Annotated in this window: 52 protein-coding genes and 3 pseudogenes (1 of these 55 running past the window's edge); 29 read left to right on the top strand and 26 right to left on the bottom strand. The window is 64.3% G+C overall.

The genetic code is table 11. The features are described 5' to 3' along the window. Positions 1-30 precede the first annotated feature (30 nt). Positions 31-765, top strand: a complete 735-nt coding sequence (locus GC146_RS06450; protein WP_291836078.1) for a hypothetical protein — start codon at positions 31-33, stop codon at positions 763-765. A gap of 3 nt (positions 766-768) precedes the next feature. On the opposite strand, the gene GC146_RS06445 is transcribed toward GC146_RS06450, so the two are convergent. From GC146_RS06445 to GC146_RS06425, 5 genes are all read right to left on the bottom strand, one after another. Then, complete coding sequence (locus tag GC146_RS06445; protein WP_291836074.1) at positions 769-2,076, bottom strand: hypothetical protein; 1,308 nt, start codon at positions 2,074-2,076, stop codon at positions 769-771. Positions 2,077-2,115: 39 nt separating this feature from the next. Beyond that, the gene (locus GC146_RS06440; RefSeq protein WP_291836071.1) at positions 2,116-2,781 is read right to left on the bottom strand and encodes a 2OG-Fe(II) oxygenase; all 666 of its coding nucleotides are present in this window, start codon (positions 2,779-2,781) and stop codon (positions 2,116-2,118) included. Positions 2,782-2,809: 28 nt separating this feature from the next. Further along, positions 2,810-3,082 (bottom strand): hypothetical protein, encoded by a 273-nt coding sequence (locus tag GC146_RS06435; protein ID WP_291836068.1) that lies wholly within the window; start codon positions 3,080-3,082, stop codon positions 2,810-2,812. Between the two features lie 1,114 nt (positions 3,083-4,196). Further along, positions 4,197-5,009, bottom strand: coding sequence for an SDR family oxidoreductase (locus GC146_RS06430; protein ID WP_291836066.1), 813 nt, complete (start codon positions 5,007-5,009; stop codon positions 4,197-4,199). A 10-nt stretch (positions 5,010-5,019) separates the two neighbouring features. Next, positions 5,020-5,889, bottom strand: coding sequence for an SDR family NAD(P)-dependent oxidoreductase (locus tag GC146_RS06425; RefSeq protein ID WP_291836064.1), 870 nt, complete (start codon positions 5,887-5,889; stop codon positions 5,020-5,022). A 156-nt stretch (positions 5,890-6,045) separates the two neighbouring features. Here GC146_RS06425 and GC146_RS06420 point away from each other — a divergent pair, with 156 nt between their 5' ends. Further along, on the top strand, positions 6,046-6,936 hold the full coding sequence (locus GC146_RS06420) for an AraC family transcriptional regulator (protein ID WP_291836061.1): 891 nt from the start codon (positions 6,046-6,048) through the stop codon (positions 6,934-6,936). 345 nt (positions 6,937-7,281) lie between these two features. Then, positions 7,282-7,986: pseudogene (locus tag GC146_RS06415) on the top strand (IS6 family transposase). A gap of 86 nt (positions 7,987-8,072) precedes the next feature. Here the strand turns inward: GC146_RS06415 and GC146_RS06410 are convergent. Together GC146_RS06410 and GC146_RS06405 are read right to left on the bottom strand one after the other, a co-directional pair. Then, the gene (locus GC146_RS06410; RefSeq protein ID WP_291836058.1) at positions 8,073-9,959 is read right to left on the bottom strand and encodes an ABC transporter ATP-binding protein; all 1,887 of its coding nucleotides are present in this window, start codon (positions 9,957-9,959) and stop codon (positions 8,073-8,075) included. Then, the gene (locus tag GC146_RS06405) at positions 9,959-11,788 is read right to left on the bottom strand and encodes an ABC transporter ATP-binding protein (protein ID WP_291836055.1); all 1,830 of its coding nucleotides are present in this window, start codon (positions 11,786-11,788) and stop codon (positions 9,959-9,961) included. The genes GC146_RS06410 and GC146_RS06405 overlap by 1 nt, the downstream gene beginning before the upstream one ends. Before the next feature lie 364 nt (positions 11,789-12,152). On the opposite strand from GC146_RS06405, the gene GC146_RS06400 reads away from it, so the two are divergent. After that, positions 12,153-12,824 carry a GntR family transcriptional regulator gene (locus GC146_RS06400; RefSeq protein WP_291836052.1) on the top strand — a complete coding sequence of 224 codons (672 nt, stop codon included), beginning with the start codon at positions 12,153-12,155 and terminating at the stop codon, positions 12,822-12,824. Between the two features lie 7 nt (positions 12,825-12,831). On the opposite strand, the gene GC146_RS06395 is transcribed toward GC146_RS06400, so the two are convergent. From GC146_RS06395 to GC146_RS06350, 10 genes are read right to left on the bottom strand one after another with little or no spacing between them, the layout of a single operon-like run. After that, positions 12,832-13,839, bottom strand: coding sequence for an oligopeptide/dipeptide ABC transporter ATP-binding protein (locus GC146_RS06395; protein WP_291836306.1), 1,008 nt, complete (start codon positions 13,837-13,839; stop codon positions 12,832-12,834). A 2-nt stretch (positions 13,840-13,841) separates the two neighbouring features. Continuing rightward, positions 13,842-14,888, bottom strand: coding sequence for an ABC transporter ATP-binding protein (locus tag GC146_RS06390; protein ID WP_291836048.1), 1,047 nt, complete (start codon positions 14,886-14,888; stop codon positions 13,842-13,844). Next, positions 14,885-16,282 (bottom strand): dihydroorotase family protein, encoded by a 1,398-nt coding sequence (locus GC146_RS06385; RefSeq protein WP_291836045.1) that lies wholly within the window; start codon positions 16,280-16,282, stop codon positions 14,885-14,887. Before GC146_RS06385 ends, GC146_RS06390 begins: the two co-directional genes overlap by 4 nt. Then, positions 16,279-17,703: a hypothetical protein gene (locus tag GC146_RS06380; protein WP_291836042.1), complete on the bottom strand. Its 1,425-nt coding sequence runs from the start codon at positions 17,701-17,703 to the stop codon at positions 16,279-16,281. Before GC146_RS06380 ends, GC146_RS06385 begins: the two co-directional genes overlap by 4 nt. Then, positions 17,700-18,887 (bottom strand): pyridoxal phosphate-dependent aminotransferase, encoded by a 1,188-nt coding sequence (locus tag GC146_RS06375; RefSeq protein ID WP_291836040.1) that lies wholly within the window; start codon positions 18,885-18,887, stop codon positions 17,700-17,702. Before GC146_RS06375 ends, GC146_RS06380 begins: the two co-directional genes overlap by 4 nt. Further along, positions 18,887-20,116: an amidohydrolase family protein gene (locus tag GC146_RS06370; RefSeq protein ID WP_291836037.1), complete on the bottom strand. Its 1,230-nt coding sequence runs from the start codon at positions 20,114-20,116 to the stop codon at positions 18,887-18,889. The genes GC146_RS06375 and GC146_RS06370 overlap by 1 nt, the downstream gene beginning before the upstream one ends. Positions 20,117-20,144: 28 nt before the next feature. After that, positions 20,145-21,314, bottom strand: coding sequence for a Xaa-Pro peptidase family protein (locus GC146_RS06365; protein ID WP_291836034.1), 1,170 nt, complete (start codon positions 21,312-21,314; stop codon positions 20,145-20,147). Then, positions 21,311-22,399 (bottom strand): Ldh family oxidoreductase, encoded by a 1,089-nt coding sequence (locus GC146_RS06360; protein WP_291836031.1) that lies wholly within the window; start codon positions 22,397-22,399, stop codon positions 21,311-21,313. The genes GC146_RS06365 and GC146_RS06360 overlap by 4 nt, the downstream gene beginning before the upstream one ends. Next, on the bottom strand, positions 22,399-23,277 hold the full coding sequence (locus GC146_RS06355; RefSeq protein ID WP_291836028.1) for a DUF4438 domain-containing protein: 879 nt from the start codon (positions 23,275-23,277) through the stop codon (positions 22,399-22,401). The genes GC146_RS06360 and GC146_RS06355 overlap by 1 nt, the downstream gene beginning before the upstream one ends. Positions 23,278-23,280: 3 nt before the next feature. Next, a complete protein-coding gene (locus GC146_RS06350; RefSeq protein ID WP_291836026.1) occupies positions 23,281-24,105 on the bottom strand; it encodes a DUF4438 domain-containing protein in 825 nt (274 codons plus the stop codon). A gap of 217 nt (positions 24,106-24,322) precedes the next feature. Here GC146_RS06350 and GC146_RS06345 point away from each other — a divergent pair, with 217 nt between their 5' ends. The 22 genes and pseudogenes from GC146_RS06345 to GC146_RS06240 all read left to right on the top strand — a co-directional run bounded on the left by GC146_RS06345 (position 24,323) and on the right by GC146_RS06240 (position 45,560). Further along, positions 24,323-25,900 carry a carboxypeptidase M32 gene (locus tag GC146_RS06345; RefSeq protein WP_291836022.1) on the top strand — a complete coding sequence of 526 codons (1,578 nt, stop codon included), beginning with the start codon at positions 24,323-24,325 and terminating at the stop codon, positions 25,898-25,900. Positions 25,901-25,914: 14 nt separating this feature from the next. After that, complete coding sequence (locus GC146_RS06340) at positions 25,915-27,114, top strand: pyridoxal phosphate-dependent aminotransferase (protein WP_291836019.1); 1,200 nt, start codon at positions 25,915-25,917, stop codon at positions 27,112-27,114. A 56-nt stretch (positions 27,115-27,170) separates the two neighbouring features. Beyond that, positions 27,171-27,617: a VOC family protein gene (locus tag GC146_RS06335; RefSeq protein ID WP_291836016.1), complete on the top strand. Its 447-nt coding sequence runs from the start codon at positions 27,171-27,173 to the stop codon at positions 27,615-27,617. After that, positions 27,614-28,612 carry a M14 family metallopeptidase gene (locus GC146_RS06330; RefSeq protein WP_291836014.1) on the top strand — a complete coding sequence of 333 codons (999 nt, stop codon included), beginning with the start codon at positions 27,614-27,616 and terminating at the stop codon, positions 28,610-28,612. Before GC146_RS06335 ends, GC146_RS06330 begins: the two co-directional genes overlap by 4 nt. Then, positions 28,605-29,555 (top strand): allantoinase PuuE, encoded by a 951-nt coding sequence (locus GC146_RS06325; RefSeq protein ID WP_291836011.1) that lies wholly within the window; start codon positions 28,605-28,607, stop codon positions 29,553-29,555. Before GC146_RS06330 ends, GC146_RS06325 begins: the two co-directional genes overlap by 8 nt. Then, a complete protein-coding gene (locus GC146_RS06320; protein ID WP_291836006.1) occupies positions 29,552-30,085 on the top strand; it encodes an ureidoglycolate lyase in 534 nt (177 codons plus the stop codon). The genes GC146_RS06325 and GC146_RS06320 overlap by 4 nt, the downstream gene beginning before the upstream one ends. After that, complete coding sequence (locus GC146_RS06315; RefSeq protein WP_291836003.1) at positions 30,082-30,984, top strand: dihydrodipicolinate synthase family protein; 903 nt, start codon at positions 30,082-30,084, stop codon at positions 30,982-30,984. The genes GC146_RS06320 and GC146_RS06315 overlap by 4 nt, the downstream gene beginning before the upstream one ends. After that, a complete protein-coding gene (locus GC146_RS06310; protein ID WP_291836001.1) occupies positions 30,981-31,907 on the top strand; it encodes an NAD(P)-dependent oxidoreductase in 927 nt (308 codons plus the stop codon). The genes GC146_RS06315 and GC146_RS06310 overlap by 4 nt, the downstream gene beginning before the upstream one ends. Further along, positions 31,904-32,959 carry a Gfo/Idh/MocA family oxidoreductase gene (locus tag GC146_RS06305; RefSeq protein WP_291835998.1) on the top strand — a complete coding sequence of 352 codons (1,056 nt, stop codon included), beginning with the start codon at positions 31,904-31,906 and terminating at the stop codon, positions 32,957-32,959. The genes GC146_RS06310 and GC146_RS06305 overlap by 4 nt, the downstream gene beginning before the upstream one ends. 2 nt (positions 32,960-32,961) lie before the next feature. Beyond that, positions 32,962-34,515, top strand: coding sequence for an ABC transporter substrate-binding protein (locus tag GC146_RS06300; protein WP_291835996.1), 1,554 nt, complete (start codon positions 32,962-32,964; stop codon positions 34,513-34,515). A gap of 101 nt (positions 34,516-34,616) precedes the next feature. Beyond that, on the top strand, positions 34,617-35,591 hold the full coding sequence (locus tag GC146_RS06295) for an ABC transporter permease (protein WP_291835993.1): 975 nt from the start codon (positions 34,617-34,619) through the stop codon (positions 35,589-35,591). An 11-nt stretch (positions 35,592-35,602) separates the two neighbouring features. Next, the gene (locus GC146_RS06290) at positions 35,603-36,562 is read left to right on the top strand and encodes an ABC transporter permease (RefSeq protein ID WP_291835990.1); all 960 of its coding nucleotides are present in this window, start codon (positions 35,603-35,605) and stop codon (positions 36,560-36,562) included. A 29-nt stretch (positions 36,563-36,591) separates the two neighbouring features. Further along, positions 36,592-37,677 (top strand): Gfo/Idh/MocA family oxidoreductase, encoded by a 1,086-nt coding sequence (locus tag GC146_RS06285; protein WP_291835987.1) that lies wholly within the window; start codon positions 36,592-36,594, stop codon positions 37,675-37,677. Further along, positions 37,674-38,399 carry an SDR family oxidoreductase gene (locus tag GC146_RS06280; protein ID WP_291835984.1) on the top strand — a complete coding sequence of 242 codons (726 nt, stop codon included), beginning with the start codon at positions 37,674-37,676 and terminating at the stop codon, positions 38,397-38,399. Before GC146_RS06285 ends, GC146_RS06280 begins: the two co-directional genes overlap by 4 nt. Beyond that, the gene (locus GC146_RS06275) at positions 38,396-39,751 is read left to right on the top strand and encodes a M20/M25/M40 family metallo-hydrolase (protein WP_291835981.1); all 1,356 of its coding nucleotides are present in this window, start codon (positions 38,396-38,398) and stop codon (positions 39,749-39,751) included. The genes GC146_RS06280 and GC146_RS06275 overlap by 4 nt, the downstream gene beginning before the upstream one ends. 201 nt (positions 39,752-39,952) lie before the next feature. After that, positions 39,953-40,151: pseudogene (locus tag GC146_RS06270) on the top strand (IS6 family transposase); the annotation flags it as partial. Positions 40,152-40,260: 109 nt separating this feature from the next. Continuing rightward, a pseudogene (locus tag GC146_RS06265) lies at positions 40,261-40,461 on the top strand (IS3 family transposase); the annotation flags it as partial. Between the two features lie 250 nt (positions 40,462-40,711). Next, complete coding sequence (locus GC146_RS06260) at positions 40,712-41,503, top strand: creatininase family protein (protein ID WP_291835978.1); 792 nt, start codon at positions 40,712-40,714, stop codon at positions 41,501-41,503. Beyond that, entirely contained in the window at positions 41,503-42,753 is a 1,251-nt protein-coding gene (locus tag GC146_RS06255; protein WP_291835976.1) for an amidohydrolase family protein, read from the top strand. Before GC146_RS06260 ends, GC146_RS06255 begins: the two co-directional genes overlap by 1 nt. Further along, a complete protein-coding gene (locus GC146_RS06250) occupies positions 42,743-44,185 on the top strand; it encodes an FAD-binding oxidoreductase (protein ID WP_291835973.1) in 1,443 nt (480 codons plus the stop codon). Before GC146_RS06255 ends, GC146_RS06250 begins: the two co-directional genes overlap by 11 nt. After that, entirely contained in the window at positions 44,172-45,065 is an 894-nt protein-coding gene (locus GC146_RS06245) for a TauD/TfdA family dioxygenase (RefSeq protein WP_291835971.1), read from the top strand. The genes GC146_RS06250 and GC146_RS06245 overlap by 14 nt, the downstream gene beginning before the upstream one ends. Before the next feature lie 9 nt (positions 45,066-45,074). Beyond that, positions 45,075-45,560 carry a DUF2165 family protein gene (locus GC146_RS06240; protein ID WP_291835968.1) on the top strand — a complete coding sequence of 162 codons (486 nt, stop codon included), beginning with the start codon at positions 45,075-45,077 and terminating at the stop codon, positions 45,558-45,560. Positions 45,561-45,627: 67 nt separating this feature from the next. On the opposite strand, the gene GC146_RS06235 is transcribed toward GC146_RS06240, so the two are convergent. The 3 genes from GC146_RS06235 to GC146_RS06225 form a co-directional block, all read right to left on the bottom strand. After that, a complete protein-coding gene (locus GC146_RS06235; protein WP_363241174.1) occupies positions 45,628-47,292 on the bottom strand; it encodes an ABC transporter substrate-binding protein in 1,665 nt (554 codons plus the stop codon). Between the two features lie 208 nt (positions 47,293-47,500). Then, a complete protein-coding gene (locus tag GC146_RS06230; protein ID WP_291835965.1) occupies positions 47,501-48,355 on the bottom strand; it encodes an alpha/beta fold hydrolase in 855 nt (284 codons plus the stop codon). Between the two features lie 36 nt (positions 48,356-48,391). Further along, entirely contained in the window at positions 48,392-49,180 is a 789-nt protein-coding gene (locus tag GC146_RS06225; RefSeq protein WP_291835962.1) for a class II aldolase/adducin family protein, read from the bottom strand. A 23-nt stretch (positions 49,181-49,203) separates the two neighbouring features. Between GC146_RS06225 and GC146_RS06220 the strand changes: the two genes are divergently transcribed. Continuing rightward, complete coding sequence (locus GC146_RS06220; RefSeq protein ID WP_291835958.1) at positions 49,204-50,247, top strand: helix-turn-helix domain-containing protein; 1,044 nt, start codon at positions 49,204-49,206, stop codon at positions 50,245-50,247. A 325-nt stretch (positions 50,248-50,572) separates the two neighbouring features. Further along, entirely contained in the window at positions 50,573-51,076 is a 504-nt protein-coding gene (locus GC146_RS06215; protein WP_291835955.1) for a hypothetical protein, read from the top strand. A 49-nt stretch (positions 51,077-51,125) separates the two neighbouring features. On the opposite strand, the gene GC146_RS06210 is transcribed toward GC146_RS06215, so the two are convergent. The 6 genes from GC146_RS06210 to hisD (GC146_RS06185) form a co-directional block, all read right to left on the bottom strand. Next, complete coding sequence (locus GC146_RS06210) at positions 51,126-51,725, bottom strand: tetratricopeptide repeat protein (RefSeq protein WP_291835952.1); 600 nt, start codon at positions 51,723-51,725, stop codon at positions 51,126-51,128. 147 nt (positions 51,726-51,872) lie between these two features. Beyond that, positions 51,873-52,568: an alpha/beta fold hydrolase gene (locus GC146_RS06205; protein WP_291835949.1), complete on the bottom strand. Its 696-nt coding sequence runs from the start codon at positions 52,566-52,568 to the stop codon at positions 51,873-51,875. Next, the gene (locus tag GC146_RS06200; RefSeq protein WP_291835946.1) at positions 52,565-53,686 is read right to left on the bottom strand and encodes a cobalamin-independent methionine synthase II family protein; all 1,122 of its coding nucleotides are present in this window, start codon (positions 53,684-53,686) and stop codon (positions 52,565-52,567) included. Before GC146_RS06200 ends, GC146_RS06205 begins: the two co-directional genes overlap by 4 nt. A gap of 9 nt (positions 53,687-53,695) precedes the next feature. Beyond that, positions 53,696-54,664, bottom strand: a complete 969-nt coding sequence (locus tag GC146_RS06195) for a cupin domain-containing protein (RefSeq protein ID WP_291835943.1) — start codon at positions 54,662-54,664, stop codon at positions 53,696-53,698. A gap of 30 nt (positions 54,665-54,694) precedes the next feature. Further along, the gene (locus tag GC146_RS06190) at positions 54,695-55,459 is read right to left on the bottom strand and encodes an SDR family oxidoreductase (protein WP_291835940.1); all 765 of its coding nucleotides are present in this window, start codon (positions 55,457-55,459) and stop codon (positions 54,695-54,697) included. Continuing rightward, a complete protein-coding gene (gene hisD / locus GC146_RS06185) occupies positions 55,456-56,766 on the bottom strand; it encodes a histidinol dehydrogenase (RefSeq protein ID WP_291835938.1) in 1,311 nt (436 codons plus the stop codon). Before hisD (GC146_RS06185) ends, GC146_RS06190 begins: the two co-directional genes overlap by 4 nt. A 257-nt stretch (positions 56,767-57,023) precedes the next feature. Between hisD (GC146_RS06185) and hisD (GC146_RS06180) the strand changes: the two genes are divergently transcribed. After that, positions 57,024-57,025 carry a 2-nt sliver of a histidinol dehydrogenase gene (gene hisD, locus GC146_RS06180; RefSeq protein WP_291835936.1) on the top strand. The gene runs 1,294 nt beyond the window's last position, so a 2-nt sliver of its 1,296-nt coding sequence is all that appears in the window; the start codon is cut by the window's right edge — 2 of its three bases fall inside, at positions 57,024-57,025; its stop codon lies beyond the right edge, outside the window.

The raw sequence follows: 57,025 nt of genomic DNA, 5'->3' as shown, positions 1-57,025 counted from the left end.
TCGGGGCTCACAGCAGCACCAAGGACCCAGATGCTGATCATCTCTGGAATGCACTCGTCTGGCACGTCATTGGTGGCACGCTACGCCCAGCACATCGGCTACCACATGGGGTTTGATCCCGAGAAATGGGTAAGCACCTTCTATCCCACTTACGAGGACCCGCAATTCCAGCAATGCTCGATGGAAATCCTCGATAGCATGAAGTGGAACGAAGGGCCGCCGCGCTACTTTCCGCGCGACGTGGCGCCGCCATCGGACGGCCTCATCCAGAAGATGCGCGCGATCTTGCGCAGGCGACGCGGCGAGGCGTGGGGATTCAAGGAACCGGCCAATTGCTTTACGATGGGGTTCTGGCTGCCGGAATTGCAGCGCGCCGGCTTTCGCCCCGCCGTTCTGCACGTCTTCCGCCGTCCCGAAGAGGTCATCAACTCGATGACCAGGTGGCGGCCAGAGTTGAACAGTCACGACGCCGCCACGCATGATCGGGTCGAGGCATGGTGGCGGGTCTACAACATGGCCGTGATCGACCGGTACTGGGAGCTGCGCGGAACAATCCCCTTTGCCTTCGTCGACGTGCGCGAAGTGACTGCGCTGGACGCGCGTCTGTGCGCCTGGCTGGGGCGATCCTACAGTCCGATCGCGCCGCAGATGAACAATGGACAGCTGCAAGAGGCGCCCGAAGTCGAGCTTCACCCCGAGACTGTCCTGATCTGGAACGAGTTGAGCACGCTGATGCAGGAAACCCTGATTGCTAATACCGCGTGAGGGTCAGGACGGGGCCGCGGCCGCAGCTGCCGCGTCAAGGCGCGCAGCGATTTGTTGCACATGTGTGAGGATTCGCTGGTCGCCGTTGCGTCTGGCCCGGCGCTGGATCAGTTCCACGGCGTTGCGCGCCCTGGTCTGCCGCGCGGGGTCGTCGGTCAACGTCGCCGCGGCAAGCAGAATGTTGGCGTGTTCGAACAGCACGGCATAGCGGCCCGCTTTGTTGGTGGCAGTCGTGAATCGCGCCTCAAGCAGGGTGGCGGCACGGTCGAAAGCGGCCAGCGTTTCCTCGGGCACCGGCCGGCCGGCGGCGCGCGCCTCGTCCAGCGCCGCATTTCCAAGCCGGAAGTGCAACACGGCCGACCGCCCAGGCAGGCCGTCCGCCAGCAGCCTCAGCGCGGCCTCGGCCTCGGCGCGGCCGGCTCCGGCGGGACCGGCCAGACGCAGGGCCGCTTCGGCGGCGACATACCCGTCGAGAAAGCCCGCGACGATGTCAGCCCGAACCGCCGCGGCGCTCTGCGGTGTTGGTCCCGCCTCGTCGGGCACAAGCTCGGACAACAGAAGGCGGGCGGACAGGAGGTTGTAGCGCAGCAGCGCCTGCCGATCCGCGGGCGCCTCGATCCGGGCGGCGATGCGCGCGGCCTCTTCAAGGTGGCTGATCGCGGCCCGTACCGCGTCGGCCCGCGCCTCGGGTGCAACGCCCGGCCGCCCGCCGCGCTCCAGCGCCAGTAACGCCTGGTTGTTTCTCCGTGCCACGCTGAAATCGTTGTCGGGCTCGGCGCCGGTCGAGGGCGCCGGCGCCTCGCCGCGGAGCGAGCCCAGCAAGTGGCGCGCGAAAAGCGCGTGGGACACCCCCTCGACCGAGACGCCCTGCATCTGGTCGAAAGCGTTATTCAGCCGCCGTTCGTTGAGGTGCAGGCGGCTGGCGACATCGACGCTGCTCGACAGCCGCGCGATGACGGAGGTCACGAAAACCGCCTCGAAAAGCCGTGGGTCGGTTTGCCAAAGGGCGATCGGGAGCGGCACCAGCGCAAGACCTGCCCGATAGGGCCAGTCGACCTGCGGGAGGCCAGGTATCGCGGTGATCCGCCCTGTCGCCCCGTCGCCGATGACGAAAAGGGTCGGGGTGGGAAGGCCGTGATCGCGCGCCAGGGCTTCGAGTTTCACCGACAGGTCGGGAGACGTCGGTGAGGGACCGTCGATCTCGGCCATGCCGACATCGCCCAGGCCGGTGCGGCGGCACCACGACGCGATATCGGCCTTCAGCGCCTGCGGCAGGGCCGCATCGCCGAACCAGAGAATTGCTATGAACATTGCGCGGTTGCCACTTTGTGAATCGCTCGCTCGCGCCGCTCAGCGCCAGGCCGGCCCCATGTACCATCCCACCAGCGAATAGCGGGTGCCGCGCGTGACCGGCGCGACGCCGTGCCGGATCAGGGACGGAAAGACCAGCACCGTGCCGCGCTGCTTGATCTGCTCGGACGGGATCTGTTGCGACACGTGCTCCATCGTGAAGTCGCCGCCGTCGTAGTCGTCAGGGTCGCTCAGTTGCACGACGACACTCAGCTTTCGCTGCGCCGGATATTCCGAGATCCACGCGGTATCGGAATGGGCGTGGTAATAGTCGCCCGACGCGGCCTCGGCGGCCTTGCCACGATAGATGGTGAACTGCAGCGCGTTGGTGCCGTGATAATCGTAATCGACGCCGAACCAGGTGTTGTTGGCTTCCCATACGAAATCATCGAGCACCGAGAAGAGGCCGTTGAGCCGCGCATCATGCCGGGGCAGCCACGTCACGCTGGATTGCCGGATTTCCCGCGCCACCGTTGGGGGGCGGCGCGTCTCGCCGCCAACGGTTCCGGGACTGTCGGCGCGTTCCAGGCCCATCGCGATTATCTCGTCGCAACTTTCCGGCGAGAACTTCCCGGGAAAGAAGCACCACTCTCCACGCATCAATAAATCTCCGTTGAAAACCGCTTGATCGAGGCGCACGTTCGCGCGGTTCGTGCCCAGGGCCATCGCCCCGGACACGAGCGGATTTCACCGATCAGAAGCCCCAGATCACCGCGCCAGCCCCGCCGACAGCGCCGCTGTCGGCCCCGATGGCGATGTTCAACTGCAAACGGATCGAAGACGAATCGCCCCGTTCGAAATAGTGGCTGAAGCCGAAGGCGAAGGCGGAACTGCCTTGGTAGGCGCCGGCCGCAATCCCGAACGAATTGTCGTGATTCGGGTCGCCGGTCAGAATGCCCATCGCCATACCCATCGCCGCGCTTTCGCGCTGATCGGCCCGCAACTGGGCAAATTCTGGACTGTTCACACCCGAGGGGCCAGTGGGTCCGGTTGCGCCAATGGGCCCCGCCGGTCCGGGTGTACCGGCTGCGCCGGTAGGTCCAGTGGCCCCGGTTGCGCCAGTGGGCCCGGTCGGCCCGGTCGCGCCAGTGGGTCCGGCGGGCCCGGTTGCGCCAGCAGGCCCGGTCGCCCCGGGCGTACCAGGTGCACCGGTAGGTCCGGTCGGCCCGATGGCGCCAATGGGTCCGGTCGGCCCGGGCGTACCAGGTGCGCCAGGCATACCAGGTTCACCGGGTGCCCCGGGTGTACCGGGTGCGCCGGTCGGCCCCGTCGGACCGGGTGCGCCAATGGGCCCGATCGGCCCCATCGGACCGGGTGCGCCCGTCGGGCCGGTCGGCCCAGGAAGACCTATCTCGCCTATAGGGCCTTGATTTCCGGGCGGTCCCTGCATTCCCGGCGGTCCTGGAGGTCCCGGAAGGCCGGGGCTTCCCGGAGTCCCAGGCGCGCCCGGAAAGCCAAACATTCCTGGAGGTCCGGGAGGACCGGGAGGTCCGGGGGGGCCAGGCGGGCCGCCGGGCGCGGCCTGCGCCGGCATGTTCCAGACTGGCCCCACCAGCGAAGCCGCGACTGTGGTGACACCGATGACTGGCGTCGAGGTCACGGCGCCGAAGATCGACACGACAACGCCCGACCCGACGACCTGCGCAAAGTAGGTCTGCGCACTTCTGTTCACGCTTGCCCTGGCGATGCTGTTGGGCCCGTTTTCCGCTGCGGGCAGGTGAGCGCGGTCTTCCTTGTCATTGGTCACGTCATGACCCTCCGTGTCGATCGGAATCAAAATATAATCGGGCATGGCCCAGATCTTTTGTCGAGGAAAATCTACGACAGGACAAGCCAATGCCAGTCACAGAGGTGCCGCGACAACGCAGATCCTGGTGCCCTACGGTTTTGTCGCAAGATCGGGAACGCATTGTTTGGCCGAGATCGAAAGTTTTGAAGGCAGGCCGATCCCCTCCGCCATCTTTCGCGACCGGGATAGAACTCGCTTCTGACCCGCTCGCGGTGGACGGATGGCCGGTCCACCCGGGCTCTGTCCCTCCCGGACAGCCAGCTCTGATATGTGATCGTCCGACTGGCTGGCGTCAGCTCCCCATCAGGTCCTTGATCCCGCCGATGAAAGTCACATCGTCTTTGGCCTTTCGGTCGTCGAGCAGAGTATGGGCATCCTGGCCTGCGCGGAAGCGCAGGCGGTCCTTGGGCGCGTTCACGGCCTGCCAGATGACCTCGGCGACGACCTCGGGGGCCGACGGGTTCGCGGCCAGCTTGCCGAACAACCGCCCCATGGCCGCGGCGGTCGGGGCATAGTCCGCGAGCGTTTCATCCATCGCGAAGTCGAAGGACCGGCCGCCGAAGTCTGTCTTGATCATGCCAGGCTCGACAATGCGCACCCGGATGCCGAGCGGTTCGAGTTCATAGTGCAGTGCCTCGGACAGGCCTTCGACGGCGAACTTGGTGCCGTGGTAGAGAGTCCCGAGCGGGAAGGTGATCTGCCCGCCGATGGACGAGATGTTGACGATCGTGCCAGAACGGTTCGCGCGCATGTGCGGCAAAACGGCCTTTGTTACCTCCAGAAGTCCGATCACGTTGGTGTCGAACTGCCGGCGGATTCGCTCGGTCGAGAAGGCCTCCAGCGGGCCATAGGCGCCGTAACCGGCGTTGTTGAGGAGCGCGTCGATCCGGCCGAAGCGGGTGATGCCGTCAGCCACCGCCGGGGCGATCGAGCCCGCATCTGTCACGTCGAGCCGGGTGACAAGAACGTTGTCCAGCGTGCCCAAGTCCGCGCCGGCGGAAGGGTCGCGCATGGTGGCGACGACGTTCCAGCCCTCTGACTGAAACCGCAGCGCCGTGGCCTTGCCGATGCCGGAGGAGGCGCCTGTGATCAGGATTGTCTTCATGGGTGCTTCCTCAGGCGTTCAGGTCGAGCATCTGCGCCATGCCGAAATTGGACAGGACAGTGCGGGTCACGTCATGCAGCACGCCGTTGTAACGTTCGATATGGGGGCCGACCCCGGTATGGTCGACGACCGTGCGGAAGGGCTTCTCGCCGAAGGGCAGGTCGAGCAGGGCCACCACCGCCTCGGCGATTCGTTCCGGGCGCTGGTCGGGCGTGGCCTTCAGCATCTGCGCAAGACCCGCCGCCGACATTGCTGGAACGGCGGCGAATTCGCCATATTCCGCCTCGCGCGCGGGATCGGCGGGCGCGATCATCCTGTCGAAAAAGGCGGTGGGCATTGCGCCCGGTTCGATGATGCAGGATTCGACGCCGAAACCCGACAATTCCGTCCGGTAGCATTCGACGATGGCCTCGAGCGCCCATTTTGACGCCGAGTAGGTGCCGTAGAACGGCGTGGCGATGCGGCCGATCAGGCTGGAGGTATAAAGCACCGTGCCGCGACCCTGCGCGCGCATATGCGGCAGGGCGGCGCGCATCACGCGCTGCACGCCCGTAACGTTCACGTCGAAGACGCGTCCCATGTCCTCGGGCGACATCAATTCCTGGATGCCCTGGGAGCCTACGCCTGCGTTGTTGAACACAACGTCCAGGCCGCCGAGCGTCGCGATGGCCTGCGCCACGCCCGCATCGGTGCTGGCGGTGTCCGTCACGTCCAACTCGACGATATAAGCGCCGGCGGCTTCCAGTCCGGCGACGTTGGCGGCGCTGCGCCCCGCACGACTGCGCACGCTGCCCGCGACCGCGTGACCGTGCGCCAGCAGCGCCAGCGCCGTTGGCTTGCCTAAGCCGCCCGCAATCCCCGTGATAAACACATTCGCCATGGTCGTTCTCCTCATGTTTCGGTCCGTCGACCCTAGTACGACGGGCGCGTCCATTCTTTCCCGATTGGCCGAATTTCTTGCCTGATCCTCCAGAATTGCTAAGTTCCATGCAAGAACGCGAGATCTCTGTGCTAGAGTTTGCCCAAGGAGACAGAGATGAGCCGCGGACGCCTTCTCGACCATATATCGGCGCTGCTCGACCGGGACGGGCCCGCGCAACGCGCGCTCACGCACGCCCCGAGCGGGCTGCATATCCTGCGCCATTCCGCCCCGGCCGGGCAGGACGCGACCGTCTACCGCCCGCTTCTCTGCCTGGTTCTGCAAGGTGCCAAGGAGGTCGGCACGAGCACAAGGACCCTGCGCGTGGCCGACGGACAATCGCTCGTTGTCAGCCATGCCGTGCCGGTCGTCTCGCGCATCACCGAGGCCTCGCCGGACCGTCCTTATGTCGCGCTAGTGTTCCCGATCGACCTCGACCTCCTGCGCGGGATGGCCGCTGATGTGGCGCCCGCCCGTGCCGCCGGTCAGCATGACCCCTTCTCGATCTCGCTCTGCCAGACCGACCTCGAGATGGAGGGCGCGCTGTTGCGCTATCTCGGGCACTGCGATTACGAGGAGTCGCGCCGCCTGCTGGCCCCGATCACGGCGCGCGAAATCCATGCCCGACTCCTCCTCGGCGCCCATGCCGAACCGCTGCGCAAGCTCCTTTGGCACGAGACGACAGCCAGCCGTATTTTTCAGGCCACGCGCGAGATCCAGTCGGACCTTGCCCGCCCGCTTGTGGTCGGCGCGCTGGCGGAACGTGCAGGCATGAGCAGTTCGGCCTTTTTCGAGCACTTCAAGGCTGTCACCGGCACCTCGCCGCTGCAATACCAGAAGGACTTGCGACTCCTGCGCGCCCGCGACGCATTGCGCAGTACAGACGAGAAGGTCTCTGAGGTTGCGTTCGGGGTCGGATACGAAAGCTCGGCCCAGTTCTCGCGGGAATACGCCCGCAAGTTCGGTGTGCCTCCAAGACAGGACCGGTCCGTCCACGCAGCAGAGTAACTTCTCGTCACCTTAAACCGATTTGGATGGCAGTCGCTTATTAAGAAATTGACCGGTTCAAATTTAGTTAAGCTAATAAAAGCAATGCTTTAATGGGTAGAGAAGGTTCGACGGCAGGCCCTTCTCCTCCGCCAATCATCACTATGAATACTTGATAAGCAAGGACATTCTAGGGAGTCGTTGTCTTGTCCCAGCATCGATACCAACATCCTGAAAAGGATGCCCTACATCGGCATGCCGCCGCTTGCTGCAATCCGGTTTCTGGCCGGCGGGTGTTTCGAGACAGGCGGCCCTGTCAGAGGAAAGTCTCTTGAGCCGGACAGGGCAGTCCCATAGCGTTTCCGGATGACCAAAGGCAGCCCTTTCCGGTATTTCCGGCCCAGCCCCGAGGCCATTCGCCTGGCGGTGATGATGTATGTCCGGTTCCCGTAGTCGCTGCGCAACGTGGAGGACCTTCTGCACGAGCGGGGCATCGACAATTGCCACGAGACGGCGCGGTTCGGGCGGAACAGGTTCGGCCCGCTATTCGCCGAAGAGGTCCGAAAACGTCGGGTTTCGGGGACCAGGTCGAGCCGCTGGCGCTGGCATTTGGATGAGGTCTTCGTGAAGATCAACTGCGAACGGATCTACCTATAGTGGGCCGTTGATCACGAGGAGGAGGTGCTGGAAAGCATCGTCACCAGAACGCGCGATCGCAAGGAAGCACTGAAATTCTTGAAGAAATCGATAAAGCGGCATGGTCGACCTGAGACCATCGTAACGGATCGTCTTCGGTCCTACTGGGCCGCCCTGAAGGACATGTGTCGCGGCGATGACCGCGAGATGGGCCGCTGGCTCAACAACCGTGCCGAAAATTCGCCCCCGCCGTTCCGTCGACGAGAAGGGGCGATGTTGCGGTACCGGCGCATGCGAACGTTGCGGGAGTTCGCCTCAGTTCATGCCTTGGTCCATAACCACTTTCCGACGGAGCGCCACCTCCAAGACCGCGACACCTACAGGCAGACCCGTGCCGCCGCTCTCGCAGAGTGGCGCGACCTTCTCGCTGGCTAATCGAAGGATGGAGTAGGGGGCAACGGAGACTGGTTCGCATTCATCTGACAGCACCGCTCCAACAAATCCTCGGGCACTTTGTTGCTTCAGTGTCCGGCGCTTGCCTTGACAACCTGCGGGATATCGTCGAACGAGGCGTAGCTCATGTTGTAGAGCGTCGCATAAAGGCCCTCAGCCTTGATCAATGCGTCATGATCGCCCTTTTCCATCAGCTCTCCGTTTGCCAGCACGACAATCTGGTCGGCGTCGCGGATGGTGGCAAGGCGATGGGCGATCACGATGCCGGTGCGGCCCTTGAGCAGCGTTTTCAGGGCCTTCTGGATCAGCATTTCGGTATAGCTGTCGATGCTGGCGGTCGCCTCGTCAAGCACAAGGATCTTGGCATCGGCCACCAGCGCGCGGGCAAAGCTGATCAACTGGCGCTGGCCCAGTGACAGGCTTCCACCACGCTCGCCGGTCATGGTTTCATAGCCCTGTGGAAGGGCGGCGATGAAATCATGCGCACCGACCGCCTTTGCAGCGGCGACGACATCGTCGCGGCTGGCCTCGGTCTTGTTGAACCGGATATTTTCCAGAATGGTCCCGGTGAAGAGGAAGGGTTCCTGCAGGACCATCGCGATCTGACGCCCGAGCGAGGCCTGCGTGACGTCGCGCACGTCATGGCCGCCGATCAGAACTTGCCCCTGCTGCGCATCGTAAAAGCGGTGGGCCAGCGCCATTGCACTGGATTTGCCAGACCCGGTGGGGCCGATCAGCGCGACGGTCTGGCCCGGGTTCACGCGGAAGCTCAGGTTCTTCAGGATCGGCTGCTTGGGGTCGTAGCCGAAGGTCACGTTTCTGAACTCGACCGATCCGTCCATGTCGGTGCCAAGTTCAATTGCGTCCGGCGCGTCAGTGACATCGACTGCCACGTCCAGCACCTCCGTCAGTCGCTGGCCCGAGGCCATCGCCCGCTGCATCACCGAATACTGCATGGTCAACGACCGGATCGGGTCGAAAAACCGCTGGATGTAGAACAGGAACGCCACCATCACGCCCACGTCGAGCCGCTGGCCCAGTACCATCGCACCGCCCACCACCACCAGCACCGCCATTGCGACGCCGGTCAGGCTGTCGACGACCGGAACCATGACCTGGGCATATTTCGCGGCCGTCAGGTGCGCGCGCAGGTTGGTTTGCGCCTTTTCGTCGTAAAGGGCGAAGTTGACCTGCTGACGATCCATGCTCTGGACCGCCCGCACGCCGTGAATCGCCTCGGCCAATGCGCCATTGGCGACCGAGTTGGATTCATGCGCGGCCATGAAGGCGACCCTTGCCCGTGGCAGCCAGAAGATCCGCACGATCAACAGGACAGGCAGCACGGCCAGTGTCAGCAGCCCAAGTTCGACGTTGAGCCAAAGCATCAGGAACACGATGCCGAAAAGCAGGACGATATCGCCTACCGACAGAACCGAGGTTTCCAGAAACTCTTGCATCGCGTTCACGTCGCCCTGCAGGCGCGACATCAATCGGCCAACCTCGGTCTTGTCCATGAAGGATAGCGAGACGCGCTGCAGGTGGCGGAACATCGCCGTGCGGATGTCGAACAGCACGTTCTCTGCGGTCTTGCCGACAACGGTTTCCTGCACCCAACTGGCGACGAAATTGATCGCGATGACAATTGCGAAGGCCACCATGGAAAGGTTCAGCGCGGCACGGGCCTGATCGCCCTTGCCAAGGCCGGTATCGATCGCATGCCGGATGATCAGCGGAATCGCCAGTTGGGTCGCAGTAAAGACCAGAACGGCGACGACCGAGATGATCAGTTTCAGCCGATAGGGCCTAACGAATGCCCAGATCCGGCGGACGACCTTTACGTCGAAAACCCTGCCGAACATCTCTTCGTCTATGCGGTGCGATCCGACCACTGCGCGCGGCGGGCGGCGGCCGTCCTCGCGTACATCGTTGCGCTCTGTCTCCTGTTCCCCGACCATCAGGTGCTACCCCCGCCAGCCTGGGGCCTGATCTGCAGGTCATACAGTGCGCGGTAGCGCCCATTCAGCGCCAGCAATTCGTCGTGGGTTCCCGATTCCACGATCTCGCCCTTCTCGACGAACAGGATCCGGTCGGCATGCATCAACGAGTTCAGCCTGTGGGCCACGATGATGGTCACGCGCTCGGCGGCGCCGACACGTATCTCGTCGCGGATCTGGCGCTCGGTATTGGCGTCGACGGCGGCGGTTGAATCGTCGAAGACCAGCACGGCAGGGTTCAGCATCAGCGTGCGCGCAATCGACATGCGCTGACGCTGGCCGCCCGACAGCGAGGCGCCCCGTTCGCCGACCACGGTGCGGTAACCGGCCGGCAAGCCCATGATGTAGCGGTGCATCTGCGCCGACAGGCTTGCCCGCTCGATCCGGTCCGATTTGGCCCAAGGGTCGCCATAGGCAATATTGTTCTCAAGGCTTGTCGTGAACAGGAACACGTCTTGCTGCACGACGGCAACCGACTGGCGCAACGAATGCAGCGTGACCTTGCGGATGTCCTGATCATCAATGGTGATGCGGCCGCCAGTCACGTCGTAAAAGCGGGGGATCAGGTGCGCGATGGTGGTCTTGCCACTGCCGGGCGGGCCGATCAGGCCGATGGTTTCGCCACGTCGAGCCGTGAAGCTGAGATTGCGCAGCGCCGGGCGGCGGTCGGTGCCGGGATATGAGAAATCCACGTTCTCAAACCGTAGCACACCGTCGCTGATTGCCAGATCGCGGGCGTCGGGCGCGTCCTGCACCGCCGCTTCAAGGTCGAGCAGCGCAAAGATCCGCGCGCCGCAGGTCGACGTGCGCGCGAAGGAATTGACCAGCAGGCCAAGCTGGCGCACCGGCATCTGCAGGATCGTCATGAATGTCAGGAACGAGGCGAGGGTGCCCACCGTGATCTGGCCTGCGACCACCTTTTGCCCGCCCACCCACAGCACAAGCCCCATCGCGGCAAAGAACGACAGCGTCATCGCGCTGGTATTGCGCACCCGGATGCCCACGCGGTCATGGGCCAGTTCCAGCGCGCTGGCCGAGGCGACAGCGAACTTCTGCATCTCGTGGGGCTGCGCCGCGAAGGCCCGGACCACCCGGATGCCGGCCAGGTTTTCTTCCATCACCCGGCTCAGGACCGACAGGCGCTCCTGCAGCTCCAACCAGGTGCCCCGCAGCGTCAACTGGGTGACCGAGGATCGCCAGGCCACGAAAGGCACGAAACTCAGCGCCATGAGGCCCAGAAACAGGTCTGTCGACAGCAGCATGTAGCCGCCGATCCCGATCAGGACCGACAGCAGCACGATCCGCACCAGCCCGGTGGAAAAGAACATCCGCACGCCTTCGAGGTCTAGCATGCCTAGCGTGATCAGGTCGCCCGAATGGACGCGATCGTGAAAGCCGAAGCTGAGGTTCTGGATTTTCTCGTAATAGGCCAGCCGCAGGACGTAGCCGGTGTGATGGCCAACAGCTTCGCTGAAATAGTTCTGCAAGGTGGTGAAGACCCCTCGCAGGACCGAGACCGTCAGAACGAGGAGAGCCGTCGCAAGCAGCGCGGACCGCGCGGTGGTCGCGTCGCCGCCACCCGTCACCAGAAGCTGTGTCTGGTCGATCGCCCGCCCGAGAAGCCGTGGGATCAGCAATTGCAGCGTCGCTGCGACCAGCGTGGAAATCAGCGAGATCACGACCGCCCGGCGGTATTGCAGGTTGATCTTGACGACGCGGAGGATGGTGCCCAGCCCATCGCGCCACCCGGTCATCGACGTCCGGCGCATCAGGCCTTCGATATCTGGCATGTCGGGGGAGGTGGCGGCGGTCAATTCACTGGTCCATCGAATATTCTAGCGGTTCTATCTCGGGTGTCGGGGCAGACGACGCCGCGGCACCGGATGGCCCCCGGATATCGCATTCCCCGGTCCATGCAACCGCACGCCGCATGCGCCGGCCGTACGGCAGTCCGCCGCCCCAAGACGGGCCAGTCACCACGGGCGCTGCGGAAAGGTTCGCAAAGAAACTCTTTTGAAGTTTCCCTTGGTGGCATAAACCAACAGGCGTGCGGTTTTCTTGATCATTGTTTGATAGGTTTGTTTGGAGCGCAGGACTGATGGGGCGGAAACATTGATCGACTCGACCGATGAAATTTTCAAGATCCCCAAACGGGTGACACTGACTGAAACGATTGCCGACACGGTCGCGCGCGCGATTGCGACAGGAATTCTCAAACCCGACGAGCGTGTCACCGAAGTGGCCATGGCCGAACGTATTGGCGTCAGTCGCGCGCCGATCCGCGAGGCGCTGAAGATTCTTCATGCGCAGGGCATCGTCACGGCCGATTCCGGGCGCGGCTTTCGGGTTGCGGCCTTTGACGACGCCACGATTGCCAAAGTGCTGGAGGTGCGCCTGTCGCTTGAGGCCATCTTGTTGCGCGACGCGGTGCAATACTGGCGCGAGAATGATACCGCCGCGACGGAGTTGAACGTGCCGATCGCGCGGATGCACGAGGCGGCGGTGAACGGCGACCGGGCCGCCTCGCTCGAGGCCGATCTGAGCTTTCATCAGGCGATTGCCGAGGCCGCACACAACCAGATCGTGGCGACGCTGTGGTCCGCGATCGCGCGCCATGTCATGATCATCTTCAGCATGCGCCAATATCGCGCCGATGATCTTTTCTCGGTAGTGCGCCATCACGAGATGTTCCGCGATTTCATCCGTGAACAGATCCGGCAGGAAAGCGCGCCGGAGGCGCTTCGCAAGGAACTTGAAAACCACCTGTTGCAGATTTCGCGGATGCAGCCGGGCCATGCCGCCCGCGGTCGGGAACAGACGGGATGAGGCGGCTCTAGGCGAATTCATGGTTCTTGATGCAGGCGCTGAAATGTCCCTCGCCTATCTGCTCCAGTGCCGGGACATTGCCGGCGCATTCAGGCCCCGCGACAGGGCACCGGGACCGGAAAACGCAGCCCGACGGCGGATTGATCGGGCTGGGAATGTCGCCCTGCAGCAGCACGCGCTGCCGTTTGAACGTTGGATCGGGCCGCGGCACGGCCGACATCAGGGCACGCGTGTATGGATGGCGCGGTGCGGCGTAGAGAGTGCTTGACGGCGCGATTTCCATGATCTTGCCCAGGTACATGACGATCACCCGGTTCGAGATGTGTTCCACCACGGCCAGGTCATGTGCAATGAACAGCATCGTCAGGTTGAGCCGTTGTGTCAGGTCTTCCATCAAATTGATGACCTGAGCCTGAACCGAGACGTCAAGCGCCGAGACGGGTTCGTCCGCAACGATGAATTCGGGCTCGACCGCAAGGGCCCGGGCAATCCCGATCCTTTGCCGCTGTCCGCCGGAAAACTCGTGCGGATACCTGTCGATATAGTCGCCTGACAGGCCAACCTGTTCGAGAAGGTCTACGATGCGGCCCTCGCGTTCGCCGCGCGTGCCGATGTTGTGGAGCCGAAGGGCACGGCCAATGGCCTGGCGGATGGTCTCGCGCGGGTTCAGGCTGGCGTCCGGGTCCTGAAAGACGATCTGCATCCGCTTGCGTTGAGCGCGCATCTGTTGCGGCGTCAGCGCCGCGATATCTTGCCCGTCAAACAGGATCTGGCCCGAGGTCGGTTCGGTCAGCCGCAGGATGGTGCGGCCTACCGTCGTCTTGCCAGATCCCGATTCCCCGACCAGGCCGACCACTTCGCCCCGGCCGATGTCGAACGAGATGTCGTCGATGGCCTTTACCGCGACCGCGGGCTGGCCAAACAGCCCGCCGCGGATCGGGAAATGCTTCTTGAGGTTGCTGACGCGCAGCAACGTCTCGGACGGGGCGCCTGCGCCGGGTGCATCAATTGGCATCGTCACGATAGGCTCCGTTCAATAAGGTCGGGTTCGCCGGCGCGAAAGCAGCGAACCTGGTGGTCCTCCGCGATCGGTTCGAGCCGGGGTTCACCGGCGGCGCAACTCGGCTGGGCAAAGCCGCACCGGCCCTGAAAGCGGCAGCCCTTCGGCAGCCGTGACAGCGGCGGCACGTGTCCGGGGATCGGGACAAGTCGGTCCCGCCCGGCGCCAAGGCGCGGCATCGAGCCCAGCAGCGCGGCCGTGTAGGGCATCCGGGGTGCGGCGAAGATGTCGCGCACCGGCGCCGTCTCGACGATCTGGCCGGCATACATCACGCAGACGCGGTCGGCGACCTCGGCCACCACGCCAAGGTCATGCGTAATGAAGATCATCGCCATGCCCATCCGCGCCTGAAGATCCTTCAGCAGTTCCAGGACCTGCGCCTGAATGGTGACGTCCAGCGCGGTCGTCGGCTCGTCCGCGATCAGCAGGTCGGGTTCGCAACTCAGGGCCATCGCGATCATCGCGCGCTGCCGCATCCCGCCTGACATCTGGTGCGGGAAGTTGTCGATCCGCCGCTGCGGTTCGGGGATCCCCACAAGTTCAAGCATGTCGACCGCCTTGCTCAATGCGGCCCGATAACCCAGCTTCTGGTGCAGAACGATGACTTCAGCGATCTGGTGCCCGATCGTGTAGACCGGGTTGAACGATGTCATCGGCTCCTGAAAGATCATCGACATCGCATTGCCGCGCAGACTGCGCATGGCGACATTGTTGAGGGTCGTCAGTTCGCGGCCGCGAAACTTGATGCTGCCCGAGGCAATGCGTCCGGTCTGCGGCGGCAACAACCCCATGACCGACAGGCTGGTCACCGATTTGCCGGAACCGGACTCGCCCACGATGGCCAGCGTTTCGCCGGGCGCGACGGAGAAGCTGACATCCTCGACCGCGTTGATCTCGCGCCCGTCAAAGCCCGTCTTGAAGCAGGTAGTTAAGCCGCGCACCTCCAGCAGGGCGGTGTCCTGCATGGTCGGGGCCGGCTGGCTGTCGGTGTTTGGGTCGATCATTGCATTCCTCCGTCCCGGCGCGGGCTGACTTGGCGGCCGAACCCCGGCGCGCCGGTGACGACACCATTCTCGAACACCGTGCGGCCCGCGACCAGTGTCCGCATGACCTTGCCGCGCAGCCGGCGGCCTTCGTAAAGATGGGCCACCTCGCGGGCATGGGTGTGCAAGGTTGCCGCCGAGATCAAGGTCTCTTGCGCCAAGTCGACGAATACCAGGTCAGCATCGCTGCCCGGAAGAATGGCTCCCTTGCCGGGCGCAACGCCGAAGCGGCGGGCGCCGTTGGCACAGATCAGGTCATGGGCGCGCTTGAGGTCCAGCCGCCCGGCCGCAACGGCGTCCAGCATCGCGGGCAGGATGAACTCGATCCCCGGCACACCGGGCGGCGCGGTCAGGAAATTGCCCTCTGCGGCCTGCTTTTCGGCCCGCGCGAAGGGGGCGTGGTCAGTCGTCACGAAGGTGATGATACCGTCCTCGATGGCCTGCCACAGCGCGTCCTGGTCGGACTGGCCGCGGATCGGCGGGTTGACCTTGGCGTAGATGCCCGCGCGGGCCACGTCGGCCTCGGTCGCGAAAAGGTATTGCGGGCAGGTCTCGGCGGTAAAATCCGAGGTGCCCGCGAAACCGCGCAGCACGGCCACCGTTTCGGCGCTGGTGACATGGGCGATGTGCAGCCGCGCCTGCGCGCGCATGTTCATGGCAAGCAGTTTCGCCACAGCCGCGGCCTCGCACACGGCGGGGCGGGCGGCGGTATGGGTGGCGGCGTCAGCCGGATCGAGTGCCGCTGCGCGCTCGCCGAAGAGGCCCAGCAGCGCCGCGCTCTCGGCATGCACGACAACCGGCAGGCCGGTGGGCGCCAGCAGTTCCAGCGCGCGGAACTGGTCGGCCTCGTCGGGAAAGGCCAAACCCTCAAACTCGTCCTCGCGGCCGGGCGGGGCGGGGGTGGTGAAGATCTTCCATGCCACGATGCCTTGCGCCAGCATTGCATCGCGCGACGCTTCGGTCAGATCGCCGGGGGCCGCGTAAAGGCCGAAGTTGACGACGGCGTTCTCGCTGAAATGCGCAAGGCGGCGGGCCACTTCGGCAGGGGTCGAACAGCAGGGCTTGGAGATCGGCATCTCGAAGAACGTGGTAACGCCCCCCGCCGCCGCGGCGCGGCTTTCGGACTGGACAGTGCCGCGTTCGGGGTAGGCCGGCGCGCGGACGTGAAAGTGGATGTCAACCAGTCCGGGCAGCACTGTCAGCCCGCGGGCGTCGATGCGCTGTTCCGCCCGCGGCCCCGTTCCCGGCGCGTAAAGGCCCGCGATCCGCCCGGCAGCGATCCCGATATCGAGCGGATGCAGGCCGTCCGGTGTCAGAACCGCGCCGCCCGCGACGATGATGTCGGGCCCGCTCACGCCTTCAGCCCCAACTCGTCCAGCGCCCGCGCCACCCCGTCGAGGTTGGTCAGGTGCATGGAGGCATAGTTCGGCGCCAGCACGATGCCTTGGCCGCCTGCCCGGTAGGTTGCCATGACCGAGCGATAGGCGATGTCGGGTGTGCATTTCGCCTGATCGGCCCGTACCCGTGGCGCGTCGATCCCCAGCCCCATGTAGACCTTTGCCTTGCCATGCACCCCGCGCACCGCGTCGGCGCATTGTCCGTATACGTAGGTATCGGGATCCATGCCGGCCTGGATCACCTGGTCGAGCGGCGCCTCTTTCAGCCCAAGCATGGCCTGCATCACGGCAGCTGCCGTGCCGGGGTCGAAATCGCGCAGGATGGTGCGCTGGAAGAAACCGAACTCCTTGGCCCAGATCTCGCCCGACTGGTGCTGATAGGTAATCGGCTTGACCCAGTCGGCATACATCGTCTGTTCCGCCCAAGGCCATTGCGCGCGGCGGAAGATGTTGAAATGGTTCCGGTTCCAGACGTTCAGGCCAAACGGCATGCCGGGCTTGCACCACTTGACCAGCCCGTAAAGTTCGCGGTCGAGGTCCTTGTTGCGTTCCAGCCAGAAGCGTTCCCAGACCAGCAGGGCCGGGTTGTCCATCAGCACCCGCAGGAAGGTGATGAAGGCGCCGTCGTCGAACTCCTCTCCGGCGATCGCGGCCTGCATGAATTCGTGCATCGCGATGCAGGCGCGCCGGCATGCTTCCACGTCGATGCCGCGGTCCAGCGCCTCGCGCCGGGCGGGCTCGGAAAAGTCACCGGGCGCCTGGCCCTGCATCATCTGGTCGAGAGGCGAGTTGCGCTCGTTGCACCACATGATGCCGTCGATGGCATGGTTGCGCACCTGGTCCTCGATGATCGCGTGGATCCAGTTGCGGTAATCGGGGTTCGAGGTCGAGGGTTCGTCCTTGCGCCGGCCGTAGACATCGACCTCCATCACCTGCGCCAGGCCCGGGATCTCGATGTTGTTGACCGACCCGTGACCGGCATACTTGAAGAAGGGCTCCATCAACTCGACGTAGACCTTCATGCCGCGGGCATGGGCGGCGGGCAGCACCAGGTCGAGAATGTCCTTGCCCTCCATCTCGGCATCGCGGGCGCGGAAATCCTTGATGAGGGTCTTGGTGTAGTAGCGCGGATCGGGGTTGAAATAGGCGCCGCCGCGCATCGTGAAAGGTTCCGGCACGCCGTGGTCGGGCCAGCCATCCAGCTGGTGCGAGATCGAACGGCCGGTCTTCAGCCCCAGCCACGACACCGTGCCCAGCATCAGCACGTTGACGCCCACCCGGTGCTGGAGCGTGTCCAGCACCGCGTCGACGCCTTCGTCGATGAAGCTGATCGGGCTGATCTGGATGCCGACGAACTTATCTTTGGGATCGGGGGTCATGCCGCCCTCCGGTGTGCGGCGATGAAGCCCTCGATCAGGGCCATCGCTTCGCGGATCTTCGCCAATGGTTGCAGGTAGGAGATGCGGATGTAATCGGTGCTGTCGTCGCCGAACATCGTGCCGGGAAACACCATTACGCCGGTTTCGCGCAACAGCTTCTCGCAGAACTCGGGCGCTTCCATCCCGGTCGAGGAGATGTTGGTGTAGATGTAGAAGGCTCCGCCAGGGTGGCCATAAGTCAGGCCGGCCTCGGTCAGCGCGCCCATCAGGTAGGTCCGACGCTCGGCGTATTCGGCAAACATCCGCGCCATGTCGTCCTGCGGTCCGGTCAGCGCCGCCAGCGCCGCGTATTGCGACATGGTGCAGGTGTTGATCGACAGCGTGTGGCGCGGCTCGGTCAGCTTTTCGACGAAATCCAGCGGGGCGGCCATGTATCCCACGCGCCAGCCGGTCATCGCGTAGGTCTTGGAAAACCCGTTCAGCGTGATCGTGCGCGCCTTCATGCCGGGCAGCGAGGCGAGCGACAGGTGCTCGTTGCCCGGATAGATCAGCTTGGCATAGATCTCGTCCGCGATCAGCAAGATGTCGTGCTTCTCGGCCAGTGCCGCGATCTGGCGAATGACGTCGGGCGGCGTCACCGCGCCGGTGGGATTGTTCGGCGAAACCATCACGAACAGCCGCGTGCGGGGCGTGATCCGCTTTTCTATCTCGGCTGGATCGAGGGCGAAGTCGTTGCTTTCATGGGTTGGCACCGGGATCGGCGTGCCGCCGCACAGGTGGACGGCGGTATCGTAGGTCGTGAAGCGGGGCGAGGTGATCAGCACCTCGTCGCCGGGCGAGACCAGGCCCAGCATGCACAGCATGATGCTTTCCTGCACCCCGGCTGTCACGATGATCTCGTCGGCGCTGTAGTCGAGGTTGTAGTCCGCGCGCAGGTTGGCCGCGATCGCCTCGCGCAGCGCGGGCAGGCCGGTGGGGCCGGTATAATGGTGCTGGTTGGCATCCAGCGCAGCCTTGGCCGCCGCCACGATATGCGCGGGCGTGTGGAAATCGGGGTCGCCACGGCCCATCGCGATGACGTTGGACATGCCCGCCGCGATGTTCAGCATCCGGGTTCGGAACGAGCCGTCCTCTTCGACGATCCGGGGCGCCAGCCGGTCAAGCAGTTTCGAAGTGTCGGCCATCAGTGCATCCTCCGCCCGTCGATGAATGTCATCTGCACGCGCTTGAGCGCGTTCAGGTCGCTATCGGGTTTGCCGTCGACCACGATCAGGTCGGCGCATTTGCCCGCTTCCAGCGTGCCGATCCTGTCATCGAGCTTGCTGAGCTTCGCCGCGCGCGAGGTGATCGAGCGCAGCGCGTCAAGGTTGTCGCGGCAGACGCCGACCTCGACCATGAAGCCCAGTTCCGGTGCGATGCTGTCATGTTCCACCGCCGGGCTGCCGGCATCGGTGCCAAATACGATCGGCACGCCGGCCCTGGCCGCGCGGACCAGCCCGTCGAACCGCTTCTTGTCGGCCACGGCGTGCTGGCGTTCGATGATCTTCCATTCGGGGATGCCGAAGGCGCGCCCGATCTCCGGGTCGGCCTGCAGGACAAGTGCCGAGAAGGTCGTCACGATCGGCAGCTTGCGGTCGAGCAGAATCTGGATCGTCTCGTCGGTCATCGATCCGCCATGCTCGATGCAATCCACGCCGAACTCAGCCACCCGCCGGATGCAGGCGTCATAGGTCGCGTGGGCGGTGATCGGCAGGCGGTTGCGGTGGGATTCGTCGATCACCGCCTCCAGTTCGGCATCGGTGAATTCCAGCGTGTCGTGACAGGCCATGATCTTGATGAGGTCGGCCCCGCCGCGCACCTGCTCGCGCACCGCGCGGCGCATCTCGTCAGCGCCGGTCGCCTCGCGGCAGACCCAGTAGGTATGGCCGCCCGTCTGGATGATGCCGGCGCCCGAGACCAGCACGCGCGGGCCGGGGAAGATACCCTGTTCGACGGCCTGCTTGGTGAAGAGATTGAGGTCGTGAAAGCCCAGGTCGCGCACCAGCGTCACGCCAGCGCGGAGGCATTTCAGCATGTTGCCCGCGGCCTTGAAAACCGAGATCGGGCGCGGATCGTCCATCGACTGGCGCGACAATTCGTGGATGCCGTCCCAGTTCAGGTGCGCGTGGCTGTTGATCAGGCCAGGCAGCAGGGTCTTGCCACCGGTATCCACCACCTCGACGCCCGCGGGCAGGGCGGCCGGCCGCGGGCCGGCTGCCGCGATCTTTCCGTCCTTGATGTGAACCCAGCCATCCTCGATCACGGTGTTGTCGACGCAGGGGATCACCCGGCCCAGGAACACCCGTTCGGGCGCGGGCTCATTGAACATCTTCTTGATGATCTTGTCGTATTTCCAGGCTGCTGGTTCGGGCATCTGTCTCTCTCTCGGTCGGGGCTTGGGGTCACAACGCGATGACGCGCGCGTCGATGGGGGTGTCGGCCTGGAAGCGCGAGGGGATTTCCACGCCGGTTTCGGTCACGATCATGGTGTTGATCGTGCGGTATCCGTCGATGCCCGGACGATAGACCCCGGGTTCGTTGGAAAAGACCATGCCCGCGGCGATGCGGGTCTTGTCGCCGGGGGCCAGCCAGGGGGCCTCGTGCCCGTCCAGCCCCATGCCGTGGCCGATGCGGTGGCGGATCGCATCGGCAAGGCCCGCACCGCGCAGCACGTCCTGCGCGGCCACGTTGACTAGGTCGCAGCGCGCCGAGGGGACGATGGCCGCAACGGCGGCCGCGTCGCAGTCCTGCATGGCCTGCATGATCCGGCGCTGTTCGCCATTCATCTGCCCGATCACGAAGGTCGCGCCGCTTTCCGCGTGATAGCCGCCGAGGCTGGCGCCGATCCCCGCGATGAGCGTCTCGCCCGGGCGCGGCTGCCGTTCGATCACCGCGCCATGGGGCAGGGCGGCGCGGGGGCCCGAGTGGACCGTCGCCGTGATGCCCATGGGCGTTCCGGCAAAGGTCGCGCGATGGCGCGTCATCAGGGCGCCTCGGGCAAAGGCCATCGCGTCGTTTAGCAGGTCCGTCTCGGTGCCGCCCTGGGCGATGATATCGCCCGCCGCCGCCGACAGGCGCGTCAGGAAAAGATCGGCAAAGCCCGCGGCCGCCCGTGTCAGCGTAATTTCCTCGGGCGTCTTGATGTAGCGTTGTTCCATCGCGTAATCGCGCAGGTCCAGCCGCCGGACGCGGTCGCGCACGGCGGGCAGCATCAATGCGTCGAGTTGGTCGAGAGACAGCGATTTGGGTCCGATCTCGTCGAGCATCCACAATAGAGGGGGCACCTCGCCGGGAAACTCGGTGTAATGACGCACGGCGAGAGTGGTGGCCCCTTCGGCGTTTTCGCGCTCCAGCTCCGGGATGAAGAGGATCGGGTCGCCCTCGACCGGGATCCAGAGGCCGACAGGGCGTTCGTTGGCCGAGTAGAAGAACCCCGAGACATAGGCCGCGTTCGAGGGCCGCAAGAACAGGTGGCCGTCCAGTCCGTTGTCGCTGGCGGTTTGGCGCAGACGGTCGCGCATCGCCGCGTGAAAGGTGGCCGACAGCGGGTGCAGATCGGAGACGTCGTTCACAGCACGCCCCCTTCGTAGGGGCCCAGCACGTCAAGGCGGTTCGGCAGGCCCAGTTCGCGGCCCAGTTCGATCAGGTCAGCCAGCACGACATTGTCGATCGGCACGCCGTTTTCGGACTTGCGTGCGACCCGGCGCGCCTCTTGCTCGCCGGGGATCAGGATCTCGTCGAAGCCGGGGCGCAGGGCGCGGCTCTTGGTCATTTGCGCGAAGTCGCCCATCCGCCGCTCGAATTCACCCGGTTCCATGAACCACGCGATGTCGATGGCCGTGAAGCTGTGCGAGACGTCGAGCTTCTTGGGGTCGGCATAAGGCGTCAGGCCGTAGCCGCCGCCCGACAGAACGCCCGTCAGCACGTCCGTCATGAAGGCCAGGCCATAGCCCTTGTGCCCGCCGATCCCCAGGAGCGCCCCCTTCAGCGCGGCGCCCGGGTCGTCGGTTTCCAGCCCTTCGGGGGTCAGCGCCCAGTCGAGGGGCATCTTCTTTCCCTCGCGCAGATACCAGTTCATCATGCCCTTGCCGGCGGTGGTGATGGCGATGTCGAGCACGGCGGGAAAGCCCATGTCGGTCGGCGCGGCGATGCTCCACGGATTGGTACCCACCGCCCCCTCGCGCCCGCCCCACGGCGCCATTTCGGGGCCTGCATTGGTATAGGCGATGCCGATGCAGCCATGATCGAGCGCCTGGCAGGCATGGACGGCACTCGACCCGTAATGGGTGGAGTTGCGCACGATGACGGTCCCGATGCCGCCCTCCTTGGCCTTCTTGATCGCCAGCCGCATCGCCTTTGCGGCAGCAACCGTGCCAATGCCGTTATGGGCGTCCACCAGCGCCAGTGCCGGGCCTTCCTTGACGACGGACCAGCCGGCGCGCGGATTGACCTCGCCGCTGCCGATGCGTTGCTGGTAGCGGCGCAGGCGCATCACGCCTTGGCCCTGGCCGGGGTGAAACCGCAGCTCGGAAAAGACCAGGGCGTCGGCGAAGATGCCCGCATCCTCGGCGGTCAGGCCAAGCGCCTGAAATCCGGCGGCCACGAAACTGCGCAGGCTGCTGCGCTCGACATTGGTCATAGGGATGGGAGCAGTCATCAGGCGTTCAATTCCAGCAAGGTGGCAATGTTGGTTCCCGGAGCGTCGAACGCTCCCAGTTGGCCCGCGGGCGCGGTCATGATGATCGTCATGCCGGGCCCGTAACCGGCGCGGGGGCCATCTGTCTGTCCGACGATGCCGATCGACATCGCGCCGCGCAGGTAGCCGTGGTTGTAGCGGCTGTCGGTGTCGGCAATCGCCACGAGGTCGCCCAGCCGCAGGCCATCGAGCCCCAGCTGCGCCAGCGCCTTGCGGTCGGTCGACTGCATGTGCAGCGATCCGCCCTCCGACGTCAGGCCCGCGCCGGCGCCCACCAGGTGCGGCGGCACCGTCGCGCAGACACCCATCTGCAGCACGCCCCCTTCGACCCGCTTCGGCAGCAGGTCGAACAGCGCGGGCGAGAGCGACTTGAGGCGGATGTCCGGAAACTCGGGCAGGGCAAGGCCCACGCCTTCGCACCGCACGACAATCGTGTCGCCCACGGCGATCTGCGCCCGCGTGGCCGCATCGAAATGGATGATGACCTGGTCAGAGAAGCGGCCCGACTTGCCGGTCACGATGCCCTTGGCACCCTTTGCCGCGCCGCTTGCCACCATCGCGGCGTTGCCCACGCAGGCGAAGATGTTCAGGCCGCGGTTCTTGTTGGGGTCGGCATGCGCGATGCTGACGGAGGGGTGGATGCAGTCGCCCGCCCAGCCAAAGGCGCTGTCACCCACCGAGACGTTGTAGACGATCCCGCCGAAGGTCGGCCAAAGGAACGGCGTGCCATCGGCCGCCAGGCGGTAGGGTTCGGCCGGCAGGCCGGAAAACGAGGGGTTGGCTACCTGCCCGGTCGAGGAGACGGCGACGACGTCGGCGACGTTGGTTTTCACGCTCATGGATCAGTCTCCCAGTTGCAGCGCGGTGGCGATGTTGGCGGCAGGATCGACGCTGAAGTCGATGCTGCCGTCGCGCGCGGTCATCAGTGTCAGGATGCCGGGGCCGTGGCCGGTCATGATGCTGTCGCCGTGGATGCACAGCGCGATCGACACCGCGCCCTCACGATAGGACCGGCCGAAATGATGATCGGCGTGGCGAATCGCGATCAGGTCGCCCAGGCGCATCTTGTCGATGCCCAGTTCCGCCATCAGCGCCCGGTCGCCCGACATCAGGTCCTGATCGACGTATTCCGAGTTCAGTTCCGCGCCCGACCCCATGATGCGGATCGGCAGTTCCATCGCCACCGGGACATGCAGGCGGTTGCCCGACAGGGTGACGCCCATGGCGTTGAACAGGCGCGGGCTGAGCTTCTTCAGTTCCACTTCGGGGAAGTCCGGCAGGCCGAGGCCGCGGCCTCGGGTGATGATCTGAACCCGGTCGCCGGGCACCATCACCTCCTGCGCGGCGGCATCGAACTGCACCAGGATGCGGGCATGTTCCCCGATCACCACGCCGCGCGCGCCGGCCGCCATGCCGGAGGTGACCATCGCCTCGTTGCCGATGCAGGTCAGGTAGTGCAGCGCGTGGTGGCGGCCGCTGTCCTTTTCGTCGTCGATGGATACGCCGGGTTCGACATGGTCGCCCGCCCAGCCGAAGGCACGATTGCCGCAGCGCACGTTGTAGGTGATTCCATACATGCCGGGCAGGACGGCCGCGCGTCCGTCGGGGTGCGGAATGTATTGTCCGGGCCTGACCGCCGGTTCGCTGACGCTTCCTGCAACAGCCATTTCCACAAGGCTGGCTTCATTTGTCCGTGGCTGTGGCATCGCTCCGCTTTCCGTTCCGGGGCCCCGGAAAAGGGCCCGATCTTTCGCTTGACAAGCTGTCGGCGTTTTCCTCATTGTCAGACTGTCGACAGTCGGCATTCAGATTGAGCACACAACAGTTTCCCTTAGTCAAGCTCTCTCGCGCAGCCGTCACAGCCACGACCGGACCGGGACGACGATGCGTTCCGAGACCGCAGAAAAGATGAAGGAAGGTTACGAACAGATGGGCTACTCCGCGCTGCTTGAGATCATGGGCCGGGTCAACGACCTGCTGAATGCCGGATCGGTCCTGTCATGGGACTCGCGCACCATGATGCCGCGCGGCGGGGCCGAGACGCGCGGCAAGCAGGTGGCCACGCTGGCCGTCGCGGCGCGAGACCTGATGTGCTCGGACGAGACGCTGCGCCACCTCGACAGTGCCGAGGCCGAGGTTGCCGGCAAGCCGGCCGACAGCGTCGAGGCCACGATCGTCAGGCAGGTCCGCGAGGCGATCAGCTATCACCAGCGCATCCCGGCCGACCTGTTGCGCCGCAAGGAGGAACTGGCCGGAACGGCGCATGACCTCTGGGCCGATGCCCGCGCCGCCAGCGATTTCGCGCTGTTTGCACCGGCACTGGAAAGGATGGTCGAGATCAACCGCGAGATTGCCGCGGCCATCGGGATCGGCAGCCACCCTTACGAATCGCTGTTGCACAAGCTGGAACCGGGCACGACGATTGCCGATCTCGACGTGATGTTCGCCCGCCTGCGCGAGGGCATGTTGCCGCTGGTCCGCGCCATTGCCGAGCAGGAACAGCCGCGCGCGGACTTCCTTTACCGCGATTATCCGGCCGCCGATCAGCTGGCCTTTGCCCTGAAGATGGCCAAGCGAATCGGGTTCGACACGAACCGGGGCCGCTTCGACACCACGGTGCATCCCTTCGAGGTGTCCTTCACCCGCAACGACGTGCGGATCACCACCCGCGTCAGCCCGAACTACATGCCGATGTGCCTGTTCGGCGCCCTGCACGAGACTGGCCACGCAATGTACGAACAGGGGGTCGACCCGGCCTTTACCCGCACCCCGCTGGCGACCGACATGATCGGCCTCTACGCCGTCGGCGGCGTCAGCTTCGGCGCGCACGAATCGCAGTCGCGGCTGTGGGAGAACCAGGTCGGCCGCAGCCGTGCCTTCTGGGCCAACCATTTCGGCGACGCGCGCGATGCCTTCCCCGATCAGCTGGCCGATGTCACCGAAGAGGAGTTCTACCGCGCCATCAACCGCTCGATGCCCAGCCTGATCCGGGTCGAGGCGGATGAGCTGACCTACGATTTCCACGTCATGGTGCGCACCGACATCGAGCGCCAGATGATCGAAGGCTCGCTGGCCGTGAAGGACCTGCCGGAGGCGTGGAACGCCGCGATCAAGGACTATTTGGGCGTCGACGTGCCCGACGACGCGCATGGCGTGTTGCAGGACGTGCACTGGTCGGGCGGACAGGTCGGCTTTTGCAACTACACCATCGGCAACATCATGGCCGCGCAGCTGTTCGAAACCGCGACGGCCGAGGATCCGGGTATCCAGCAGGGGCTGGAGCGTGCCGATTACGCGCCGCTGCGGAGCTGGCTGACCGACCGGATTTGCCAGCACGGGCGACGCTACAGCCGTGACGAGTTGCTGGTGCGGGCGACGGGCCGTGCGCTCGATCCCGATCCCTACATTCGCCACCTGACCGCGAAGTTCACTGAAGTTTACGACCTGCCTCGCGCCGCCTGAAGGAGTTGAACATCATGACCGGCCCATCCTCGCGTCTGGCCAAACGGGTCAAGCTTTCGGACGCGCACCTGATCACCCGGATGCTGGAAATCGCCGACGGGCTGGATGATGTCATCAAGCTCGGCCGGGGCGACCCGGACCTCGACACGCCCGCGCATATCGTCAGGGCCGGGCAGGACGCCCTGGCGCAGGGCGCCACCCATTACACCCACCCGCAGGGAATCGCGCCGCTGCGCGAAGCGATCGCCGCCAATATCTTGGCCTTCGGCGGGGCCACTTACGCGCCGGACGAGATCATCGTCACGCCGGGAGGTCAGCAGGCGATGTTCATCATCGCGCTGACGCTGCTCAACCCCGGCGACGAGATGATCGTGCCGTGCCCGGGCTACAACCCTTACGGCCAAGCGGCCGAACTGTCAGATGCGGTGGTCGTGAAGATCCCGATGGGGATGGAGACGAATTTCACCCTGACCGCCGCGATGATCGAGCCGCACATCACCCCGCGCTCGAAGATCCTGGTGCTGATCAACCCCAACAATCCCACCGGTTCCGTCACGCCGCCTGACGAGGTGCGCAAGATCGCCGAACTGGCAGCCAAGCACGACCTGATCGTGATTTCCGACGAGATCTACGCGAGGCTGGTATTCGGCAACCATCGGGTTCAACCGGTCGCCGCCCTGCCGGGAATGCGCGAGCGGACGATCACCCTGTCGGGGTTTTCCAAGGCCTACGCGATGACCGGCTGGCGCGTCGGATACATTGCCGGGCCGCGCGAGCTGATCGTCCCGATGTCCGAGATCAACCATGCCTTCGCCATCTCCACGGCGGCGGTCAGCCAGCACGCGGCCCTGGCCGCGCTGACCGGGCCGCAGGACTGCGTCGAGCAGATGCGCCAGACCTATGACGCGCGTCGCCGCGCAATCTGCGCGGGGCTGGACGCGATGGGCATGAGCTATGCCGACCCGCAGGGCGCCTTCTACGTCTATGCCAATGTCGCCAGCTTGAACCTTGGCATGGGCGCGGGCGCCTTCTGCGAACGGCTTTTAGCGACGGGCCGGGTGATGATGTACCCCGGCACGATCTACGGCGACCACACCGACGATTTCGTGCGGATGTCGATGACCCAGCCCGTGGATCGCATTCAGACCGCAATGCAACGCATGGCTCAAGTGGTGGCCGATATTCGCGCCGAACGGCTTCAGACCGCCGGCTGATCAGGAGAACGAGAATGGTGAAATCAGACAATCCAAATGTTAAGGGAATCAAGCACATGGCATTCGCCGTGCGGGATGCGCAAGTGGCGCTAGAAGCCTATGCGCGCTACCTGCATGTGCCCGCCGAGACCGAGATCGTGCATTTCCCGAAGTCGGGCAACAAGGTCGCGCTCTTCAACCTGGGCGGCATCGAGTACCAGCTGTGCCAGTCGACCGATCCCAACGGGCGCTTCGCGTCGTGGATCGCCGAACGTGGCGCCGAGGGGTTGCACCACATCTGCTACGAGGTCGACGATATCGACGCCGCCCTTGAACACGCCAAGAGCGAGGGCGCGGAACTGCGCCTGTGCAAGGCCTGCAACGTCAAGGGCAGCCACGCGCACCCGGAGGGGTTCGTCGCGTTTCTCGACAACGATGCCGGCGGCATCGAGATCGAATTCATGCAGGTCTACACCCCCGAACAACTCGACGCCTGGAACAAGGGCGGGGCGGCGGCGGTATGAGCACCCTGGCCAACCAAAGCCTGACGGTCGGCACGGCGACCGCAGAACCCGGCACGATGGTGCGCGGCGTGATCCCGGCGGGCGAGCTTGCCGGCGGGGTCAAGGTTGAAATCCCGGTCATCGTCATCAACGGCGAAAAACCGGGCAAGGTATTCTGGGTCAATGGCGCGATCCACGGCGACGAGCCTGAAGGCCCGATTGCCTGTCACATGGCGATGGAACGGATCGACCCGGCGAAACTTGAAGGTGCGGTGGTGCTTGTGCCGGTGATGAACCCGCTGGCCTTCTCCGCGGCCGAGCGGGGCAACCCCCTCGATACCTTCACCTACGACATGAACCGGATCTACCCCGGCAAGGCGGGCGGCTATTTCTCGGACCGGGTGGCGCATGCCCACTGGCAGGCGATGAAGGATGTGGCCGACATCGAGATCTCGATCCATTCGGGCGGTGCGCATTCGTTCCTCGACAAGGCGATCTTCGTCGACGAGACGCCCGCATCGGTGGAACTGGCCAAGGCGATGGGGCGCGGCTGGGGCTGCATCATGTCCAACTTCAACCCGTCGGGCAGCCCGATGGCGGCGATGAAGGCGATCGGCAAGACCGGCATCACGGTCGAGCTGGGCGGACGATCGGCGACCTCGCCCGAGAAGTTCCGCGAGATCGGCAGGGAACTGGCCGATTCCATCCTCAACATCTGCTATCACTACAAGATGCTGGACGGGCAGGCGGTGTATCCTTCGCCTGCCTACAAGGGCCAGCAGGAGGCGCTTCTGGCGCCGGCCTCGGGCATCTTCCTGCCCGAACCGGGCGTGAAGTTTCTCACGATGATGGCCACGGGCGATCCGATCGCGCGGATCGTCAACGTCTACGGCGACACCGTGGGCGAGTTGAAGGCGCCTGCGCCGGGCATGTTCTTTGGCCTGCGCGCGCTGCCCAATGTCAACATGGGCGACTGGTGCTGCTTCTACTGCAAGGTGGAGGGAACGCGTGACTGATCACGCCCCTCCCTCGGGCGCTGCCCCGTCAAGGCCACGCGACCTGGCCGGATACGGTGCGGCGCCGCCGCAGGTCCGCTGGCCGAACGGCGCGGGCCTTGCGCTGAACCTCGTTCTCAATGTCGAGGAAGGGTCTGAATACAGCCTGGAACTGGGGGACGGGCGCAGCGAAACGGCCCTGAGCGAGGTTCGCGCCTCGCGCGTGCCGCAGGGGCAGCGCGACCTGGCCGTCGAAAGCATGTACGAATATGGCAGCCGCGTCGGCTTCTGGCGGCTGCATGACCTCTTCACCTCGCGAGGGCTGCCCGTGACGGTGTTCGCCAGCGCGATGGCGCTGGAGCGAACCCCGGCCATTGCCCGGGCGATCGCGGAGGCTTCATGGGATCTGTGTGCGCATGGCTGGCGCTGGGTCGAGCATTACCGCCTCGATCCGGCGACCGAGGCCCAGCACATCGCGATGGCCCATGACAGCATCCTGCGCAGCGTGGGCAGGGCACCGGCGGGCTGGTATTGCCGCTATGCCCCAAGCGAGGCGACACGGGGGCTGGTCGCCGAACATGGCGGCTTTCTCTACGACAGCGATGCCTACAACGATGATCTGCCCTACTGGACCACGGCGGCGGGGCGCGATCACCTGGTCATCCCCTACACGATGACGACGAACGACGCGAAGTTTCTCAGCGGCGACGTGTTTTGCGGCGCCCAGTTCGCGGATTACCTGATCGACACCTTCGACGTGCTGCTGGCCGAAAGTGCCGAGGTGCCGCGGATGATGTCGGTCGGCCTGCATGCCCGCGTGATCGGCCATCCCGGCCGCATCGCCGGCCTGACGCGGTTTCTTGATCACGTGGCCGGCAAGACGGGCGTGTGGCTTTGCGGGCGCGAGGACATCGCGCGGCATTGGCGCGCGGTTGTGCCGCCGGGGACGGGAGGGGCCGGATGATGCCGCTTCGCGTTCCGCTTCGCCCGGTCGATCCGGCGGCCTTTGCGCCCTTCGGCGCGATCGTGCAGCCCCCCGCGGCCCTGGGCCAGCGCGCCTTTTTCAGCGACCACCTGCACCAGCGGGCCGAGGGCAGTGCGCCCGTCCTGCATGTCAACCATGTGGCACCCTCGGTGCTGCCGCTGGAAATCAAGCGGCTGGAGCGGCACCCGGTTGCCGCGCAGGTGTTCATCCCGCTGGACGTCTCGCGCTACGTCGCGCTGGTGATGCCGTCCGATCCCAGCGGCGCACCGGACCCGACACGGGCCCTGGCGATGCTGATGCCGGGCACGCTTGGCATCATCTACAGCCCCGGCGTCTGGCACCTCGGGGCGACCGTGCTCGACAAGGTGGGCAGTTTCGCCGTGCTGATGTGGCGGGGCGGACGTGAACCGGATGACGAGTTCAGGACCATCGCGAGTTGCCAGGTCGTGGCGCCCGCGCCAGGCCACGTGCGGGAACATGCCTCAACCTCTGGAGGGGCCGAAGCATGACCCGCCGTCCCGAAGTCTTTGTTCCGGCCATCACGCCCTTCGCGCAGGACGGATCGGTCGATCACGCGCGGTTCATTGCCCATGCCAAGGGCCTGCTGACGGCGGGCGCGCATGGCATGGCCCCCTTCGGAACCACCAGCGAGGCGAACTCGCTGTCGGTCGCGGAACGGATGGCGGCGCTGGAGGCGCTGGTTGAAGGAGGCATCGACCCGGCTGTCCTCATTCCCGGCACCGGTTGTTGTGCCGCCGCCGACACGGTCGCCCTGACCGCCCATGCCCGTGGCCTTGGCTGCCGGGGCGTGCTGGTGCTGCCGCCGTTCTACTACAAGGGCGTGCCCGAGGACGGCGTTTTCGCGGCCTATGCCGAGGTGATCGAGGCGGTGGCGGACGCGGGGCTGCGTCTTTACCTCTACCACATCCCGCAAATGTCGGGCGTGCCGATCACCCTTAGCCTGATCGAACGTCTGCTGAAGGCATATCCGGGCACCATCGCCGGTCTCAAGGACAGCTCCGGCAGCTGGGACAACACCCGCGCCGTCATCGAAGCCTTTCCCCAGATCGACACCTACTCGGCCTCGGAATCGCTGATCCCCAAGAACGTTGCTGCCGGCGGCGCCGGTTGCATCAGCGCCAGCGCCAACGTCAATCCGGCGGGCATCCGGCGGCTGATCGACGGGCTGGGGATAGAGGGGGAGGGTGCCCTGCTGGAGCAGGTGTCGGCCGTGCGCCGGATCTTCGAGGGGCTCCCGCTGATCCCGGCGATCAAGGCCGCCGTCGCGCGGCAGCGCGGCGACATGGCCTTTGCTCGCGTAAGGCCGCCATTCGTCGAAACCGGCGCCGCGCACGAGGCTGCTATTGCCGAGGCCGTGCGGCTTGCCGGCCCGCAGGTCGCGCCATGACCGCGCGGCTGGTCGTGGTCACCGGCGCGGGCGGTTTCGTCTGTTCGCAGATCTCGGTGGAGCTGGCCGCGGCCGGGTTCGACGTGATCGCGGTGGACCGCACCTTCGACGATGACGCGGCGAGCCGCCTGGGCGCGATCCGCCGCGTCACCGGCACCTTGCCCGAGGCGCTGGAAACCCTGAACGCGGCGCGGCCCTTCGCCGTCATCCACGGCGCGGCCATCACGGCCGGGCCGGCCACACTGGGCATCAGTGCGGCGGCGCATGTGCGCACCAACATGGATCTGCTCACGGGGTGTCTGGCCTGGGCGCGCCATGCCGGCGCGGCGCGGTTTGTCTTTCTCAGTTCAACCGGCGTGTTCTGCGCCGATGACGGTGCTGGCACGTTGACCGAGTTTTCGCCGGCGACGGCGCGCGGCCCCTATTCCGCGGCAAAAAAGGCCGGCGAGATCGTGACCCAAGGGGCCGCAGATGCCTCCTTTGCCACGCTCAGCCTGCGACTGGGCAACATGTTCGGCCCGCGCGAGGCGCCGCGCCCGTCGCGTCCCGGCCTTGGGCTGGTGGCGCGGATGATCGCCGCGGCGAAGGCAGAGGGCCTCATCCGGGTCGAGACCCCGCAGGCAAGGCGCGACTGGACATGGTTGCCCGATATCGGCCGTGCCTTGGCCGGCCTGCTGATCACCTTTCCCGGGGACCTGGTCGACGTGCTGCATTGCGGCAGCACCGAGGTTCTCAGTGACCTCGACCTGGCGCAGGCCATCGCGGCGGTGGTGCCGGGAACGCGGGTAGAGGTCGCGCCGGGGCCCTGGCCTGCTGCCAAGGGGCCGATGGGATCTGCCATCACGTCTGCGCTGAACGGTTTCCACTGGACGCCGGTGCGCGCGGCCCTGGCGGGCCTTTTGCAGCGCGAGGGCGTGGCATGACCCCGATGCGCCTCATCGTCGTCGGACTGGGCGCGCGGGCGCGCACTTGGCTTGCGGTCATTTCCGACAATCCCGACGTCGACATCGTCGGGCTGTGCGACCCCGACCCGGCCGCGCGGGACCGCCTGGCGGGGCAGTATCCCAAGGCGGTGATGGGGGCCGGCCTGGTCGATATGATCGGCGTGGCGGCCGATGCGGTGCTGTTGTGCACGCCGCCCGAGGGGCGCGCGGCGCTGGTCGAGACGTGCTGCCGGCACGGCCTTGCGATCCTTGCCGAAAAGCCGCTGGCCGATGATATGGCCACCGCCGAGACGTGCGTCGAGATGGCCGAGTCGGCCGGTGTTCCGCTGATCGTCGGGCTCAACTTCCGCTTCCTGCCCGTGACGCAGGCAATGATCCGGCTGTTTGCCGAAGGCACCGTCGGCCGGCCCGCCTTCGCGCGCTTCACTTATGAACGCTGGCGCGACGGCACCTTGCCGCACCTCAACAAGTATCCGCTGACGATGGACCAGCCGATGCTGTGGGAACAGTCGGTGCATCACTTCGACCTGATGCGTTTCGTCTACGGGGCCGAACCCGTGCGCGTCTATGCCCGCACCTTCAACCCGCCCTGGTCGATGTATCGCGGGGACGCGAACGTCTCGGCGATCCTGGATTTCGATGGCGGGCTTTGCGTGAACTACCAGGGCACCTGGCAGGGCAACTGGGACAATCTCGGCTTCGAATGGAGGACCGACTGCACCGAAGGGGTGGTCGTCCAGCAGGAGATGTTCGGCGCGTTGCGCTATGCGCGCAGGGACGACAGGCATCTGCGCGATGTGCCGCTGGAGGCACATGTGCAGTGGATCACGGATGCGGCCGCACTGCTCGCATCCTTCGTGACAACATGGCGGGGATCAACCCCGCCGCAGTGCACAGGCCGTGACCATCTTCGGTCGCTGCAGATGCTCGAAGCCTGCATTCTTTCATCAGGCAGAGGCGAAGCGGTCGAACTGGCCGAACTACCACAACTTGCGACAAGAGCGGAATTTCCGCTGCAACAGAGGAGTTAGACATGCGACAATTCAAATATGCGCTGGTGTTCGCCGGGGCGGTCATGGGGGTTCCGCATGCGGTCCTCGCGACGCCCGCGGCCGATACCATCGTCGTCGGGCTGAGCGCAGACATCGACACGCTCGATCCCGCCGAGATCAGCTCGCGCGATGCGTCCAACATCGCCGAGCACATCTTCACCACGCTTTCGTCGATCTCGGTCGACGGCAAGGTCACGCCGCGGCTGTCCGACAGCTATACCGTCAGCGATGACGGCAAGTCGTACACCTATCACATTCCCCCGGGCCATACCTGCTCGGACGGCGAGGCCCTGACGGCCGAGGACGTGGCCTATTCGTTCAACCGCGCCGCCGACCCGGCCAACAACTTCACCGGCAACACGCCGGGGTTCATCTTCACCTCGATCGACTTCAAGGGCGCCACCGCGCCCGATCCCGAACACGTCGTCATCAACGTGGGCATCAAGAGCTCGATGACGCCGGGCTTCCTGACCGAGGTGTTCATCCACTGCAAGGACAGCTACGAGAAGATGAGCCTCGAGGACGCCTCGACCAAGCCCGTCGCGTCCGGCCCCTACAAGCTGGTCAGCTGGACCCCGGGTTCGGAAATCGTTCTGCAGAAATGGCAGGATCCCGGTAACTTCAAGACCATCGACTACCGGATCATTCCTGAAGCCTCGACCCGCACGGCGGAACTGCTGACCGGCAACGTCGACATCATCACCAACGTCTCGCCGGACCAGCTTGACGCCATCGACAACAGCGGTGTCGCCAGGGTCGAGAAGGTGCAGGGCACACGGCGGATGTATGTCGGTTTCAACCAGAGCACCTCGTTCACCGGAAAAGGGGCCGAGGCGATCCGGAAGGCCGATGTCCGTCGCGCGCTGCAATACGCGGTGGACGTGCCGACGATCTGCAAGCAGTTGCTGAACTTCGACTGCGAACGCGCGACCAGCCTGGTCAACCCGCCGCAGGGCAACCCCGACCTCAAGCCGTATCCCTACGATCCGGAAATGGCGGGCAAGCTGCTTGATGCGGCCGGCTATCCCAAGGATGCCAACGGCGTGCGCTTCGAGATCACGCTGCAGGCAGGCCGCGGGCGTTACCTCAACGATGCCAACGTCGTTCTGGCGGTCGGCCAGTACCTGACCGACATCGGGGTCAAGACCAATGTCGAGCTGATGGACTGGGCGTCGGTCTACGTGCCGCTGATCCGCAAGCACGAGGCGGGACCGATGTTCTTCCTCGGCTCGGGCGGCGGGTTGTGGAGCGCGCTCTACGACATGTCCGACCTTGCCACGGTTGACTCGGGTCCGAACTACACCAACTGGGACGATCCGCGCTGGTTCGACGGCTGGAAGCAGATCGAGGCCGCCAAGACGCCTGAAGAGGAACGCGCGGTCATCAACGAGATGCTGAAGGTGTTCCACGACGACGGCCCGTGGCTGCTGATGTACTTCCAGCCGGACTTCTACGGCGTCAGCAACCGGATCGACTGGCAAGCGCGCCGCGACGAGGTCGTCGAGCTTTTCGACGCCAAGCTCGCCTCCAAGTAAGACGACACGAGATGCGGCCGGACCACCGGCCGCATCTCACCCACCCCCCCGGGCCTGGCGCGCGAAAGTGCCGGGCATGTTGCATCGAAGGAACCTGCCGCGTGTGGACCTACATCGCCCGACGTCTGAGCCAGACCGTGATCGTCATCCTGGGCGTGACGCTGATCAGCTTCACCGCGCTGCACATCGGCGGCGATCCTACCTTTCTTTACGTGTCTGACCGGGCGACGAACGAGGAGATTGCCCAGACCCGCGTCAGGCTCGGCTTCGACAAGCCGCTATATGTCCAATACCTCACCTTCATCGGGAAGGCCGCCCAGGGCGACCTGGGCAAGTCCCTGAAATTTCACCGGCCCGCGATCGACGTCGTGGCCGATGCCCTGCCGGCCACGATCGAGCTGACGCTGTTCTCGATGCTGATCGCCATCGTGGTGGCAATACCGCTGGGCGTGCTCGCGGCCCTTCGACGAGGCTCGGCAACAGACGGCTCGATCATGATCCTTGGCATGCTGGGCCAGTCCATACCCAGTTTCTGGCTTGGGATCATGATGATCATGACGTTCGGCGTTCAGTTGCGGTGGCTGCCGATCTCGGGCCACGTGCCGCTGCTGGAACCGATGTTCCAGGGCGATTTCCACACTGCTTTCGCCAACCTTCCCTCGGCGATCTACTACCTGATCATGCCCAGCCTTGCGGTGGGGGTCTATTCGCTTTCGCGCAATGCCCGGCTGGTCCGCTCGTCCATGCTGGAAACGCTGTCGCTCGACTTCGTGCGCACGGCACGCGCCAAGGGCCTGAGCGAGTATGCGGTGGTCATCAACCACGCCCTTCGAAACGCCTGGCTGCCTGTCGTGACGATGATCGGGCTGGAGTTCGGTTTCCTGCTGGGCGGAGTCGTGGTGGTCGAGATCGTGTTCTCCTGGCCGGGCATCGGCCGGCTTCTGTTCAACGCGATCAACCAGCGCGACATCCCGCTGGTGCAGGCCTGCGTAATCGTGCTGGCCGGAATATTCGTGGCGATCAACCTGATCGTCGACCTTGTCTATGCGCGGCTTGATCCGCGCGTGCGTTTGTGAGGCAGCAGGCAATGACGCAATCCCACCCTGACGGCCCGTTCATCGATCCCGCGGCGGCAGGTCTTGCCGATACCATGGTCGCCCTGCCGCCCCAGCGGCGTGGCGATGGCTGGCGCCGCGCCTGGCGCAGCATGGTACGTGGCCGCTGGCCATTGCTGGCCCTTTTCATCCTCGCGCTGTTGATACTGGCCGCCATCCTCGGCCCGACGATCTCGCCGCTCGATCCCAACCGCCAGAACATCATGACCCGGCTCGAAGCGCCGATGGTCGCCGACAGGGCCGGCCATGTGAAGTTCTTCCTCGGCTCGGACGGCCTGGGCCGCGACGTGCTGTCGCGGCTTCTTTACGGCGCGCGAGTTTCGTTGCTGGTCGGTGTCACCGCGATCGTCATCGGCGGATCGCTGGGCGTCGCGCTGGGGCTGATCTCGGGCTATTTCGGCGGCTGGACGGATGATGTCATCATGCGCATCGGGGACATCCAGCTGGCCTTTCCTTTCGTCCTGATGGCCATCATGTTCCTTGTCGTGCTGGGGCCGGGGGTCTTCAACCTGATACTTGTCCTAGGCATCGGGCAGTGGATTACCTATGCCCGGATCGTGCGCGCGCAGACACTGTCATTGCGCGAGAAGGAATTCGTCGAGGCCGCGCGCGCACTGGGCGCAAGCCATGCGTCGATCATGTTCGTCACGATCCTGCCCAACGTGATTGCGCCGCTGACGGTCATCGCGTCCTTCAACATCGCCTCGGTCATCCTTGCCGAGGCGGCCCTGTCCTTCCTCGGCCTGGGCGTGCCGCCGTCGGTGCCGACCTGGGGATCGATGCTGGCGGAAAGCCGCGACCAGCTGATCGCCAACAAGTGGTGGTTGGCGGTCTTTCCCGGCATGGCGATCGTGCTGACCGTGCTTGCCTTCAACATCATCGGCGACTGGCTGCGCGATTTCCTCGACCCGCGGCTGAAGTCCAACGGCTAAGCCCGCTTTCCCACTGAAAAGGAGACGACATGATCACGGTCGGCATTATTGGGGCGAGCTTCGCGCGTGACGCCTATCTGCCCGCATTCCGGCACATCGACGGGGCAAAGGTCGTGGCGCTGGCCTCGGGCCGGCTTGCCAGTGCGCAGGCCGCCGCCGCGCCCCACGGCATCACGGCGGTTTATGACGACTGGCAACGGATGCTGGACGAACACGCGCCTGACCTGGTCTGCATCGCCACGCCCACCAACCTTCACAAGCCCATGACTTTGGCCGCGGTCGCGGCCGGGGCGCATGTGTTGTGTGAAAAGCCGACCGCGATGAATGCCACCGAGGCCCGCGCGATGCTGGAGGCGGCCGAGGCCGCGGGGCGCGTCCACATGATCGACCACGAATTGCGTTTCAACCCGAACCGCGCCCGTATCGCGGCGATGATCGCCGACGGTGCGCTGGGCGAGATCCGGCACGTCAACATCGCCAATATCGGCGCCTCATGGAACGATCCGGCCTCGCGCCCGATGGGCGACTGGTGGTCGGATGCCGCGCAGGGCGGCGGCCGGCTGGGCGCCAACGGCTCGCACCAGGTGGACATGCTGCGCTGGTGGCTGGGTGAACCCACCGCCGTGGTGGGGCAGGCGCTTACGCGCGTGCCCGACAGGGTCGATCCCAAGACCGGGCAGGCATGGACCGCGACGGCCGACGACCTGTCCTACTTCACCCTCGAAATGGCGTCGGGCGCGCTGGCGCGGGTGTTCATGAGCGGCGTCGCCGCGACCAACATGGGCAACGAGACGCAGGTTTTCGGCTCGAAAGGCACGCTGACGCTGTCGAACGGCGACGAACGGCTGTGGTTTGCCAAGGCGGGTGAAAAGGGGTTCACCGAGATCACCGAAACCGATCCGAACGCATCGCTGGCCGGCCTGAACAAGGGCATCTGGAACGTCTCGGTGCTGTCGGCGCTGCGCGAACTGGTTGGTGCCATCACCGAGGGCCGGCCGCTGCGACAGGGGGCGACGTTCTTGGACGGCCTGCGCAATCAGCAGGTTCTGGATGCGGTCCTTGCCTCGACACGTAGCCGCCGGTGGGAGACTTTGCCCGCGGGAGACGCAGCATGACGCCCCCGGTCGAACGTCAGCGCGTCGTCGTCACCGGGGCCGCGCAGGGGCTGGGCGCTGCCATCGCGCGCGCCTTTGCCGGCCGGGGGGCGGAGGTTATCCTGATCGACCGGGCGGCAGACCCGCTGCAGGCGGTCGCGCGCCAGTGCGGGCCGCGCGCGCATGCGGTCGTGGCCGACCTGTCGGACGCGCAGCAAACGCGCGAGGCGATTGCGAAGATCCAGGCGGCAGGTCCGGTCGATACCCTGATCCACAACGCCGCCATCCTGCGTCCCGCCCCGCTTGAGTCGACCGATTTCGTCACGTTCCGCGCGACGCTCGATGTCGGGTTGCAGGCCGCGTTTCTGCTTTCCCAGGCCGTGTGGGCCGAGATGAAGGCCCGCGGCGGAACGCTGATCTTCGTGTCCTCGCAATCGGGCATCAAGGGATTTGCCGACGAAACCGCCTATTGCATGGCAAAGCATGGGCTGGAGGGGTTCTCGAAGTGCCTCGCGATGGAGGCGGGCGATGCCGATGTCGTGTCCTGCACGATCACCCCTGGTCACCTGATGCACACCCCGATGTCCGAGGCGAACTACACCCCCGAGAACAAGCGGCAGTGGATTTCCCCCGACCGCCTTGCCCCGGCCTTCGTCCATATCGCCGAAACGCGCGCGGCGGACTTCAACGGGCAACGCCTGAATGCCTGGCAGATCGCGCAGGACTTGGAGACGTCCCAATGAAAGACATTTACGCCTATATCGACGCCCATGCCGACGAGTTCATCGCCGATCTTCAGACCTTCGTGCAGCAGCCTTCGGTTTCGGCCCAGGACATCGGCCTGCGGGACTGTGCCGCCCTTGTGCGCCAGATGATGCACGATGACGGGCTGCCGGCCGAGTTTCACGAACTGGCGGAAGGCCCCCCCGTCATTTTCGGCGAACTGCGCTCGCCCTCGTCGAAAAAGACGCTGCTTTGCTATTCGCATTACGACGTCCAGCCGCCCGAGCCCGTCGAGGCGTGGACCCACGGCGGCCCCTGGTCGGGGGCGATCGTGGACGGGGTGCTTTACGGGCGTGGCGCGACCGACAACAAGAGCGGCGTTCTGGCCTTCAACAAGGCCGCCAAGGCGTTTCTGGCCGTGCGTGGCGAAGTGCCGGTGAACCTCAAGCTGTTCATCGAGGGCGAGGAAGAGATCGGCAGCCCGCACCTTGCCGACTGGGCGGCGCAGAACAAGGAATTGCTGGCGGCCGATGGCATGCATTGCCTCGACGGCTCGCTGGAAATCGGGGCCGAGGTACCTGATGTCTCGCTCGGGTTGAAATCGGTCCTCTTTGCCGAGCTGATCGCGCATGGTCCGCGCGAGGATGTCCATTCGCTCAACTTCCCACTCGTGCCCAACCCGGTCTGGGACCTCGTTCATGCCCTGGCCACGATCATGGACCGCGATCGCAACATCCTGATCGAGGATTGGGCCGAGGGGATCTATGTCCCCGATGCCGAGGACGAGGGCTATCTTGCCGACAAGGCGCGGCGCATCGACTTCGACCTGCTGCGCGAGGAGATGGGCGTCAGTCAGTTCGTCCTGGGCCGCGACGGTGTCGATGCTCTGCGGGCGCGCACCTACGAGCCGACCGCGAACATCCAGGGGATCGTCGCGGGCTATACCGGGCCGGGCACCAAGACGATTGTGCCGAAAGAGGCGCGGGTGAGGATGGACTTCCGCCTGATCCCCAACATTCAGCCCGAGGCCGCCGCGGCGAAGCTCAGGGCGCACCTGAAGGCCAAAGGGTTCGACATGATCGAGGTGCGGACGTTCGAGCATGCCGAACCGCCATACAAGATCTCGGCGCGCGAGGACATTTCGAAATCCATCATCGCCGCCGCACACGAGGTGTACGGCGAACCGCCCATCGTCAACGGGGTGTCCGCCGAGGGTGCAATCCTCAAGCACGTGTGGATTCCCTGCGTCCTCACAGGCTTTGCCAACCCCGGCTGCAACCTGCACGCGCCCGACGAGAACATCCACATCGACAAGTATATCAAGGGTATCAAGTACGCTGCTGCGATCATGGAGCATTTCGGCAAGAGCTGAGCGAGAGGACGCAAGGGCCCGATAGAAGGCCAGTGGTTCGATACGGGTAGACTGGTCGAACGGATGAGAGTCAACTTGCCGCAGGTGATGCCCGGCGTGGGCTCTGTCAGGGCAACCAGGCTTGAGGCTACGCAGTCGGCCGGGTAGCCTTTGGTCATGACCCAACTCAACCCCTTCCGCTAATTTAGAACCTCGCCCGAGATCATCCGCCTGGCGGTCATGTTGTACATCCGGTTCCCGCTGTCGCTTCGGAACGTAGAGGATCTGCCGCACGAACGTGGACATCGACATCAGCCACAAGACGGTGCGGTCTTGGTGGAACAGGTTCGGCCCGCTATTCGCCGCAGAAATCCGCAAACGACGGGTTTGTAGTATGCGGTCGAGCCGCTGGCGCTGGCACCCGCGCCGCCGTTCTTGCTGAGTGGTGCGGCCTTCTTACGGCCTAACAGATTTCCCGTTCTGCAAGACTGAAACGCGTTCGCATGCGTCCGACACCACCCAGCACATGCAGGCGAGGCAATTGTCATGATAAAGCAGTAGCCGAAAACTTCTTCCTACTGCTGAAACGGGAGCGGGTCAGACGCCGCACCTATCCAACGCGAGAAGCCGCACGGGGGGACGTGTTCGAATACAACGAACTCTTCGACAACCCGAAGCGCAAGCACACGGACAATGGCAGCCTGTCGCCGGTAGACTTCGAAGTCAGATAGCAGAAACTGAACCACGCAGGTGTCTAAGAAACTTGGGGCAACGCAGTTCGTCGATCCAAATCACCGACCGGTTGATGTCGAAACTTGCGACATTGGGCGCTTGCTGCTAATCTCGAATCATCTCTGGCACAGTCGAAGGGCCGCTCGATATCGAGGCGAGGAGCGGCGCCCTATGTGCAGACATACCCAACCTATAGTTTCCGATGTCGCCGTCAGGCTCGTGCATCCCTTTGGCGCGATGGCTTGAAGCATGGGTATTGTGATGCATTGGGCCGAGATGTCGGCGCCGGCGTTTCGATCGTTGCCGCAAGACACAGTGGCGATCCTACCGCTTGGCGCGGTCGAACAGCATGGGCCGCATCTGCCGCTGAGTGTGGACTACTGCATTGTCGAGGCCGTCCTTGATCGCGCTCTTAGGCATGTGGCAGAGCCGGTCAGTGCCCTGATCCTCCCGACACTCCGCGTGACCAAGAGCGACGAACACGCCCGCTATCCTGGCACGCTGAGCCTTTCGGCAGAGACCCTGCTGGCCGTCTTGCGCGATATCGGAGCGTCGGTGGCACGTGCTGGAGTGGCGCGACTTGTCCTTTTCAACGGTCATGGCGGGAATACAGCACTGCTACAGGTCGCGTCGCGTGAGTTGCGCATTGCCCATGACATGATCGTTGTGACGTGCAGTTGGTCGGCTTTTGCCGACACCAAGGGACTGTTCGATCCCGAAACCTACGCGCTCGATATGCATGCCGGCGAAAGCGAGACCGCTGCAATGCTCGCGGCCCGGCCCGACCTGGTGGACATGGCTGCAGCGCCGGCGGCTGACAGCGTGCTGCCGGCGTGGCGGTCAGGCCTCGAGTTTATCGGCGTACATGGCGCCGCAGGAATGCCGAGTTGGCTCATTGACGATCTGTCTGCCAGCGGTGTCGTGGGTGACGCCCGCGCGGCAGATGCCGAGCGGGGCGCCCAGTTGCTTGACAGCGCTGCCGCGAATTTTGCGCGCTTCCTTGCCGAGTTCTCGGTGTTCGATCACCGGAGGAAAAGCTGATGGATGCCGCGACCGATCTCCGGCTCGTGGGCGGCGTTGGGGTGCCGGAGGCCTTGTTGTCCGATCCCGAGAGGTTTGGCGGTGTCCGGCAGGGTGATCTGCGCTGCGGTACATTGATCTTGCGCGGCGGGCGGGTCGAGGGCCTCACGCTGGAAACTGGCAATAGTCGCCCCGAGTGCATCGTGCTGTCCCGCCTTGCTGAGGCACATGTGCATCTCGACAAATGCCACAGCATCGAGCGCTGCAATGATGTGGGTGGCAACCTGCAAACAGCCATTGCGGCTCAGATGCGTGACAAGGTGCTGTGCACAGCCGAAGACCTTGAACGTCGGGCGCGCCGCGGATTGTCCGAACTGGTCGCGGCAGGCTGTAGTGCCGTGCGTACCCATGTCGATTGGTCGGCATCCGCGGATGCCCCTTTGGTGCCACTGGCCTGGGAGGTATTTGGCGCGCTGAACGACGAGGCCGTGAAAGACGGGGTCACCTTGCAGCGCGCGGCGCTGACGGACATCGACGAGATGTCCGACCCCGCGCGCGCTGATGCGGTGGCACGCAGGGTTGCGCGCGACGGTGGCGTGCTGGGCAGTCTCGTGCTGCACCACATCAAACGCCGGGAGGGGTTGGAGGTTTTGTTCGCTTGCGCTGAGCACTATGGCCTGTCTCTCGATTTCCATGTGGACGAAGGGCTTGACCCCGATCTTAATGGTCTGGAACTGATCGCGGACGTTGCCGGCGCGATGCGGTTTTCGGGGCCGGTTCTGTGCGGCCATGCCTGCAGCCTCGCCTCAAGGTCCGACGATGACGTTGCGAGAATCGCGGACAAGCTGGCGCGTGCGGGGGTCGCGGTCGCCGCGCTACCGTCGACCAATCTCTATTTGCAAGGGCGCCGTGACGGCACACCCGATCGGCGCGGGATCACGCGGCTGCGCGAGTTGGCACGGCGTGGGGTCGACATCATCGTCGGTACCGACAACGTGCGTGATGCCTTCTGTCCCATCGGCCGTCACGACCCGATACATTCACTTGGCCTTGCGGTCCTCGCCGGGCATCTCGACCCGCCATTCGGCCGCCATCTGCACACCATCACCAGCACCGCGCGGCGCGCTATGGGGCTTGAGCCGCTTAATATCGAGGGCGCAGCGGTTGCAGACCTGTTGGTCTGCCCTGTGCCGAGCCTGTCGGACCTGATCTCCGGCAACAGCCCGGTCCTGCCATTGACCGAACATCTTGGAGTTACCAATGCCCCATGACGCAACGCCGGAGGCACGTGACTGGAGCCGCGTCGCCGAAGCCCTGAACCCCGTCGGTGTCAGCGATGATCCGGTGACCGTGAAAAAGCGAAGTCGCGATTTCTTCTGGTATTCGCCAATCTTGAACGCTGAATTGCGCCGCTCCTTCGGCGATCTGGTAGCGCACCCCAAGACACGGGAAGAATTGGCACACTGCCTAGCCGTGGCCCATGCCTACGACATCCCCGTCACCTTGCGCGGCGGCGGGACCGGCAATTACGGGCAGGCAGTCCCGCTGCACGGAGGCCTGATCGTCGAAACGACGGCGATGAACCACATCCTTGAGATCGGCGAGGGGTTTGTACGGGTCGAGGCGGGCGCGCTGATGGCCGACATCAACGCGGCTCTGCATCCCGAGGGCTGGGAAATGACGATGTTTCCTTCGACGCAGGATATCGCGACCGTCGGCGGCTTTGTTGCGGGCGGCTCGGCGGGGATCGGATCGGTTGCAAACGGCCCGCTGCGAGAACCGGGAAACATTCTGCAAATCAAGGCCCTGTCGGTCGAGGCGACACCGGTCGAGCATGTGTTCGACGCCGAGAATGCGCTACAGATTCACCACGCCTGGGGCCTGAACGGTGCAATTACCGAGGTTACGTTGCGCACTGTTCCAACCCGCGACTGGGTGGGCTGCATGGTCGGGTTCGACGACTACGCCGACTGCTACGCGGCGGGTTATGCGTTGGCCTCCGCCAGCCCAGAGCAGATCGCACGCAAGCTGTGCTCGACGGTGGACGCTCGGATCTGCGATTATTTCCCTCGGCTTGATGCGCATGTACCCAAAGGCCGGCACCTTCTGGTTTCGCTGGTGCCGCGCGAGCACCTCGACGCGTTCGAGACGCTCATGGTGCGTTACGGCGGTACGATGCACCTCGCCATGGACGAGGCAGAGCGGCAGGCGCTGAAACTGCCCCATGTCTTCGAATTCGCGTATAATCACACCACGCTGCAAGTCCTGAAATCGGATCGCTCCGCCACCTACCAGCAGGTCGGCGTCCCCGACCCATCCGATGCCGCCCGCGTGGAGGCGATGCGCATCAGACAGGGCGAGGATGTCTGGCCGCACCATGAATTCACCCGCGCCGGCGATGTGATCTACGCCGCCGATCTGCCGATCGTCTGGTTCACGAGCCCCGAGCGCCTGGCCGAGATCAACGCCACCTACGAGGCGGACGGCTTCACCGTCTACGACGCCCACGTGCATGTCATCGAGGGCAACCACATGCAGCCCGATTACCGACACCTCGCGTGGAAAAAACGGATGGATCCCAAGGGCCTTCTGAACCCCGGCAAGTCACGGGTCTGGGAGAGGGTGCGCCATCTATCGGCCGACGAGATCGAAGCCCTCGGCACCCAAAGTGACACCAAAGGAGACAGCAATGACACGATTTGACCTGACCCCGCTCAACCCGAATTTCGGGGTCGAGGTGAGGGGCCTCAACCTGATGGACGTCAGCGCAGACACGCTGTTCCCCGAAATCCGCGCCCTGTTCGAGGAGCATTCCGCGCTGCTGTTCCGCGGCCAGGACCTGACGCCTGAAAAGCACCTGGAGCTTGCAGGCCTGTTTGGCCCGGTGGAAGACCGCGAGGCGGACGAGCGCAAACCCGGTGAGGCCTTCAAGATCCCCGAGGTCTCGAATGTGCTCGACGATGGCACCACCAGCGGAGAGATGGACCTCAAGACGCTGAACCTGAAATCGAACTTTCTGTGGCATTCCGACAGTACGTTCCTGCCGGTGCCGTCGCTGATCAATATTCTGGTCGGGCGGATCGTGACCACCGAAGGGGGCGCGACAGAGCTAGCTTCGACCCGAGCCGCGTGGGCGGAGATGCCTGCCGACCTCAAGGCGCGGATCGAGGGACGCGGTATCTGGCACCGCTACAGCCATTCGCGCAAAAAGATCTCCGAGGAGCTGGCGAAGCTACCGCTCTATACCAAGTGGCCCGACCAGCACTGGAAGGCGGTCTGGCCGAATCCGGTGAACGGGCGCGCGGCGCTCTACATCGCAAGCCACGCCTTTGCCGTCGACGGCTATGAAGAGGCCGAGGGCGAAGCACTGCTGGAGGAATTGACGGCGTTCTGCACGCAACCGCGCTTCGTCTATTCGCATACGTGGGCCGTGGGCGACGTGCTGCTGTGGGATCAGCGCGCCGTTCTGCACCGGGGCACGCCGTGGCCCTACGAGCAGCCTCGCAAATTGTCGAGCATATGTTCCAGCGTGAGGGAAAGCGACGGGATCGCGGCGATCCGGATCGAACCTGAACTGGTCTGAGGCTGCGGCATGGAGACACTTCGATTCCTGGTGGAAGCCGCTTTGGTCAGCGGCCCTGCCGTATGGATGACGGTTGCCGTCGCCGACAACTGGCGTCATCCGAAATTGAATGAAGACGCGGTGGCGGTGGTCGTGCGGTTTGATTTGATGCAGGAGCAGTATCCGGACGAATTCCGGATGGTTTCCCATCGCCAGATCACTTCGCCTGCCCGCATACGACTCTTGTTCCGGGCGATGCGCCTTGCCGAGACCCTTTCGGCCCTGGGGCTGATGATCTCTGCGGTGTTGCTGGTTCTGGCGGCGGCCGGTGTCGTTTCAGGCAACGTGGCGACCGGCACCGCGGTGCTGAATGCGACGTTCTTCAGCATGATCTGGGCCGGTTTCGTGATCGGTGGCAACTATTTCGCCTATTGGTATTGTCACCAATGGGCGCAGTCGAACCACTTCATGCTGATGTATTGGGGGTTTTTCGTGCTGATCACTCTACTGGTTTAACCCGACGCACGATGTTCCGATGATGAGGGCCGCTCTTTCGCGGCCCCCGTCTCTGCTTCGGGGATTCTCAGGCTTCCCAGTAAAGCGCGCGCGGATCGACAACCTGGCTGACATGGATCTCGCCACCGTGTAGGCCCTTTTTTTGCGAGTTGTAGAGCAGCCGCCAGTAGGGTTGGATGATGACCCCTTCGTCGCGCATGATATGTTCCGCGCGCGCCATGAGCTTGCGGCGCGCGTCAATGTCGGGCGTGGTCAGAGCCTCGGCCACGATTGTGTCCAACTCTGGGTTGGCGATACCCGTCTCGTTCCAGACACCGTCCGAAACATAGGCCACAGCATAGGTCTGCACCGCGAGTGGGCGGTGGTTCCAGATTGTCGTCGAGAAACCATAGACGTTCCAATCGTTCCAGAAGCTCGACGAAGGAATGATCGTTCGCCGCACCGGGATACCGGCATCGCGCAACTGCGCGGCACACGCATCGGCACTGTCGCGCATGAAGCCTGAATCGAGCGAAATCAGTTCATGCTCGTATTGAGCCATCCCGGCCTCTGCCATCAGCGCCTGGGCACCTTTGGGATCGTGGACCAGCGGTGGCATGGGCGTGTATTCTGGATGAACAGGTGCCACGTGATGGTTCTCGGCCACAACACCTTGTCCCGAGGCGCCAAGCTCCAAGATCACCTTGTTGTCGACGGCGAGGGCCAGCGCGCGGCGGACACGGGCATCTGCATAGGGCTGGATATCGCCATCCTTTGCCAGCTGGTTCGGCCTGATCACGATCGTGCCCGCGGTCGGCACCTGCTCGTTGCGCCAGTCGTCATACTTGCTGAAAACATCGACATAGTCGCCTTCAAGGGCGTAGACATGGTCGATCTCATTGGCCTCGGCGGCGGCCACCCAGCTGACTGGGTCCTCGCCGTAGTCGATATAGACGAGCCGATCGAGCCATGCCCCGTTGCCTTCGTTCCACCATGAATGCGCGGTGTTGCGCTCCAGCACAGCCCTAACGCCGACCTCGTATTCGGTCGGCAGGTAGGGGCCGGTCCCGATTGGGTTGTCGAGCATAGTGGCCGCGTCAAAGCTCTGGTGCACGATCGCCGCCTGATAGTCCGACAGGTTTGCGATCACAGCGATGTCGGGTTCGGACAGCGACAGTACCACCGTCAGGTCGTCGATGACCTTGATTGCATCGGGGCGCGCCTGACCATCCGCCATCAGCGATCCGAACCGGGGCGCCAGCGCGTTGCCCTCTATCAAAGTGTTGCACATGCGCCGGATGTTGAAAGCCACGTCCTCGGCGGTGAATGCATCGCCATTGTTCCACGTCACGCCTGGTCTGACCTTCAGCGTATAACGCGTGGCGTCGTCCGACACTTCCCATCCTTCTAGCAGGACCGGCGTGAACGTGCCGTCGTTGTGATAGGCCACAAGATATTCCAGCCACCCGCGCGCGAAATTCGCCAACATATTGAAATCGAACGTAACCGGGTCTTTCATCGGACGCAGCACACCTTGCATGCGGGCCGTACCACCCATCTTCGGCGCGGGTTGGGCCTGTGCGGGCGCGGCCATGCCCAACATCCCGTAGGCGGTGACGGCGCTGGCACCGTAGGTGCTGGCCGTGGCAAGAAATTCGCGCCTTGTTATCGCGCAGCCTGATGCCTTGGCGGCCTCGGCAGAGGCGCGCAGGTGACCAGGAAGCTTACTCGAAGATACGTATTTCATGGGCATAAACGCCCTCCTCGGCAGGGGGCGCCTTGCACAGGCGCCGTGTGAGAGAAGCACGGACACGACGCATCTAGACGATGGCGGATCCGCACGGCCCTTTGCACTGTGCCAGAGTGGTTGAAGGCTAACGCAGACGCGGCGCTTCTGACAACAGCCCTGCGCGGGCAACGTCGATCTCTTGTCAAATAAGGCCGGTGTCAGCACCGCATGGCTATTTTGCGGGCATGCATGGTGGCATCGTGATCCTTTCGACAAAACGATTGACAATGTTGACGATTAACGACGGCACGGCGCCTTCAAGATCGTGGCCCATGCCATGGATCTCGACCATCTCTGCGCCCGGAATGCGTGCAGCGATATCTCGGCCATGCGCAGGTGGTAACAGGCGATCCTGCGTGCCATGAACCACGAGAGTCGGAGTGTCGATCGCCTCGATCCCGGCAAGGTCCGATGCTGCTGCCATCATCGCCTCGTATTGGCGTGAAGCGCCATCCGGGCTGTAGCATCGGTCGTAGGCTCGTCCGATCAACGTCGCACGCCTGGCGGAGTCAAACGGCCATCGCGGACTCTGGAAGGCCCGGGCTGCCTCAAGTTCGTGAGCGATCACGTCGTCCCGTTGCCTGCTTGGAGGAACGGAGCGCAGCAACTCCTGCACTTCCGGCTCTGCCTGCGGCAGGCCGTCTGCGCGACTTGAGGACATGACGATTGTCGCACTCAACAAGCGCGCGGGATGGTGAAGCGCGATCAGTTGCAAAATCATGCCCCCCATTGACATGCCCAGCACGTGGGCCCTGTCGATCGCCAGCGCATCCATCAGCCCGACGGTATCTTCGGCCATGTCGCGCAGGCTATAGGGCGCGCGATCAGCGCAGTTTTGCGACAGGCCGGCGTCGCGATTGTCAAAGGCAACAACATGGAATCCGGCCGCCACGAAGCCGTCGATCATAGCATCAGGCCACTGGATTAATTGCGAGCCAAGTCCCCGGATCAGCACAAGGGGACGGGCGGACGGTGGGCCGTGCCGCTCGACCTCAAGCCTGATCCCGTTTGCCACTATCGCTGCCATGCGATCGTACCCCGAGCGTGGGTAACGCGAGGACCGTCAGGTCTTATAGCCCGGCGTCTCCGCGTCCAGTCGTCGCCGTATGGCATGCCACTCCAATTCCCCTTCATAGCCATACCAGTCGCTTTCAGACATGTCGTTGAGGTGGCGCGCCTGCTCGGCCGGCGGAATCGTGCGGATCGTGGCACCCCCGGCGGCCGATTTCTGAACCTCAAGCTGCACCGCGCAAGCCTGATCAAGGTAGAAGCTGCGGAAGAATGCCTCTCCTGCGTTCGTGCCGAACACGAAGGCCCCGTGCCATGCCTCAACGATCATCTTCTTGCCGATCCCCGCCTTGAGCAGCCCGGAAAGGAAATCGTCGGTGCATTCGAATTCGTAATCCGTATAGCCGATGACATCGCCGCCGCCGATCATCAGGTAGGCTTGGCTGTAGGGTCCAACGCCCTCGGCCTGGGCGCTGACGCCCATGATCGCCTTGGTATGGATGTGCATGATGCAGTTGATCTCTGGATTGGCCTCGAAGAACAGCTTCCCGATCTCGGTGGCTGACGGGTTCGGGGCTCCGTTTTCAGGGGTGTGGTTGGTGCGGTCGAAGCCGACCTTTATGAGGTTCGAAGCTGTCACTTCCTCGTGCATCCAGCCGTAGTGATGGGTCAGAAGCGCGTCCTCGCCCGGCACCCGCAGCGCGTGCCATTGGTTGGTCAGATCGGTCAGCCGATACTTCACTAGCGCGTTATATATCGCGGCCAATTCCTGCCGGGCGGCCCATTCGGCGTCACTGCAGTTGGCCGGGCGTCCGGTCATCGGGGTTGGTGTCATAACGGTCATGTCTGCAGCTCCTCGCGGCTCGAATGCCGACGATGGTGTTCCTGGCGAAGACGAAATACTATCCACCAATTGCCCATTTCTGTTCACAAACGCCCATGCCCCACGTCTGCTTCATCCTGCACCCACAGTTTCAGATGCTGGCCTATGTACTGGCGAGTGAAACCTTGCGGATCGCCAACCGGCGGGCCGGGCACCCCGTTTTCACCTGGGAAACCCGCACAGCGACCTCGGCTCCGACTCTCGCGTCCAACGGGCGAAGTGTCGTGCCGGACGTGACCGGATGGGGCGACACGATGTCGCCGGACCTCGTGCTGGTTATAGCAGGCTATGACCCACTTGCCCTGCGTCCGCCGGGGCTTGCCGCCTTCCTGCGCCGGGCGGAGCGGTCCGGCGCGGTGCTGGGGGGCGTAGATACTGGCGTATGGATCCTCGCGGCATTTGGCCTGTTGCGAACGGGCCAGCGTGTCGTGCTGCATCGGGAGGCCGAGGCCGGGTTTCGGGAAGTCTGGCCCGAGGTCGAACTAAGCGACGGGATTTACGTGCTCGAAGACAAGCGTTTGTCTGCGGCGGGCGGTACTGCGACAGGCGACGTGATCCTCGCATGGATTGCAGACTGCATGTCGCAGTCCTTTGCCGAAGAGGTTGCCGAAGACATGGCGCACGGCACGATGCGTCCCTCCGAACACCGCCAACGATTCCGAGAACCCACGGATACAACCCTCGATGCGATGCGGCGCGAAATGGTCCGGCATATCCAGCATCCTGTCCCGGTCTCCGACATCGCAGCACAGCTGAAGCTGAGCTCGAAGCAGCTCCGTGCGCGATGCATGCGTGCCGTGGGAAAGACCCCATCGCAGTATTTCCTCGATCTGCGGCTGACTGCGGCGCGTGATTTGCTGCGCTCGACGACGATGCCGGTCACGCAGATCGCCCTCGCCACCGGCTTTGGCTCACATGCCGGGTTCAGCCGCGCCTTTCGTCAAGTCTTTGGAATAACTCCATCGCAGATGCGTCAGGCGGCTGTTGTCAGAGGGATGGGTCTTGAGCCGGGCAGGGCAGTCCCATAGCGTTTCCGGAGGCCCTGTCAGAAGAAATATTCTTGAGAGGAGCAGGGCGGTCGCCTAGCCGTTCGGGATTATCCAACGCAGCCCGTTCCGATACTTCAAGACCTCGCCCGAAATCATCCGCTTGGCCGGAATGATGTGAGCTACTCCCATCCCTTAGACAAGCGGTACGGTCCGCAGGTGACACAACCCTTTCCACCTTTACCACATCAGTACATACTTTGGCCTTTCAGCGCGTTGTGGTCGGCGACGGATTTTTCATGCCGATCCCGGATTTATATTAATGAGAAAGGGCAACCATATGCGCCCCATTTTGATACCGATTATCGTGACCGCGGCCCTCTCGCTTTCGGCGGCATTTGCCAAGGCCGAAGAAAGTGGCGAGATGGTACTGACCATCGGCGGTGAAGAGCAGCATTTTAGGCTTGACCCCAAGCAAAGCGACTGGGGTGGGGGCAAGGGTGAAGGCAGTGGCCCGGACTTGATGATTCCAACCATAATGGGCTGGGCCGCCGACGAAAAAACACGGGAGCATTATGGTGTCTTTTCGTTGTCATTCACGATGTACGATGACGACATCAGCTCTCCCGAGCTGCAGCTTTCGCGCAAGGTCGGCGACACGTGGGAACAACTGTTCGCCAGCGATGAAAAGGGCGGCCTGACGCTGGAGATCTCGGAACATCAAATCGACGGTTTCACCGCTACCGTATCGGGCACATTCACGGCCGATATGGGGGTCACACCGAACTACGGTCGTGACGTTGATCTGACCAACCCGCTTGCGGTTTCGGGTCGCTTCACGGCCGTTCTGAACAGCAACAAGAACGACTGAAACCTTGAGGGCAGGGGCATTGCCCGCGATCCAGATGCGCGGCGTACGTTCACCCGCATTCGTCGTAGTTCGAATCCAGGCAAACCTTGGACGCTTGCAATGCGGCGTCCAGATCGTCCGCGGTCATCCTTTCTTCAAGACGGCCCATGAGCGATCCCTGCATGACATGGCCGTTTGCTTCGGCCACGAACAACCACATTCTGCCGCGCACCGGATCGGCGTCGACCCTGTCGCCAAATCCGTAGATCAGCCCCAGTGAGTTCTGGGCGCCTGCGTGTCCCAGCCGGGCTGCACGAAGGTACCACTCGGTCGCCTTGGCCACGGCTGCTTGCGCTTCAGGGGAATTGTCGTCCCAGGCGACGCTGCGATGGTAGATGCTGCCCAGTTGCTCCATCGCGACCGGGCTGCCTTGCCCCGCGGCAGCCTCGTACCAGCGTATCGCCTCGGCCATGTCCTTGGTGACGCCCGATCCGTGCTGATAGGCCGTTGCCACGTCCAATTGTGCCTGAAGGTCGCCACTGGTGGCCAATTCGATCTGGATTTCAAAGCGTTGCGTCAGGATCTTTTCTGCGGCGCTCTGGGCCTGTGCGCTCGACAGTGGAATCGCGAGGGCGATGAGTGTAGCGGCGGTCAAGAATGGGCGCTGCATGGCGGTCCTCCGACTTGGCTAAGCTCCAATTCGACGCCGGATGTCCCGGTTTGTCAAAACCAAAGTCCCGGACGGCGGTTCGGGCAAGAGTGGTCCGTGCATGGAAAACGAAACAGACCGGCATGTTGAATGCGGACGCCGGCCCGCTCAGAGCGGCTGTTCGAGCCAGTGGTGCAGCGCAACGGCGGTCTCGGCGGGTTGTTCGAGGGTGGGAAGGTGGCCGGCACCCGGGATGATCGCAAGGCGCGATCCCGGTATCAATGCGTGCATCAGGTCGTGACGGTCGCGGGGGCACAGCCTGTCGTGCTGACCCATCAGGACGAGCGTTGGGCCCCTGAACCTGCGCAGTGTCGCCTGTTGATCGGGGCGGTCGCGCAGGGCGCGGGACTGGCGCGCGAAAACCTCTGGTCCAAGTCTCAGAGCCATGTCCATGCACAGATCGAGGATGTCCCGGCGATGCGGTCCGTCCGCCAAGTAGTTCGGTTTCATTTCGTCGCGCATGACCCCGGCCAGATCGCCCGACGTGGCGCGTGCAATTTGCGCCGCGCGACCGGCTTGCACCTGAGGGGTTTCGGCAAGGGGGTTGGTGTCTAGAAGGGCGAGACGCTCGACGCGGTGAGGTGCTTGCCGCAAGATTTCCATCGCGACGATGCCGCCCATCGACAGGCCGGCGAGCGCGAAAACCGGAGGGGCCTCTCGCAGGGCCCGGGCCGCGAGGGCCCGAACCGTATCCGTCCCTGTTGGCAGGATATGCCCCACCTCGCGCGGGTAAAGCCATGCCGGCAGCCCGCCCCACATGCGCCCGTCGCACATCATGCCGGGGATGAGGACGAGGGGTGTCATTTCACCCGACGCGCACCCTCTTTGAGGGTGGCGAGCTTGGCCCAGGCAATCTCGGGGTCGACCGCGCCGAAACCGGCGAAGGTGCCAAAACCGCAGTCCGATCCCGCGATCACCCGGTCCGTGCCAAGGAACGAGGTGAAGCGTTCCAGCCGCTGCGCCACCAGATCGGGATGTTCGACGAAATTGGTCGTGGTATCCACGGCGCCGGGGATCAGGACCTTGTCATCGGGGATATCCTGTGCGCGATCGCGGAAGACCGTCCATTCGTGACCATGCCGCGGATTGGCGGTTTCAAACAGGACGTATCGGGCCGGAACCGTCATAAGCAGCGGAAACACCGTTGCCATGTCGATGTCACAGACATGCGGGCCCTCGTAGTTACCCCAGCAGATGTGAAGGCGAATGCGGTCTTGATCGAGGCCACGCAAGGCATGCTGCAATGCCTCGACATGGGTGGCGGCAATCTTGAGGAATTCCGCGTCAGACAGATCCGCGAACAGCATGTGACGCGACAGGGCAAGGTCGGGGCAATCCAGCTGCAGGTCCAGACCCGCGTCAAGGATGGTCTGGTATTCGTCGCGCATCGCGTCGGCGAGCGCCGCAAGATAGGCCTCTCGCGTCGGGTAATGCGCGTTCTGCAGGAACAGCGAGATCACGCCGGGCGAGGCGGCATTCATGAAGCCGCGCGCAACACCATGGGCCTCCATCGCGGATTTGAGGTTTGCGATGTCCTTTTGCAGCTCGCCCTGTCCCTTCGACGCGATGGGGCCGATACATTGCGGCCGGGCATATTGCGGGGTGCCGCCCTCTTTGGCCTGCCGGTCGAGGAACGTGGGAAACAGCTTCAGATCGGCCGGTGCGTTGCGCGGGCTGTCGCCGCCAAATCCGGTGTAGCGGTCCTTGACGTAGGTGGCATAGCTGATCTTTGACGCCTCGCCATCCGAGACGATGTCGATGCCGGCTTCCGTTTGCCGGCGTACGTTTTCCAGAACGGCTGCCGTCATGCAGGCGTCGAAGGCTGCCGGGTCGTAGTCCTGACCCTTTTCGCGGGCAAAGAGGAAGTCGACGACGTCCTGCGATCGGGGCAGGGACCCGACATGTGTTGCGAGAAGGGGCATCGTTTTCTCCTACAGCAAGTGCCCGGTCGGGCCGGCTTTGTCGTCGGTCGCGACGACGCGGTAAAGCGATGCCTCGCCCGTCATTGCCGGGGCCAGTGAATGTTCCAGACCCGGCGGTATTGCAGCCGTGTCACCGGGATTGAGCGCGGTTGTCCCGCCATTCCACGTCAGCCGCCAATGGCCGCGCATCGGCATCAGAACCTCGTGCCGGTCTTGGGTGTAGGGCGTGGGCGGTATGGAATTGCGCGACAAAAGTTCCACTTCGAAACCCGGGCGATCGCGCAGTTTGCCGTTTGCGCCGATGACCTTGGCGGGCTGTCGGTCGGACAGGGCCATCAGGTCCTGATAGCGCGCGACATAGTTCGGGATCACGTCTGCCGTCGTGGGTTCGGGAAAGGCCTTCAGCTCTTCTTCGGTCAGCAATGGCATGGGCGGCACACCCGGAGGCAGGCTTTGCCCCTTCTTGGTGTCATAGAGTTTGCCGTTCTGGCCAAGCACAAGGCCATAGTCCTTGGCATCGGTGATCACCTGTGGCGCCCAGACAACGCCGCCACCGGCATCATCGCCGCCAAGGATCGCCATGATCATCCCATAGTCAGTGCCGACATTCTCGAAGGCGCGGAAGATGCCGGTCGGGATGTTGAAAATGTCGCCCTCTTCGGCCACGAATTCGCCGGCGGTGCCCCAGCGCCCCCAGAAGAACCGCCAACGGCCCTTCAGGACGAAGAAGACCTCCGCCGAACGGTGGCTGTGCAACGAGTTCCGGCATTTGGGCGGTTGCCCCGCGGCCCCGATGTTAAAGCCGGGCGTGTCGACGATATGGACGTGCTGGTCGGCGCTTTCGGACACGCCACCGCCGATGATGGTGAAGTTCTCCTTCTGGTCGGACCCCGGCGTATGGGCGTCGATGAAGGCGGTCTTGCAGGGGCGCAGGTCGCCATAGCGAACGATGCGCGCTTCCATTTCGGCGGGGGTCATATGGCACCTTTCGGGTTGGTCGTGCTGTTTTCAGTCGGCGGTCCAGCCGCCGTCGATAAGAAGGGAAGTTCCGGTGACAAGGCTCGCCGCGTCTGAGGCAAGAAAGGCGACAGCGCCCATAATGTCTGTCACATCGCCTAGTCGGCCGAGCTTGATCTTGGACCGGACCCAAGCTGCGCGTTCGGGGTTGGCAAAGGTCTGTTCGGTTAGCGGCGTGCGGATGAAGGTTGGCGCGATGGTGTTGACCCGAATGCCGTGCGGCCCCCATTCGATGGCCATGCTCTTGGTCATCCCTTCCAACGCGTGCTTGGTCGCGGCGTATACGGCGCGGTCAATGCCGCCGACATGCGCCATCTGCGACGAGATGTTGATCAGGCTGCCCGGCCGACCCTCGGTCATCAGGCGCGCGGCGATGGTGCGTGTCAGGAAATAGGCCGCGCGGAAGTTGAGGGTGCTTACGGCATCAAAGTCTTCCGGCGTCGTGTCGATGGCAGCAGAGTGGCGGGCAAGGCCGGCCGAGTTGACGAGGATGTCGAACGCGGGCAGGGCGGCAAGGGCCGCCTTGACCGCCTCGATATCCGTGATGTCCAGAGCAAGGACGTCAACCGGCAGCCCCTCTTGCGCCATCTCGGCCGCCAGCCTTTCAAGCTCCCCCTCGCGCCGGGCGCAGAGCGTCACCGCCGCGCCCTGTTCGGCGAGCGCCACGGCACAGGCACTGCCAATGCCGGATGACGCCCCGGCCACCAAGGCGCGGCGGCCATCCAGCCGGAAGGACGGGGTACGCGGCAGGGTCATTCCGCGGCAGCTCCGTAGGCCACGTTGCGGTGGCCATAGCGGCGAACCCGGACGTTGCACTGCTCGGCATGGCCTACGAACCCTTCAAGCAGGCACAGGCGCGAGCCATAGGCGCCAACCATCGCGGCCGCCTCATCCGTCACGATGCGCTGATAGCTGTGGGTTTTCAGGAATTTGCCAACCCAAAGCCCGCCCGTGTAACGCCCGGCCTTCTTGGTCGGCAGAGTATGGTTGGTGCCGATCACCTTGTCGCCATTGGCAACATTGGTGCGGGGGCCAAGGAACAGCGCACCGTAAGAGTGCATATGCTCCAGAAACCAGTCATCGCGGTCGGTCATCACCTGCACATGCTCTGAGGCAATGTCATTCGCGACGGCCAACATCTCGTCATAGGTGTCGCACAGGATGACTTCGCCGTAATCGGCCCATGAGACGCCCGCCGTCGCGGCGGTGGGCAGGATCTTCAGCAGGCGATCAACCTCGACCAGTGTCGCCTCGGCCAGCTTGCGCGAGTTGGTGACCAGCACGGCGGGAGAGTTGTAGCCATGCTCGGCCTGTCCCAGAAGGTCGGTCGCGCAGAGCTCGGCATCCACCGTGTCATCCGCGATCACCATCGTCTCGGTCGGGCCGGCGAAAAGGTCGATGCCGACGCGGCCGTAAAGCTGACGCTTGGCCTCGGCGACAAAGGCATTACCGGGGCCCACCAGCATGTCGACGGGTTTGATGGTCTCGGTACCAAGCGCCATCGCCCCCACGGCCTGCATGCCGCCAAGAACATAGATCTCGTGCGCGCCGCCCATGTGCATCGCGGCGACGATGGCGGGATGGGGCGCACGCTGGACCGGTGGCGCAGAGGCAATGATGCGGAGGACCCCTGCGACCGACGCGGTCAGCACCGACATATGGGCCGAGGCCACCATCGGGAATTTGCCGCCCGGAACGTAGCAGCCTACGGACTGGACCGGGATGTTGCGATGTCCCAGGAACACGCCGGGCAAAGTCTCGACCTCGATATCGGTCATCGAGGCGCGCTGCGCTTCGGCAAAGCGGCGAATCTGGGTCTGGGCGAACCGGATGTCCTCCATGTCGCGCGCCGCGACCTTAGCCATCGCGGCCTCGATCTCGGAGGGCGACAGGCGGAAGGCGGGGGGATCGTACTTGTCGAATTTCCGCGACAATTCACGCACCGCCGCATCGCCGCGCGTTTCAATATCCTTCAAAACATCCTCGACCGTGGCACGCACTTTCGCGTCGTCAGCGGCGCGTTCCGTCTCGGGCTTGCCGCGCTTCAGCCAGGTCACCGGCATCTCAGCCTCCGCAGTGAATACGTTTGCAATAGGGATAGGCAATGGGCGTGAGCATGGCAAGGGACTTGTGCCAGGAAGGGCGGAAAGTACGACGGAAACCTGCCGGGAACAGTAGCCTCAGGCTGGATCTTTCGGAGGTGCTGCCATCGGCTTCAGCGCGACCTGATTGGCAAAATGACCACTTTGCAAACGTATGCAGTTGGCGCTACATAGCGACTCAGAACTTCGTCAGCCCCACGGCCCCCAAGGAGCATCCGAT

The sequence above is a fragment of the Limimaricola sp. genome (genome assembly GCF_016125575.1).
Taxonomy (GTDB): Bacteria; Pseudomonadota; Alphaproteobacteria; order Rhodobacterales; family Rhodobacteraceae; genus WGLM01.
Note: the sequence above shows the minus strand (reverse complement) of the source record. Positions and strands in the feature narration are given on the sequence as shown.

Excerpts from the sequence above, each read along its gene's own strand:
- GC146_RS06225 (WP_291835962.1), bottom strand. The coding sequence starts at position 49,180 with ATGACCGTTATGACACCAACCCCGATGACCGGACGCCCGGCCAACTGC.
- GC146_RS06290 (WP_291835990.1), top strand. The coding sequence starts at position 35,603 with ATGACGCAATCCCACCCTGACGGCCCGTTCATCGATCCCGCGGCGGCA.
- GC146_RS06190 (WP_291835940.1), bottom strand. The coding sequence starts at position 55,459 with ATGACCCTGCCGCGTACCCCGTCCTTCCGGCTGGATGGCCGCCGCGCC.
- GC146_RS06280 (WP_291835984.1), top strand. The coding sequence starts at position 37,674 with ATGACGCCCCCGGTCGAACGTCAGCGCGTCGTCGTCACCGGGGCCGCG.
- GC146_RS06335 (WP_291836016.1), top strand. The coding sequence starts at position 27,171 with ATGGCATTCGCCGTGCGGGATGCGCAAGTGGCGCTAGAAGCCTATGCG.
- GC146_RS06205 (WP_291835949.1), bottom strand. The coding sequence starts at position 52,568 with ATGACACCCCTCGTCCTCATCCCCGGCATGATGTGCGACGGGCGCATG.
- GC146_RS06345 (WP_291836022.1), top strand. The coding sequence starts at position 24,323 with ATGCGTTCCGAGACCGCAGAAAAGATGAAGGAAGGTTACGAACAGATG.
- GC146_RS06200 (WP_291835946.1), bottom strand. The coding sequence starts at position 53,686 with ATGCCCCTTCTCGCAACACATGTCGGGTCCCTGCCCCGATCGCAGGAC.
- GC146_RS06275 (WP_291835981.1), top strand. The coding sequence starts at position 38,396 with ATGAAAGACATTTACGCCTATATCGACGCCCATGCCGACGAGTTCATC.
- GC146_RS06260 (WP_291835978.1), top strand. The coding sequence starts at position 40,712 with ATGGGTATTGTGATGCATTGGGCCGAGATGTCGGCGCCGGCGTTTCGA.
- GC146_RS06430 (WP_291836066.1), bottom strand. The coding sequence starts at position 5,009 with ATGAAGACAATCCTGATCACAGGCGCCTCCTCCGGCATCGGCAAGGCC.
- GC146_RS06375 (WP_291836040.1), bottom strand. The coding sequence starts at position 18,887 with ATGGCCGACACTTCGAAACTGCTTGACCGGCTGGCGCCCCGGATCGTC.
- GC146_RS06445 (WP_291836074.1), bottom strand. The coding sequence starts at position 2,076 with ATGTTCATAGCAATTCTCTGGTTCGGCGATGCGGCCCTGCCGCAGGCG.
- GC146_RS06425 (WP_291836064.1), bottom strand. The coding sequence starts at position 5,889 with ATGGCGAATGTGTTTATCACGGGGATTGCGGGCGGCTTAGGCAAGCCA.
- GC146_RS06235 (WP_363241174.1), bottom strand. The coding sequence starts at position 47,292 with ATGCCCATGAAATACGTATCTTCGAGTAAGCTTCCTGGTCACCTGCGC.
- GC146_RS06320 (WP_291836006.1), top strand. The coding sequence starts at position 29,552 with ATGATGCCGCTTCGCGTTCCGCTTCGCCCGGTCGATCCGGCGGCCTTT.
- GC146_RS06300 (WP_291835996.1), top strand. The coding sequence starts at position 32,962 with ATGCGACAATTCAAATATGCGCTGGTGTTCGCCGGGGCGGTCATGGGG.
- GC146_RS06355 (WP_291836028.1), bottom strand. The coding sequence starts at position 23,277 with ATGAGCGTGAAAACCAACGTCGCCGACGTCGTCGCCGTCTCCTCGACC.
- GC146_RS06450 (WP_291836078.1), top strand. The coding sequence starts at position 31 with ATGCTGATCATCTCTGGAATGCACTCGTCTGGCACGTCATTGGTGGCA.
- GC146_RS06420 (WP_291836061.1), top strand. The coding sequence starts at position 6,046 with ATGAGCCGCGGACGCCTTCTCGACCATATATCGGCGCTGCTCGACCGG.
- GC146_RS06350 (WP_291836026.1), bottom strand. The coding sequence starts at position 24,105 with ATGGCTGTTGCAGGAAGCGTCAGCGAACCGGCGGTCAGGCCCGGACAA.
- GC146_RS06255 (WP_291835976.1), top strand. The coding sequence starts at position 41,503 with ATGGATGCCGCGACCGATCTCCGGCTCGTGGGCGGCGTTGGGGTGCCG.
- GC146_RS06370 (WP_291836037.1), bottom strand. The coding sequence starts at position 20,116 with ATGCCCGAACCAGCAGCCTGGAAATACGACAAGATCATCAAGAAGATG.
- GC146_RS06360 (WP_291836031.1), bottom strand. The coding sequence starts at position 22,399 with ATGACTGCTCCCATCCCTATGACCAATGTCGAGCGCAGCAGCCTGCGC.
- GC146_RS06440 (WP_291836071.1), bottom strand. The coding sequence starts at position 2,781 with ATGGCCCTGGGCACGAACCGCGCGAACGTGCGCCTCGATCAAGCGGTT.
- GC146_RS06250 (WP_291835973.1), top strand. The coding sequence starts at position 42,743 with ATGCCCCATGACGCAACGCCGGAGGCACGTGACTGGAGCCGCGTCGCC.
- GC146_RS06305 (WP_291835998.1), top strand. The coding sequence starts at position 31,904 with ATGACCCCGATGCGCCTCATCGTCGTCGGACTGGGCGCGCGGGCGCGC.
- GC146_RS06340 (WP_291836019.1), top strand. The coding sequence starts at position 25,915 with ATGACCGGCCCATCCTCGCGTCTGGCCAAACGGGTCAAGCTTTCGGAC.
- GC146_RS06240 (WP_291835968.1), top strand. The coding sequence starts at position 45,075 with ATGGAGACACTTCGATTCCTGGTGGAAGCCGCTTTGGTCAGCGGCCCT.
- GC146_RS06330 (WP_291836014.1), top strand. The coding sequence starts at position 27,614 with ATGAGCACCCTGGCCAACCAAAGCCTGACGGTCGGCACGGCGACCGCA.
- GC146_RS06395 (WP_291836306.1), bottom strand. The coding sequence starts at position 13,839 with ATGCCAATTGATGCACCCGGCGCAGGCGCCCCGTCCGAGACGTTGCTG.
- GC146_RS06210 (WP_291835952.1), bottom strand. The coding sequence starts at position 51,725 with ATGCAGCGCCCATTCTTGACCGCCGCTACACTCATCGCCCTCGCGATT.
- GC146_RS06390 (WP_291836048.1), bottom strand. The coding sequence starts at position 14,888 with ATGATCGACCCAAACACCGACAGCCAGCCGGCCCCGACCATGCAGGAC.
- hisD (WP_291835938.1), bottom strand. The coding sequence starts at position 56,766 with ATGCCGGTGACCTGGCTGAAGCGCGGCAAGCCCGAGACGGAACGCGCC.
- GC146_RS06315 (WP_291836003.1), top strand. The coding sequence starts at position 30,082 with ATGACCCGCCGTCCCGAAGTCTTTGTTCCGGCCATCACGCCCTTCGCG.
- GC146_RS06410 (WP_291836058.1), bottom strand. The coding sequence starts at position 9,959 with ATGGTCGGGGAACAGGAGACAGAGCGCAACGATGTACGCGAGGACGGC.
- GC146_RS06230 (WP_291835965.1), bottom strand. The coding sequence starts at position 48,355 with ATGGCAGCGATAGTGGCAAACGGGATCAGGCTTGAGGTCGAGCGGCAC.
- GC146_RS06245 (WP_291835971.1), top strand. The coding sequence starts at position 44,172 with ATGACACGATTTGACCTGACCCCGCTCAACCCGAATTTCGGGGTCGAG.
- GC146_RS06310 (WP_291836001.1), top strand. The coding sequence starts at position 30,981 with ATGACCGCGCGGCTGGTCGTGGTCACCGGCGCGGGCGGTTTCGTCTGT.
- GC146_RS06405 (WP_291836055.1), bottom strand. The coding sequence starts at position 11,788 with ATGCCAGATATCGAAGGCCTGATGCGCCGGACGTCGATGACCGGGTGG.
- GC146_RS06380 (WP_291836042.1), bottom strand. The coding sequence starts at position 17,703 with ATGACCCCCGATCCCAAAGATAAGTTCGTCGGCATCCAGATCAGCCCG.
- GC146_RS06195 (WP_291835943.1), bottom strand. The coding sequence starts at position 54,664 with ATGACCCCCGCCGAAATGGAAGCGCGCATCGTTCGCTATGGCGACCTG.
- GC146_RS06285 (WP_291835987.1), top strand. The coding sequence starts at position 36,592 with ATGATCACGGTCGGCATTATTGGGGCGAGCTTCGCGCGTGACGCCTAT.
- GC146_RS06220 (WP_291835958.1), top strand. The coding sequence starts at position 49,204 with ATGCCGACGATGGTGTTCCTGGCGAAGACGAAATACTATCCACCAATT.